This window comes from Cetobacterium sp. 2G large (assembly GCF_014250655.1).
In the GTDB taxonomy this organism is placed as follows: domain Bacteria; phylum Fusobacteriota; class Fusobacteriia; order Fusobacteriales; family Fusobacteriaceae; genus Cetobacterium_A; species Cetobacterium_A somerae.
Genome location: NZ_JACHTH010000005.1, coordinates 372844 through 430514, shown reverse-complemented (window position 1 = coordinate 430514; position 57671 = coordinate 372844). Strand labels below are relative to the sequence as shown.

The 57671-nt window shown below is 29.3% G+C and carries 51 protein-coding genes, 11 tRNA genes and 1 rRNA gene (2 of these 63 only partly in view); 20 read left to right on the top strand and 43 right to left on the bottom strand.

Features of this window, described 5'->3' with window-relative positions:
• The 3 genes from H5J23_RS04895 to H5J23_RS04885 form a co-directional block, all read left to right on the top strand.
• Positions 1-256, top strand: partial view of a MerR family transcriptional regulator gene (locus H5J23_RS04895; protein ID WP_185891155.1) — the 3' portion only. Its footprint begins 110 nt before the window's first position; only the last 256 of its 366 coding nucleotides appear in the window; its start codon lies beyond the left edge, outside the window; it ends in the stop codon at positions 254-256.
• A 66-nt stretch (positions 257-322) separates the two neighbouring features.
• Positions 323-1480, top strand: a complete 1158-nt coding sequence (locus tag H5J23_RS04890) for an iron-containing alcohol dehydrogenase (protein ID WP_023052011.1) — start codon at positions 323-325, stop codon at positions 1478-1480.
• 54 nt (positions 1481-1534) lie between these two features.
• Complete coding sequence (locus tag H5J23_RS04885; protein WP_211231156.1) at positions 1535-2767, top strand: NAD(P)-dependent oxidoreductase; 1233 nt, start codon at positions 1535-1537, stop codon at positions 2765-2767.
• Positions 2768-2781: 14 nt separating this feature from the next.
• Here the strand turns inward: H5J23_RS04885 and H5J23_RS04880 are convergent, their stop codons facing one another.
• The 11 genes from H5J23_RS04880 to H5J23_RS04835 form a co-directional block, all read right to left on the bottom strand.
• Entirely contained in the window at positions 2782-3978 is a 1197-nt protein-coding gene (locus tag H5J23_RS04880; protein ID WP_023052013.1) for a pyridoxal phosphate-dependent aminotransferase, read from the bottom strand.
• A 146-nt stretch (positions 3979-4124) separates the two neighbouring features.
• A complete protein-coding gene (gene pyrE, locus H5J23_RS04875) occupies positions 4125-4748 on the bottom strand; it encodes an orotate phosphoribosyltransferase (protein WP_185891153.1) in 624 nt (207 codons plus the stop codon).
• On the bottom strand, positions 4741-5946 hold the full coding sequence (locus H5J23_RS04870; RefSeq protein ID WP_023052015.1) for a dihydroorotase family protein: 1206 nt from the start codon (positions 5944-5946) through the stop codon (positions 4741-4743). Before H5J23_RS04870 ends, pyrE begins: the two co-directional genes overlap by 8 nt.
• A complete protein-coding gene (pyrF, locus tag H5J23_RS04865) occupies positions 5937-6665 on the bottom strand; it encodes an orotidine-5'-phosphate decarboxylase (protein WP_023052016.1) in 729 nt (242 codons plus the stop codon). Before pyrF ends, H5J23_RS04870 begins: the two co-directional genes overlap by 10 nt.
• Positions 6666-6688: 23 nt before the next feature.
• Entirely contained in the window at positions 6689-7606 is a 918-nt protein-coding gene (locus H5J23_RS04860) for a dihydroorotate dehydrogenase (RefSeq protein ID WP_185891151.1), read from the bottom strand.
• 13 nt (positions 7607-7619) lie between these two features.
• Positions 7620-8423, bottom strand: a complete 804-nt coding sequence (locus tag H5J23_RS04855; protein WP_185891149.1) for a dihydroorotate dehydrogenase electron transfer subunit — start codon at positions 8421-8423, stop codon at positions 7620-7622.
• 30 nt (positions 8424-8453) lie between these two features.
• Positions 8454-9518 (bottom strand): aspartate carbamoyltransferase, encoded by a 1065-nt coding sequence (gene pyrB, locus H5J23_RS04850; RefSeq protein WP_185891147.1) that lies wholly within the window; start codon positions 9516-9518, stop codon positions 8454-8456.
• 43 nt (positions 9519-9561) lie between these two features.
• A complete protein-coding gene (locus H5J23_RS14200) occupies positions 9562-9684 on the bottom strand; it encodes a hypothetical protein (RefSeq protein WP_023052020.1) in 123 nt (40 codons plus the stop codon).
• A 50-nt stretch (positions 9685-9734) separates the two neighbouring features.
• Positions 9735-10862, bottom strand: coding sequence for an aminotransferase class V-fold PLP-dependent enzyme (locus H5J23_RS04845; protein WP_023052021.1), 1128 nt, complete (start codon positions 10860-10862; stop codon positions 9735-9737).
• Positions 10863-10914: 52 nt separating this feature from the next.
• A complete protein-coding gene (locus H5J23_RS04840) occupies positions 10915-12546 on the bottom strand; it encodes a Na/Pi cotransporter family protein (protein WP_023052022.1) in 1632 nt (543 codons plus the stop codon).
• Between the two features lie 225 nt (positions 12547-12771).
• Positions 12772-13968 carry a dicarboxylate/amino acid:cation symporter gene (locus tag H5J23_RS04835; protein ID WP_023052023.1) on the bottom strand — a complete coding sequence of 399 codons (1197 nt, stop codon included), beginning with the start codon at positions 13966-13968 and terminating at the stop codon, positions 12772-12774.
• Between the two features lie 178 nt (positions 13969-14146).
• Between H5J23_RS04835 and hflX the strand changes: the two genes are divergently transcribed.
• The 5 genes from hflX (at position 14147) to H5J23_RS04810 (ending at position 16380) form a co-directional block, all read left to right on the top strand.
• Positions 14147-15940 (top strand): GTPase HflX, encoded by a 1794-nt coding sequence (gene hflX, locus H5J23_RS04830; protein ID WP_185891145.1) that lies wholly within the window; start codon positions 14147-14149, stop codon positions 15938-15940.
• Positions 15941-16051: 111 nt separating this feature from the next.
• A tRNA-Gly gene (locus H5J23_RS04825) sits at positions 16052-16127 on the top strand.
• Between the two features lie 20 nt (positions 16128-16147).
• Positions 16148-16222: transfer RNA gene (locus tag H5J23_RS04820), tRNA-Glu, on the top strand.
• A 2-nt stretch (positions 16223-16224) separates the two neighbouring features.
• Positions 16225-16300: transfer RNA gene (locus H5J23_RS04815), tRNA-Ala, on the top strand.
• A gap of 3 nt (positions 16301-16303) precedes the next feature.
• A tRNA-Met gene (locus H5J23_RS04810) sits at positions 16304-16380 on the top strand.
• A 93-nt stretch (positions 16381-16473) separates the two neighbouring features.
• On the opposite strand, the gene H5J23_RS04805 is transcribed toward H5J23_RS04810, so the two are convergent.
• The 4 genes from H5J23_RS04805 to H5J23_RS04790 all read right to left on the bottom strand — a co-directional run bounded on the left by H5J23_RS04805 (position 16474) and on the right by H5J23_RS04790 (position 23833).
• Positions 16474-19080 carry a cation-translocating P-type ATPase gene (locus H5J23_RS04805; RefSeq protein WP_185891143.1) on the bottom strand — a complete coding sequence of 869 codons (2607 nt, stop codon included), beginning with the start codon at positions 19078-19080 and terminating at the stop codon, positions 16474-16476.
• Between the two features lie 261 nt (positions 19081-19341).
• Positions 19342-22548: a carbamoyl-phosphate synthase large subunit gene (gene carB / locus H5J23_RS04800; protein ID WP_023050180.1), complete on the bottom strand. Its 3207-nt coding sequence runs from the start codon at positions 22546-22548 to the stop codon at positions 19342-19344.
• Between the two features lie 40 nt (positions 22549-22588).
• Entirely contained in the window at positions 22589-23641 is a 1053-nt protein-coding gene (locus H5J23_RS04795; RefSeq protein ID WP_023050179.1) for a carbamoyl phosphate synthase small subunit, read from the bottom strand.
• Positions 23642-23650: 9 nt separating this feature from the next.
• Positions 23651-23833 (bottom strand): hypothetical protein, encoded by a 183-nt coding sequence (locus tag H5J23_RS04790; protein ID WP_023050178.1) that lies wholly within the window; start codon positions 23831-23833, stop codon positions 23651-23653.
• A gap of 147 nt (positions 23834-23980) precedes the next feature.
• Between H5J23_RS04790 and H5J23_RS04785 the strand changes: the two genes are divergently transcribed.
• From H5J23_RS04785 to rrf, 12 genes are all read left to right on the top strand, one after another.
• Positions 23981-24364 carry a GrdX family protein gene (locus H5J23_RS04785; protein WP_023050177.1) on the top strand — a complete coding sequence of 128 codons (384 nt, stop codon included), beginning with the start codon at positions 23981-23983 and terminating at the stop codon, positions 24362-24364.
• Between the two features lie 109 nt (positions 24365-24473).
• Positions 24474-25343 (top strand): RNase adapter RapZ, encoded by an 870-nt coding sequence (gene rapZ / locus H5J23_RS04780; RefSeq protein ID WP_185891142.1) that lies wholly within the window; start codon positions 24474-24476, stop codon positions 25341-25343.
• A gap of 9 nt (positions 25344-25352) precedes the next feature.
• Positions 25353-27119, top strand: coding sequence for an excinuclease ABC subunit UvrC (gene uvrC, locus H5J23_RS04775; protein ID WP_370523840.1), 1767 nt, complete (start codon positions 25353-25355; stop codon positions 27117-27119).
• Between the two features lie 4 nt (positions 27120-27123).
• Positions 27124-28056: a hypothetical protein gene (locus H5J23_RS04770; protein WP_023050174.1), complete on the top strand. Its 933-nt coding sequence runs from the start codon at positions 27124-27126 to the stop codon at positions 28054-28056.
• Complete coding sequence (locus tag H5J23_RS04765) at positions 28057-29568, top strand: PP2C family protein-serine/threonine phosphatase (protein ID WP_023050173.1); 1512 nt, start codon at positions 28057-28059, stop codon at positions 29566-29568.
• A gap of 88 nt (positions 29569-29656) precedes the next feature.
• Positions 29657-31177 (top strand): ABC transporter ATP-binding protein, encoded by a 1521-nt coding sequence (locus H5J23_RS04760; protein WP_084537650.1) that lies wholly within the window; start codon positions 29657-29659, stop codon positions 31175-31177.
• Entirely contained in the window at positions 31170-32219 is a 1050-nt protein-coding gene (locus H5J23_RS04755) for an ABC transporter permease (RefSeq protein WP_255494350.1), read from the top strand. The genes H5J23_RS04760 and H5J23_RS04755 overlap by 8 nt, the downstream gene beginning before the upstream one ends.
• Positions 32219-33100 carry an ABC transporter permease gene (locus H5J23_RS04750; RefSeq protein WP_023050170.1) on the top strand — a complete coding sequence of 294 codons (882 nt, stop codon included), beginning with the start codon at positions 32219-32221 and terminating at the stop codon, positions 33098-33100. The genes H5J23_RS04755 and H5J23_RS04750 overlap by 1 nt, the downstream gene beginning before the upstream one ends.
• A gap of 21 nt (positions 33101-33121) precedes the next feature.
• Positions 33122-34030 (top strand): DUF1385 domain-containing protein, encoded by a 909-nt coding sequence (locus H5J23_RS04745; protein WP_040406652.1) that lies wholly within the window; start codon positions 33122-33124, stop codon positions 34028-34030.
• Positions 34031-34158: 128 nt separating this feature from the next.
• On the top strand, positions 34159-34464 hold the full coding sequence (locus H5J23_RS04740; RefSeq protein ID WP_040406662.1) for a cysteine-rich small domain-containing protein: 306 nt from the start codon (positions 34159-34161) through the stop codon (positions 34462-34464).
• 31 nt (positions 34465-34495) lie between these two features.
• On the top strand, positions 34496-37066 hold the full coding sequence (gene clpB / locus H5J23_RS04735; RefSeq protein ID WP_185891136.1) for an ATP-dependent chaperone ClpB: 2571 nt from the start codon (positions 34496-34498) through the stop codon (positions 37064-37066).
• Positions 37067-37131: 65 nt separating this feature from the next.
• Positions 37132-37248, top strand: a 5S ribosomal RNA gene (rrf, locus tag H5J23_RS04730).
• A gap of 78 nt (positions 37249-37326) precedes the next feature.
• Here rrf and H5J23_RS04725 read toward each other — a convergent pair.
• The 28 genes from H5J23_RS04725 to glpX all read right to left on the bottom strand — a co-directional run.
• A complete protein-coding gene (locus H5J23_RS04725; RefSeq protein WP_023050166.1) occupies positions 37327-37647 on the bottom strand; it encodes a cell division protein SepF in 321 nt (106 codons plus the stop codon).
• Between the two features lie 36 nt (positions 37648-37683).
• Positions 37684-38625: a bifunctional oligoribonuclease/PAP phosphatase NrnA gene (locus H5J23_RS04720; RefSeq protein WP_185891134.1), complete on the bottom strand. Its 942-nt coding sequence runs from the start codon at positions 38623-38625 to the stop codon at positions 37684-37686.
• On the bottom strand, positions 38625-39527 hold the full coding sequence (locus H5J23_RS04715) for a YitT family protein (protein WP_185891132.1): 903 nt from the start codon (positions 39525-39527) through the stop codon (positions 38625-38627). Before H5J23_RS04715 ends, H5J23_RS04720 begins: the two co-directional genes overlap by 1 nt.
• A 17-nt stretch (positions 39528-39544) precedes the next feature.
• Complete coding sequence (gene hprK / locus H5J23_RS04710) at positions 39545-41467, bottom strand: HPr(Ser) kinase/phosphatase (RefSeq protein WP_023050163.1); 1923 nt, start codon at positions 41465-41467, stop codon at positions 39545-39547.
• 11 nt (positions 41468-41478) lie between these two features.
• Positions 41479-41667, bottom strand: a complete 189-nt coding sequence (locus H5J23_RS04705) for a hypothetical protein (RefSeq protein ID WP_185891130.1) — start codon at positions 41665-41667, stop codon at positions 41479-41481.
• Positions 41667-42902: a folylpolyglutamate synthase/dihydrofolate synthase family protein gene (locus tag H5J23_RS04700; RefSeq protein WP_185891128.1), complete on the bottom strand. Its 1236-nt coding sequence runs from the start codon at positions 42900-42902 to the stop codon at positions 41667-41669. The genes H5J23_RS04705 and H5J23_RS04700 overlap by 1 nt, the downstream gene beginning before the upstream one ends.
• 23 nt (positions 42903-42925) lie before the next feature.
• Entirely contained in the window at positions 42926-43621 is a 696-nt protein-coding gene (locus H5J23_RS04695) for a 5'-methylthioadenosine/adenosylhomocysteine nucleosidase (RefSeq protein WP_023050160.1), read from the bottom strand.
• An 8-nt stretch (positions 43622-43629) separates the two neighbouring features.
• Positions 43630-44505, bottom strand: a complete 876-nt coding sequence (locus tag H5J23_RS04690; protein ID WP_023050159.1) for a lysophospholipid acyltransferase family protein — start codon at positions 44503-44505, stop codon at positions 43630-43632.
• Between the two features lie 102 nt (positions 44506-44607).
• Positions 44608-45792 (bottom strand): L,D-transpeptidase family protein, encoded by a 1185-nt coding sequence (locus tag H5J23_RS04685; protein WP_023050158.1) that lies wholly within the window; start codon positions 45790-45792, stop codon positions 44608-44610.
• Between the two features lie 10 nt (positions 45793-45802).
• Positions 45803-47248, bottom strand: coding sequence for an Asp-tRNA(Asn)/Glu-tRNA(Gln) amidotransferase subunit GatB (gatB, locus tag H5J23_RS04680; RefSeq protein ID WP_185891127.1), 1446 nt, complete (start codon positions 47246-47248; stop codon positions 45803-45805).
• Positions 47248-48693, bottom strand: a complete 1446-nt coding sequence (gene gatA / locus H5J23_RS04675; RefSeq protein ID WP_023050156.1) for an Asp-tRNA(Asn)/Glu-tRNA(Gln) amidotransferase subunit GatA — start codon at positions 48691-48693, stop codon at positions 47248-47250. Before gatA ends, gatB begins: the two co-directional genes overlap by 1 nt.
• 21 nt (positions 48694-48714) lie before the next feature.
• The gene (gene gatC / locus H5J23_RS04670) at positions 48715-49005 is read right to left on the bottom strand and encodes an Asp-tRNA(Asn)/Glu-tRNA(Gln) amidotransferase subunit GatC (RefSeq protein WP_023050155.1); all 291 of its coding nucleotides are present in this window, start codon (positions 49003-49005) and stop codon (positions 48715-48717) included.
• A gap of 18 nt (positions 49006-49023) precedes the next feature.
• Positions 49024-49728 (bottom strand): pseudouridine synthase, encoded by a 705-nt coding sequence (locus H5J23_RS04665; RefSeq protein WP_185892089.1) that lies wholly within the window; start codon positions 49726-49728, stop codon positions 49024-49026.
• Positions 49715-50248, bottom strand: a complete 534-nt coding sequence (gene scpB / locus H5J23_RS04660; RefSeq protein ID WP_040406658.1) for an SMC-Scp complex subunit ScpB — start codon at positions 50246-50248, stop codon at positions 49715-49717. Before scpB ends, H5J23_RS04665 begins: the two co-directional genes overlap by 14 nt.
• 14 nt (positions 50249-50262) lie before the next feature.
• On the bottom strand, positions 50263-51759 hold the full coding sequence (locus H5J23_RS04655; RefSeq protein WP_185891125.1) for a hypothetical protein: 1497 nt from the start codon (positions 51757-51759) through the stop codon (positions 50263-50265).
• Positions 51760-51770: 11 nt separating this feature from the next.
• Positions 51771-52817, bottom strand: a complete 1047-nt coding sequence (locus H5J23_RS04650; protein WP_023051969.1) for a rod shape-determining protein — start codon at positions 52815-52817, stop codon at positions 51771-51773.
• Between the two features lie 21 nt (positions 52818-52838).
• Positions 52839-53417: a nucleoside triphosphate pyrophosphatase gene (locus tag H5J23_RS04645; protein WP_040406238.1), complete on the bottom strand. Its 579-nt coding sequence runs from the start codon at positions 53415-53417 to the stop codon at positions 52839-52841.
• Positions 53347-54249, bottom strand: a complete 903-nt coding sequence (locus tag H5J23_RS04640; protein ID WP_185891123.1) for a hypothetical protein — start codon at positions 54247-54249, stop codon at positions 53347-53349. The genes H5J23_RS04645 and H5J23_RS04640 overlap by 71 nt, the downstream gene beginning before the upstream one ends.
• Before the next feature lie 126 nt (positions 54250-54375).
• Positions 54376-54458 (bottom strand) — tRNA-Leu (locus H5J23_RS04635).
• A gap of 2 nt (positions 54459-54460) precedes the next feature.
• Positions 54461-54536: transfer RNA gene (locus H5J23_RS04630), tRNA-Thr, on the bottom strand.
• Between the two features lie 26 nt (positions 54537-54562).
• A tRNA-Asp gene (locus H5J23_RS04625) sits at positions 54563-54639 on the bottom strand.
• Positions 54640-54644: 5 nt separating this feature from the next.
• Positions 54645-54720, bottom strand: a tRNA-Val gene (locus H5J23_RS04620).
• 2 nt (positions 54721-54722) lie between these two features.
• Positions 54723-54797, bottom strand: a tRNA-Glu gene (locus tag H5J23_RS04615).
• Positions 54798-54806: 9 nt separating this feature from the next.
• Positions 54807-54882 (bottom strand) — tRNA-Lys (locus tag H5J23_RS04610).
• Between the two features lie 9 nt (positions 54883-54891).
• Positions 54892-54967, bottom strand: a tRNA-Gly gene (locus H5J23_RS04605).
• Between the two features lie 53 nt (positions 54968-55020).
• Positions 55021-56532 (bottom strand): glycoside hydrolase family 10 protein, encoded by a 1512-nt coding sequence (locus H5J23_RS04600; protein WP_185891122.1) that lies wholly within the window; start codon positions 56530-56532, stop codon positions 55021-55023.
• Between the two features lie 10 nt (positions 56533-56542).
• Positions 56543-57037, bottom strand: a complete 495-nt coding sequence (locus tag H5J23_RS04595; protein ID WP_023051420.1) for a hypothetical protein — start codon at positions 57035-57037, stop codon at positions 56543-56545.
• A gap of 70 nt (positions 57038-57107) precedes the next feature.
• On the bottom strand, positions 57108-57671 hold the 3' portion of the coding sequence (glpX, locus tag H5J23_RS04590; protein ID WP_023051419.1) for a class II fructose-bisphosphatase. The gene runs 462 nt beyond the window's last position; 564 of the gene's 1026 nt are visible here — the last part of the coding sequence; the start codon falls outside the window, past its right edge; its stop codon occupies positions 57108-57110.

The following is a 57671-nucleotide window of genomic DNA, read 5'->3' as shown; positions in this document are numbered from 1 at the left end:
TCGTTCCTTTTCTCAAGATGATATATTTTGGATTGAAATAATTAAGTGTCTTAAAAATACTGGAATGACTATTGAAGACATTAAATCAATTGTCGATTTAAGTTTAAAAGGAGATCATACAAAAGAGGAAAGACTAGCTATTCTTTTAGAACATAGAAAAAAAATATTAGAACAAATTGAAGAATTAAATAATAATTTAAAGAAACTTGATTTAAAAATTGCTTGGTATGAGAATAATTCTATTTCTTGTAAATAAATATCTTGACTTAGAGTCAACTCTAAGGTTTATAATCTCACTAATTAATAATAGGAGGTTGATTTCATGTTAAATTTTAATTTTTATAACCCAACTCATATAGTTTTTGGAAAAGATACTTTAGATCAATTAAATACTTTAGTTCCTTTAAATGCCAAAGTGCTAATAACTTACGGTGGGGGATCTGTTAAGAAGTTTGGAACATTAGAAAATGTTATTAAAAATCTTCCTGGAAGAAAAATCTTTGAATTTGGTGGAATTGAACCAAATCCTCAATATGAAACTTTAATGAAAGCTGTCGATATTGCTAAAAAAGAAAATATAGATTTTCTTCTTGCTGTTGGTGGGGGATCTGTTATGGATGGAACTAAATTTATAGCTCTTGCTTCTAAATATGATGGTGATTGCCTAAATCTGCTAACTCCAGATTTTGATTTAGCTCCAGTTGATTCAGCAATTCCTTTAGGAACTGTTGTCACTTTACCAGCTACTGGATCTGAAATGAATAATGGAGCTGTTATCAGTCATAAAGGATTAAAAGTTCCTGTTTTTAGTATGCATACATTTCCAAAATTTTCTATACTTGACCCTACGTTAACATTTACTTTACCTAAAAATCAAGTTGCTAACGGTATTATTGATACTTTTATTCATACTGTTGAGCAGTATGTTACTTATCCTGTAGACGCTAGATTTCAAGATAGAACTGCTGAAGGAATTTTGAAAACACTTATTGAAATTGGTAAAACAACAATTGAAGAACCAACTAACTATGATGCTCGTGCTAACCTTGTTTGGTGTGCTACTATGGCATTAAACGGATTGATTGGTGCTGGAGTTCCTCAAGACTGGACGACACATATGATTGGTCATGAAATTACTGCTATGTTTGGTGTCGACCATGGAAAAACTCTTGCTATACTTCAACCAGCTATATGGGAAGTTAGAAAAGAGAAAAAAAGAGAGAAATTAATTCAATATGCTGAACGTGTTTGGAATATTGAAGAGATTAATAATGATTTAAAAATTAAACAAGCTATTGAGAAAACTCGTTCATTCTTTGAAGAACTTGGAGTTAAAACTCATCTTTCAGATTATGGTATAACAAAAGATAAAATAGATGATTTGATTTTAGCTTTAGAAAAAAACCATAGAACTTCTTTATCAGAAACTGGAGATTTATCTTTAGAAATAAGTAGAGAAATTCTCGAAAAAGCATTATAATATTTTAAGAGGCTGAGAAGTTTTTCTCAGCCATTTTTTAAAGAGGTGATTATTTTGAAAATAGATTTACTACAAGAAGCTAACCGTTGCTTAAATTGCAAAAAACCACTTTGTAAAATACATTGTCCTATATCCACAGACATACCTAATATTATAAATTTATTTAAAGAAAATAAAATAGATGAAGCTGGAGAAATTTTATTTACAAATAATCCTTTATCTATATTTTGTTCTATTGTATGTCCTCATGAAGAACAATGTAAAGGTCATTGTATAAAGGGAATTAAAGAAACTCCTGTTGAGTTTCCACTTATTGAAAAAGAAATTTCTACTGAATATCTTTCTAAATTACCTTTAAATAAAAAAGAAAATAAAAAAATAGATATAGCTATTATTGGCGGAGGACCTGCTGGTATTACTTCTGCTATTCTCTTAGCTAAAGAAGGCTTTAATGTTACTATATTTGAAGCTTTTTCTAAGTTGGGTGGTGTCTTAAGATTTGGTATTCCTGAATTTAGACTATCTAGAGAGTTAATGGATACTTTTGAAAAATACCTTTTAAATCTAGGTATTAAAATTAAATATAATACTTTAGTTGGTCCTACTCATACTATTCAAAATTTAAAAAATGATGACTTTAAGTATATTATCATTACAACTGGTGTTTGGAATCCTAAACCTATGGATATAAAAGGAGAAACTAAGGGAAATGTTCACTATGCTATTAACTACCTTGTTTCCCCTGAGTCATATAACCTTGGACCTAACGTTTTAGTTATTGGTGGAGGGAATGTTGCTATGGATGCAGCTAGAGTTGCTAAAAGATTGGGTAGTTCTGTAACAGTAATGTATAGACGTGGTGAAGAAGATATGCCCGCTACTAAAGTTGAAATAGCTGAAGCAAAAGAAGATGGTGTAAATTTCAAATTTTACTATGCTCCAAAAGAAATTTTAGATAATACTATGATTTTTCTAAGAACTGAATCGCATACTGATGAAAATGGAAGAAAAAAACTTGTTACTTTAGAAGATACTGACATTGCAATACCTTATAGCTCGATTATAGTTGCTGTTAGTCAAGGGCCTAAAAAAAACATTGTCTCTTCTGAAGATAGAATTAGTCTTGAAAAATGGGGAACTGTAATTGTTAATGACAATTTTGAAACAACTTTAGAAAATGTATTTTCTTGTGGTGATGTAGTTACTGGTCCTAAGACTGTCGTTGCTGCTGTTAATGATGCTAAAAAAGTAGTTACTAATATCTTAAAAAAAGAGGAGTTGATTTAATCAACTCCTTTTTCTTATCTCTCTATTCTATTGTATTCTTCTAATGCTCTTCTTAAAATTATCATCGAATTCTCTATATCATCAACACTTGTACAGAAAGAAAATCTCACTTCATTCTCTCCTTTTCCTTCGCTTTGATAAAATCCAGGACCTGGAGCTAATAAAAGCGTTTGATTTTCATATGAGTAATCTGTCAATAACCATTTTGCAAATTTTTCTGCATTATCTATTGGTAATTTTGCAAAAGCATAAAATGCTCCATGAGGTTTATAACAAACTACTCCTGGTATTCTATTTAAATATGAAAATAATAAATCTCTTCTATTTTGATATTTTATTCTTACATCTTCTAAATAGTTATCCATTGTATTTATTAAATTTGATGCTGCATGTTGTTCAATTGTTGAAACACATAGTCTAGCTTGGCTAAACTTCATTATACAGCTCATTAGCTCTTTATTTTTGCTAGCTATCAGACCTATTCTTGCTCCACATGCACTGTAGTGTTTAGATATACTATCTACTAGTATTACTCTATCTTTTACATCATCTAATTGCATAAAAGATGTATAAGGAATATCATCATAAACAAATTGTCTATATACCTCATCTGCTATTATATATATATCTTTTTCTTTAGCTATCTGTGCTATCATCTCTATTTCATCTTTTGTATAAACAGTTCCTGTTGGATTAACTGGATTTGATAACATTATAGCTCTTGTTTTATCTGTTATTAAAGATTCGATTTTTTCCTTTGACGGTAAATGAAAACTAGTTTCTATTGTTGTTTCAATAGGTACTACCTCTGCCCCTGCAAACTGGCAAAAACTTGTATAGTTTGAATAAAAAGGCTCTGGTATTAATATATTGTCTCCCTCATTACATATAGCCATTAAGACAAACATAATAGCCTCACTACCACCCTGAGTTATTAATAAATCCTCTTCTTTTACATTAATTCCCATCTTTTGGTAGCTTTTAGCAAAACTTTCCAATAGTTGTGGTATTCCTTGTGAATGAGAGTATTTAACTATTTTCTCTTTATAGTTATGTAATCCTTCAAAAAATGAATCTGGTGTCACTACATTTGGTTGTCCTATATTTAATTTATAAACTTTTATTCCCTTTGCTTCTGCTGCATCGGCCAGAGGAATCAACTTTCTTATTGGTGAAAAATTCATTTCTAATGCTCTTTTTGATAATTTCATTTTGTTCCTCCTAGCTTTATATTTGTATATTATTTTAAAAATTTTTTTTAATTTTCTAAATATGATACGATATTTTTTAAATAAAGTCAACTATTCCTTCATAAAAAAAGAAGCAGAGTTAATCTGCTTCACATATCTCTTATCTATTATTTTCCCCAAGTATCAGGAGTTTTATTCCACTTTAAAGCTATTTCAGCTTCTTCTGAATCTATATAGTTCTCTTCTGTCGCAACGTTAATTAATGAAGCAAAGTTTGAAAGTGTAGTCCAAGGAATATGGTCTTGCTCAAAGTTCTTATATGCTTTTTCAAACTCATATGAGAATATTGCTAATACTTCAACATCAATAGCTCCTGCTTCTCTTGCAGCTGCTACAGCCTTTATCGAGCTTCCTCCTGTTGATATTAAGTCTTCTATTATTATTACTTTTTTCCCTTCAAATTCAGCTCCTTCAATTTGTCTTCCTGCACCATGAGCCTTCTTTTCTCCTCTAATATAAGCCATTGGTACATTCATCTCTTGAGCTATAAATGCTGCCCATGGAATTCCTGCTGTTGCTGTTCCTGCTACAATGTCAAACTCTTTTTCTTTTAAAACTTCTATAAAAGCATCTACTACAACTTGTCTCTCTTTAGGGAATCCTATCATTTTTCTATTGTCACAATAGATTGGACTTTTTATTCCTGATACAAAAGTAAATGGATCCTTTACACTTAATCTAACTGCCTCTGTTCCTAATAATGATTTTGCTATATTTTTTTCTCTAGACATTTTTATAATTCACTCCTTCTCCAATTTTTTCTATAAAATTTTTACCATCATAAACAATATGACCTCTTACCATAGTTAATAGTACTTTTCCCCCTCCTACTATTCCACTATAAGGTGTCCATGCACATTTTGAGATTACATCTTCATTTTTTATAATCTCTTTATTATTTAAATCTACTACAACTAAATCTGCATCATACCCAACTTCTATCTTTCCTTTTCCAACAATCCCAAATATTTTAGCTGGATTTTCTGACATAACTTTCTGTAAAGTTTTCATGTCTATTTTTTTATTTAATTCTTTTAACATCATCTCTAAAGAATTCTCCACCCCTGGTATTCCATATGTTGTTTTAGAATTTTTTTCCTCTAAAGTATGTGGTGCATGATCAGTTCCTATTGTATCAATAGTCCCATCTTCTATTCCTAACCAAAGAGCCTCATTATCCTCTTTGCTTTTTAGCTCTGGCTTCATTATAAGTAACGAGTTTGCCATACTTGAATCTAAAAATAAGTGATGTGGAGCTACTTCTCCATATATTTTTAATCCCTCTTTTTTTGCAGCTCTTAACTTTTCTACTTCACTTTTTTTAGAAAGATGACACAGATATAGTGGTTTTCTAAATTTCCTAGCTAAATCTATAGCTTTATCTACCATCTCTTCCTCTGCATGAACTGATATTATTTTAGATTCTTTAAATAAATTTTCTAAAACTTTTTCCTCTTCAACTAACATATCACCTGTTGACATATTCAGAAATATTTTAGTTGAAGCTACTCTATCTCTTACTTTTCTTATCTCTTCACTATTATCTAATTTACTTCCCCCAAAGTGAAATCCATAATCTACATAACTTCTATTTTTAGAATTGCTCTCTTTAGCATCTAAAATCTCTTTTGTTGTTGTATTTGGAACTGTATTTGGCATATCTATAAATGTTGTTACTCCACCCTTAGCACATGCTTTACTTCCTGTTTCAAAATCTTCTTTATAAGATAATCCTGGATCTCTCATATGAGTATGTACATCTATTACTCCAGGTAAAACCCAGTTTCCATCCATATCTATAATCTCATCTATGTCTAACTCTTCTACTTCTGAGCATCTATATATTTTAACAATCTTTCCTTTTTCTACTAAAATATCCTTTATATCTTCTTCTCCATGATATAAAACTCTACAGTTTTTTAGCAACATAGACTTCCCTCTTTTACTCCCTCCTCTATTTCAGCTAATACTTTTTTAGCTGCTTCTACAGGATTCTCATTTTTAGTTATCGGTCTTCCTACAACTAGATAATCACATCCATTTAGTATTGCATCTTTAGGAGTCATTATTCTCTCTTGATCATTGGCAACTGACCATTTAGGTCTTACTCCAGGACATACTGTTTTAAAGTTTTCTCCACATAGTTCTTTAATCGCTTTTGCTTCCCACGGCGAACATACAATTCCATCCATTCCAGCTTCTTTTGTTAATTTAGCTAAATTTAAAGCTAACTCTTTTAATGTTAATTCACTTTTAAAAGTTTCTTTTAATCCCTCTTCTGAAAAACTTGTTAAAATTGTTACAGCAATTGATAGTATTTCTGGATTTACCTCTTTTACTCTTTTTGCAACTGATTCCATCATAGCTCTTCCACCACTTGCATGTACATTAAACATGAATACATCTTGTTTAGCTGCAAATAATGATGCCATTGTTGTTGTATTTGGAATATCATGGAATTTTAAATCTAAAAATACTTTTTTACCTTTTTGAGTAAGATATTCTACCATCTCTCCCTTTGAGTTTAAAAACAACTCTAATCCCACTTTATAAAAAGAAACTGTTTCTCCTAAAATCTCAACTATATTCTTAGCATCCTCCATATTTGAATAATCTAATGCTATTATTAATCTATCTTTAATATTCATTTTTCCTCCGTTATTTTTATCTATTAGTTGTGTGCTGCTCCTACAATCTCTTGTATGTTTTCTAATCCATTCTCTTCACAAAATTTTTCTAATCCATCTTTTATCTCAACTGGTAAAATTGGGTTTGAGAATAGTCCTGTTCCCAATGAAACCATTGTTGCTCCTGCCATCATAAATTCTATTGCATCCTCAGTAGAAGAGATTCCTCCCATTCCAACTATTGGTATATTTACATTTTTATATACTTGATATACCATTCTTAAAGCTACTGGTTTTACTGCAGGTCCTGAGAATCCACCAAAAGTATTTCCTAATACAGGTTTTCTCTTTTTAATATCTATTGCCATTCCTAGTAAAGTATTTATTAAAGATACTGCATCTGCACCGTTCTCTTCTACAACTTTTGCTATATGAACTATATCCGTTACGTTAGGTGATAACTTTACAATTAAAGGTTTTGTTGTTACTTCTCTAACAGCCTTTGTTACAGCTCCAGCTACTTCTGGCTTAGCACCAAATGCCATTCCTCCATCTTTTACATTTGGACATGATATATTTAATTCTATCATATCAACTTCTGGAATATTTTCTACTCTTTTAGCTATTTCAACATACTCCTCTATTACTTTTCCATTTATGTTAACTATTATTGGAGACTCAATTCCCGATGACTTTATATTTTTTACAATTACATTTTCAAAGTAATCAATCCCTGGATTTTCAAGTCCAACACAGTTTAGCATTCCTCCTGGAGTCTCTGCTATTCTAGTTCCATAGTTACCATCTCTAGGTTCCATTGTTATTCCTTTTACTACAATTCCTCCCAAAACATTTGGATCAAAATAATCCTTATACTCTAATCCAAACCCAAAACATCCTGACGATGTTACCATTGGATTTTTAAACTCTTTTTCTAAAAAATTTGTTTTTAATCTATTCATCTTTTCCACTCCCTTAGTTTCCACAGCTACACCCTGTATTTTCTTTAGGATTTACATCCACTATTATTTTTGAATCAAAAACCGGTCCATCATGACAAACTTTTTTCATTCCATCTAATGTTTTTATTGAACACCCAACACATGCCTTAACTCCACATGCCATTCTTTCTTCTAAAGATACTTCACAAAATACACCTGCTTTTAACGATGTTTCTGCTACTGCTTCCATCATTTTATGAGGTCCACAAGTTTGAACCATATCTATTTTTTCATCAGATAAAACTCTACTTAAAACAGATATTACATTTCCTTTTTCTCCTAAAGAACCATCATCTGTTGTTATATATGTTTTTACTCCATCTAAATTTAAATTCTCTAATATATTTAAGGCTTCTTTTCCTCTTCCACCAGCTACAAATATAACTTCATTTTCTTTTTTTAACTCATCTATTAGTAGCTTTGTTGGAGCAATTCCCATTCCTCCACCAACAACAACACACTTTTTATTTTTTACTTCTGTTGTAAATCCTGTTCCTAAAGGTCCTTGGATATTTAAAATTTCTCCAACTTCAAGTGTAGCAAACTCCTTTGTTCCTCCACCTTTTACTTCGTAATAAAACTCTAAAATATTTTTATCTTTATCTACATTATGAAGACTGATTGGTCTTCTTAAAATTCTTATTTCATTTTTTAGTTTTAACATAAAAAACTGTCCAGCTTTTGAATATTGAGAAGCCTTCTCAGATTCTATTTTCATTAAGTAGTAGTCTTCTCCAACTTTATAATTTTCTAATACTTTACAATCCTCTAAAAACATTTTTTCCTCCCAAATCTATCTTAAAATATTTTATTTTTTTATATCTCTATTACAGTAGTAACAATATTCATGTTCTTTATCTACAACATACTTGTTTTCTGTTTCCTCAAATTTTGTAATACACTTTTCATTATTACAAATAATTTTAGTTGATTTTCTAATATCTTTTTCTAGTATCTCACAGTTTAATGTTTCTACCAATCCTAACGCTATTGAAAAAATAGCTTCTCTTGTTGGGACTCCATTTGCTGCTTGTTCAAAATATTTAGCATGCTTTGTTTCATCTAAATCTATTTTTATTTCATCTACCCTAGGCAACGGATGTAAAATTATCATATTTTCTTTACATTTACCTACAATACTTTCTTTATCTATGATATAAACTCCAGCTACTTTTTCATAATCTTCTTGATTATCAAATCTTTCCTTTTGAATTCTTGTCATGTACAATACATCTATCTCTTTTAATACATCTTTGTAATCATTTAATATATGATATTTTATATTTTTTTTCTCAAGCTCTCTTACAATATACTCTGGTATTTGGATTACTTCTGGTGCTATAAAATAAAACTCACAGTTAAACATCTCTAAAGCTTTTGTTAACGAATGAACTGTTCTTCCATATTTTAAATCTCCTACAAAAGCTACCTTTTTTCCTTCTATATTTCCAAACTCTTTTTCAATTGTATATAAATCTAAAAGAGTTTGACTTGGATGCTCATTAGCTCCATCTCCAGCATTTATTACTGGTACTTTTGCTATATCTGCTGCAAAACGAGCCGCTCCATCTCTATTGTGTCTCATAACAATTACATCAGAATAAGCTTCTGTCATCTTTATTGTATCTCTTAATGATTCACCTTTTTTTAAAGAAGTGGCGTCTGGTGAATCAAATCCCAAGACTTTAGCTCCTAATCTATAAGATGCCGATGTAAATGATAATCTTGTTCTTGTTGAAGGTTCGAAAAATAAGCTTCCAACTATTTTATTTTTCAAAAGTTCTTCATTTTTTTTCTCTAACTCTTTTGCTACTCTTAAAACCTCTAAAATATCACCTTTTGTAAAATCTTTCATTGAAATAAAATCTCTCATTTTTCCTCCTTAATAATTTTAGTTAAAAAAAAAGGAATAGAAATTACAAATTAATGTAACTTCTATTCCATATATTAAAATCAAAATTAAAAGATAAAAATAATGAAAATAGTATTTTTTTCTTTTTTTCTTTTTTTAATCCAAAAATACTTAACAACTTTTTCACTTTTTATCCTCCCTACTTTTTTTACGCTTTGAAAAGTATATCATACCTTTTTAAATTTGTAAAGCAATATTTTCCAGTGTAGATAAAGCAAATTCAATCTCTTCATCTGTATTAAAATATCCAAAAGAAAACCTTACTGTTCCTGTTTCATAAGTTCCAATAACTTTATGAGCTAATGGTGCACAATGAAATCCCGGTCTTACAAAAATACCAAATTCTTCATCTAAAATTTGTGCTAAATCTCCACTATCAACACCGTCTATATTTAAACTTACTACAGGTCCTTGTTCTTCTGTTAAACTTTTATAAATTTTTATTTTTTCTATATCTTTTAATCCATCTATAAATCTTTTAGTTAATCGATTTTCATGTTCTCTTATTTTATCTAATCCCATCTCATTTATAAAGTCTATTCCAGCTCCTAAACTTATTACCCCTGGAGTATTTATAGTTCCTGCTTCTAAAAGTTCTGGCATCTCTTTTGGTTGTCTTGAAAGTTTTGAAAAACTTCCTGTTCCTCCTTCTAAAATAGGTTCTATTTTTACATTATCTCTCAAACAAATTGCGCCTATTCCTTGTATTCCAAAAAGCGATTTATGTCCTGTTAAACACAATATAGATATGTTGTGTTTCTCCATATCTATATACGAATACCCCGCACTTTGTGAAGCATCTAATATAAATAAAAGATTATGTTTTTTACATATTTTTCCTATCTCTTCTATATTTTGAATAGTACCATTTACATTAGATATATGATTAATTACAACTGCTTTTGTTTCTGAAGTAATATTTTTTTCAATTTCATCATATGTATTAACAAAAGTCAATTTTATATTTTTTTCATCTTGCATATAAAATAATGGTCTTAAAACAGAATTATGCTCAAAATTTGTTGTTATAACGTGTGAATTTTGAGGAATACCACCTTTTATTGCAAAATTTAATGACTCTGTTGCATTAGCTGTAAATGCTATATTTAAACTATTTTTTACATTAAAAAACTTTGCTATCTTCTCTCTTACTTCGTATATTTTTCTTCCAGCCTCTACAGCTTTTCTATGTCCTGCTCTTCCTGGATTTGCATTATACTCTCTTAAACCAATCTCTACAGCTTTATAAACTGCCTCTGGTTTTGGTGAACTTGTTGCTGAATTATCAAAATAATAGTTCTTCATACTTTTCTCCTCTTAAAAAATAATAAAGAGAGGATTTCTCCTCTCTTTTATCTTAGTTTATTTTTGCAAAAACTTCAACTATATTGTATAAGTGATCCTTTATTCTTCTATAGTTATTTAAAATATCCATATATCCTGTACTTAACATCGCCGGCATTACATTTTCTGAAACATGCTCTAAATGCTCTGCTCTTGCTCTTTTATACTCTTCTTTTATAAAATTACATTTTTTTATTGTTCCTATAAATAGGTCTCTATCTCTTAACTCATAAGCTCTATTTATATCATCAAATAAATCTTCAACATTAGCATGTAATTGATTTAAAGTAGCTCTTTTATACTCACTTAATTCAATTCCATTATCTTGCATTTTTTTCATTGTCTTAGCAATTCTTAATAAGTAATCACTTACAGTTTCATACTCATCACAAGTTTGTAAATTTTCTCTAGTATCTTCAGTATTTGCATGATCTAATGTTCCATTTAAAATGTGGAAGTTTACATCTGAAATCTCTTTTTGGAATAAATCTAAAGTATCTTCTAACTTTTCTATTTTTCCAACTTGATTATCTATCTTTTCTCTACCTGAAAGAACATTATCTAATTTCATAAATATTTCTTTTATATGTGTACCCATAGTTAAAATTTCTTTTTGTGTTTGTTCAACTACTACTGATGGTGTATCTGCCATTAAAATATCTAAATGAGTTACTCTCTCTTTTGCAACTGGTGAATCTGATTTTACTACTTTACATAAGAAATCAGCTAAATATCCAGTAAATGGTATAAATAAACATACGTTTATTATGTTAAACATTGTATGAGCTGTAGCAATTGCTGCTGTTAAATTATTATCTGGATCTAAAATATGCTCTAAGAATCCTAAATAGAATCTAAATATTGTTGTTGCCCATAAAACTCCAGCAATATTAATTATTGTATGTGCATAAGCTGCTCTTTTTGCATTTGCTGTAGCATTTAAAGATGCTAATAAAGCTGTTATTGTTGTTCCTACATTTTCTCCTAGAACTAATGCTACTGCTGTTGGATAATCAATTAATCCTTGTACAGCTAGTGTTATTGTAATACCTAACGTTGCTGAAGATGATTGAACAACTGCTGTTAATAACGCTCCTACTGCTGCTGCCTTTAATACTCCAAAATATGTATCTGCTGTAAACGCATGGAAAAGTGATACGAACTCTGGTAATGATCTTAATGGTTTTAAACCATCACTCATTAATTCTAATCCAAAGAATATAAGTCCTAATCCCATAATTGCCATTGCTCTTGTTCTAGCCTTTTCACTAGTAAAGAACATTGTTGAAATAGCTGCTGCTCCAGCCATTGGAAGTCCATATTTTCCTATTTTTAAAACTAGTATCCATCCAGTTATTGTCGTTCCTATATTAGCTCCTAGTATTACTCCTAGTGCCTGCTTTAATGTTAATAATGATGCATTAACAAATCCTATTGTCATTACAGTACTTACAGATGAAGATTGAACTAGTGCTGTTACAAATACTCCCATTCCTATTGCCATAAAACGGTTTGTTGTAAGCATAGCAAGAATTTTTTTCAATCTCTCTCCTGCCATTTTTTGCATTCCTTTAGACATATTTTCCATTCCATACAAGAATAGACCTAGTCCTCCTAGAACCTTAAAAAAGATATCTAAGTACATTTTTCCTCCTAAATTTTACTTTTTTATTTTAATTTTTTTGGTTAAATAGTCAATCTGGTAAATTTTAACATGTATTTTAATAAATGTAAAATAAAAAACCATTTTTTAACTTAAAATTTACACGTTTTTAACATTAAAATATATTTTCATAAAATAAAAAAAGAGGTGTTTTTTTTCAACACCTCACTTAACCCTTATTTTTATTGATATCTATCTTTTATATTCTTATATATTATCAAAGAATTCTTTTGAATTTTTTTCAAGTTTAAATCCTGCTATTTTATTTACAATAATAGCTATTGCTCCATCTCCAGTTACATTACAAGCAGTTCCAAAACTATCTTGCGCTAAGTAAAGAGCAATCATTATTGATGTTAATGTTGGAGGGAATCCTAACATTGTTTCAATAATTCCTAACGCTGCCATAACTGCTCCTCCAGGAACTCCTGGTGCTGCAACCATTGTAACTCCTAACATTAGTATGAATCCAAACATTGTTCCGAAAGTTATGCTCATTCCATTTAACATCATTATTGCCATTGCACAACTTACTAGTGTTATTGTACTTCCTGATAAATGTATCGTTGCACAAAGAGGGACAACGAACTCAGCAATACCTGTATTTACACCATTTTCTTTTGTTTGATTCAGTGTTACTGGTATCGTAGCTGCTGATGATTGAGTTCCTATAGCAGTAAAATACGCTGGTAACATTGTTTTTAATAATCTAATTGGATTTGCTCCTGCCATTCCTCCAGCTATAAAGTAAAGTATTAAAAGTATTGTTATGTGTAATAAAATAATTACAGCAAATACTTTAGAGAATACTGTTAGTATTGTAGCAACTTGTCCAGCATAAGTCATATTGGCAAAAATTCCAGCTATATGTAGTGGTAAAAATGGAATGATTATATTTCTTATAATTCCTTCTACAACTTTTTGGAATTCGTTCATTACATCTTTTATTGCATGTCCTTTTACTATAGCAATTCCTATTCCTAAAATAAAAGCCATTAATAATGCTGTCATTACATCCATTATTGGAGGCATATTTATTGTTAAATATCCTGATAATAATGCATGCTCTGGATTATCTGCTGTTTCTAGCATTGATCCTGTTTTTAAAATCATTTTAAATACTGCCGTATTTACAAAATATGTAAATGAACCTGCTAAAACTGTTGAAATATATGCTATTGCTGTTGTTATTCCCAACAACTTACCTGCTCCAGTTCCTAAATCACCAATTCCAGGTGCAACGAATCCGATTATGATAAGTGGTATTGAGAATTTTAAAAAGTTTCCAAAAATACCATTAAATGTTGCTAATAATCTTATAGGTACCTCCATTCCTAGCATACCTACTCCAATACCAATTATAATTGCTAAAATCAGTTTTGGTAAAAGACCTATTTTTTTCATTTTTTCTCCTCCCAGTATTTAACTTTGTTTATAAAAGAATCAATAATATATGTAATACTACATTTTTTTCGGATTTGCAAATATTTTTTATGTAAGTATCATTAAATTTGTATTTTTTATATATATGTAGTAAAATTAATATAAAAACTTAATTATATTAAGGTCAAGGATGTGAAATATGATAAAAGGTAATGTTGAAGGAGTTAGAGATTCTATTTTAGCAGAATTAGATACTATTTATAGTATGAGTGTTGAAAAAGGAAAACTTGTTAGTCCTGAAATTGTTGCACTTATAACTGATATAACTAGAGTTATAAATCGTGAAATTAGTGTTTCAATTGATAGAAAAGGAAAAATATTAGAAGTAGCTATTGGAGATAGTAATAGTGTTGAACTACCTATTTTAGAAATTTCTAGTAAAAAATTAAGTGGAGTTAAAGTTATTCATACTCATCCCAATGGATATTCTAAACTTTCTATGATTGATATTTCAGCTTTACTAAAGTTAAAATTGGATGCTATATTAGCTATTGGTGTAGGTGAAACTGAAATAACAGGTGTTAATATAGGATACTGCAAAATAGAAAATCAAGAACTAGTTTATGAAGAAATTGAAAATTTATCTTTAGATAAAGTTATGTCTACAGATTATTTAGATAAAGTTTTAGAAATTGAATCTGAACTTAGAAAAAGTGATGTTATTGAAGATGATAGCGAATACGCTATAGTTGTTGGTGTAGATTCTGAAGAGAGTTTAGATGAATTAGAAGAGTTAGCTAGAGCATGTGATGTTAATGTTGCAGGAAGAATTTTTCAAAAGATAAAAAGAATTGACAATATCTTCTATATTGGTAGTGGAAAAGTTAGAGAGTTAGCTTTATTAAGACAGATTAAAAATGCTAACTTAATAATTTTTGATGAAGAGTTAAGTGGAGTTCAGATTAAAAACTTAGAAGCTGTTACGGGATGTAAAGTTATTGATAGAACAATACTTATTCTAGAAATTTTCGCTAGAAGAGCTAGAACTAGGGAAGCTAAAATACAGGTTGAATTAGCACAACTTAAGTATAGAAGTCAAAGACTTATTGGTTTAGGTAGTATTATGTCTAGAACTGGTGGAGGAATTGGAACTAAAGGACCTGGAGAAAAAAAGTTAGAGATAGATAGAAGAAGAATTAAAGATGAAATTTTTGCCCTTAGACAAGAATTAGAAAAAATAAAAAAAATTAGAGCTCTTCAAAGAACTAAAAGAGAAAGTTCTGGTATTCCTAGAGTTTCTTTAGTTGGATATACTAACGTAGGTAAATCAACACTTAGAAATCTTCTTGTAGAAATGTATCCAAGTGATAATACTGTTAAAAAAGAAGCTGTTTTTGCAGAAAATATGCTTTTTGCAACTTTAGATGCTACTACTAGAACTATGGTTCTTCCAGATAAAAGAGTTACTGCTCTAACTGATACTGTTGGATTTGTTAGAAAACTTCCTCATGATTTAATTGAAGCTTTTAAATCCACATTAGAAGAAGTTATTTTTTCTGATTTACTTGTTCATTTAGTTGATGCTTCAAGTGATACTGTTGTTCAACAGATTAAATCTGTTGAAAATGTTTTAACAGAATTAGGTGCAATTGATAAACCGACTATACTTGCTTTAAATAAATGTGATGTAGCTACTGATGAGCAAATTGAAAAATTAAAAGAATTATATAGCCATATGGATATTGTTGAAATTAGTGCTAAAAATGAAATTAATATTGATTTATTAATGGATAAAATTACAACATCTTTACCTAGAACAATGAAAAGAGTAGAGCTTTTAATTCCATATTCAGATAGTTCTATCAATGCTTACTTACATAGAAATGCTATTATCGAAAGTGAATCTTACGAGGCTGATGGAACATTAATTATTGCTACTGTTAGTGATGAAGTTTACAATAAATGTTCTAATTTCATTATAAAAGAAATTTAAGCCACTAAATTTTAAATAAAAAGCCAAAATTTTTGGCTTTTTATTTTTTAAATTTTTTTAAAAAATTGCATTGACATTTTTTTTATATTATGATACTATATTTTTGTGATTGCGGGAGTAGCTCAGTTGGTAGAGCGTCAGCCTTCCAAGCTGAATGTCGCGAGTTCGACCCTCGTCTCCCGCTCCAACAAAATATTTGGTACACCTGCCCCGTTCGTTCAGTGGTAAGGACAATAGATTTTCACTCTATAAACAGGGGTTCGATTCCCCTACGGGGTACCATTGGGGATATAGCTCAGTTGGGAGAGCGACGCACTTGCACTGCGTAGGTCAGCGGTTCGACTCCGCTTATCTCCACCATTTGCCTAGATAGCTCAGTTGGCTAGAGCACCCGGTTCATACCCGGGCGGTCGAAGGTTCGAATCCTTTTCTAGGCACCATTTGAAACTTTACACTCTTAATAAGAGTGTTTTTTTTTACTTTATTTTTTCTGTATAATTGGTATTAAAAAAAGCTGCTTAAAGCAGCTTTTTTTATCTATCATACTTTATATATTTTAATACTTGAATTATTAATGTTGGTATAAATGCTAACACTGTCATTTCTCCAAAATTCATTACACTTAAATCAGATACTGCAAACATTTCATGGAATGACGGAACTAATAAAACCATATATAGTAATGCTGCTCCTAATAAAAATGCGTATATACTAAACATATTTTTTGTTACTCCTAATTTTATTACAGAACCGTTCCCTCTACAATTAAACCCGTGGAATAATCTTCCTAAACATAGTGTTGAAAATGCCATTGTACTTCCTAAACCAACATCTCCTTTTGCATATCCTAAATAAAATGCAACCATTGTTACAATTGCAATTAACATACCTTCCATTAAAATTCTTCCTGATAATTTCTTATCTAGTAAAGGAGCATTAGCTTCTCTTGGTTTTTCATCTAACACATCTCCATGAGAAGGTTCCATTCCTATAGCAATTGCTGGTAAACTATCTGTCAATAAATTTATAAATAAAAGGTGTACTGGTGCAAATATTACAGGTAATCCCATTAAAGAAGCATAAAATACCGCTAAAATTCCAGCTGTATTTCCAGACAATAAAAATCTTATTGAATTTTTTATATTCGCGTATAAATTTCTTCCAGTTACAACTGATTTTATTATTGTAGAGAAGTTATCATCAGTAAGTATCATTGATGCTGCATCTTTCGAAACTTCTGTTCCTGTTATCCCCATAGCTATTCCCACATCTGCCTTCTTAAGTGCTGGAGCATCATTCACTCCATCCCCTGTCATAGCACAAATTTTCCCTAATTTTTGCCATGCTGAAACAATTCTAATTTTATGTTCTGGTGAAACTCTTGCATAAACAGATATTCTTTCTACATGCTTCATAAGCTCTTCATCACTCATTTTTTCAATTTCAACACCGTTTAAAGTTTCATCTCCATCTTTATATATACCTATCTCTTTTGCAATAGCCTTAGCTGTAACTTTATAATCTCCTGTTATCATAACTGGTTTTATTCCAGCTCTTATACAATTTTTTACTGCTTCTTTCGACTCTTCTCTTGGAGGATCAATCATACTAATCAACCCTATAAAGATAAAACTATCTTCATCTGAAAATTCTAAATCCCTTACTATTTCAATCTCTTTCATTGCAAAAGCTAAAACTCTTAAACCATGCTCTGCAAAATTTATATTTGCTTTTTTAATATTTTCTATATCAGAATCTGATATTTTTTCAATATTTCCATCCTCTCTCAATATATATTTAGCTTTTTCTACAACAACATCTGGAGCACCTTTAGTTATTAAATAAGTTTTTCCTTCAATCTCGTTTAAAGTACTCATCATTTTTCTATCTGAATCAAATGGTAACTCTTTCAATCTAGGATATTTATTTCTAATTTCAACTTCTGCTAAGTTATATTTATGTCCTACATTCACTAGAGCAACTTCAGTTGGATCACCAATCTCTTGTCCATTGTTATTTACTGCATCACTACATAATATAGCACTTCTTAAAAGTCCAATCTCAATTTTTGAATTTAAATCAATTTTTTCAGATTCTACCACTTTACCATCTACATAAAGATGTTGAACTGTCATCTTGTTTTGTGTTAATGTTCCTGTTTTGTCAGAACAAATTACAGAAACACATCCTAGAGATTCTACTGAGTGAAGCTTTTTTATAATAGCATTCTCTTTAGCCATCTTTTGAGTCCCAATTGCTAAAACTATTGTTACTATAGATCCTAAAGCTTCTGGAATTGCAGCTACTGCTAAAGCTACAGCAAACATTAATGAATCTAATATATTTATTCCTCTAGCTACACTCATAAAAAATACAACTATACATAACACTATTATAGCAATTGATAATTTTTTTCCAAATTTCTCCAATGACTTTTGTAATGGTGTCATTGCATCCTCAGTTTCATCCAACAAAGATGCAATTTTTCCTAACTCTGTCTTCATTCCTATCGTTGTTACTAAAATCTTTGCTCTTCCATAAGTTACTAAACTTCCTGAAAAAACCATATTTTTTTGATCTCCTACTGTTAGGCCGGTTGTATCTATAGTTTGAGATATTTTCTCTACACTTTCAGACTCTCCTGTTAATGAACTCTCATTTACCATTAAAGAATGAGTTTCTAAGACTCTACCATCACTAGGAACAACATCCCCAGCTTCTATTAAAACTATGTCTCCAGGAAGCAATTCTGATGAGTTTATCTCTTGCTTTTGACCGTCTCTTATAACTTTAGCTTTAGGAGAAGACATTTTCTTTAAACTCTCCAACGATTTCTCTGCTTTTAAATGTTGAACAGTACCTAAAACTGAGTTCATTATAATTACTGCTAAAATTACTATTGTACTTTCTTTATTTCCAGAAATAAATGAAATTGCTGCTGCAACTAATAAAATTATTACTAAAAAATCCTTAAATTGCTCTAAGAAAATCGCTATTGCAGTTTTCTTTTCTTTACTGTTTAGTACATTTTCTCCATACTCCTCCTTTAGTTTTTCTAAATTCTCTTTTTTCAATCCTAGTTCAGAAGTGTCAAAATACCCTAACAACTCCTCTTTACTTTTCGAATAAAAATCCTTCATAGATTTCCCTCCATATAATTTTATATTTTTAATTATTTACCGACTTAATAGATATTTTCATTTTTCAAAAATAAAAAAAGACTTTCAGTGTAGGTTAAAACCTACACTAAAAGTCTTGTCACCTTTTTTAGGCGTATAGTACCAGATTTTTTCAAATCGAGATGTTGACACTATACTTTTGACTACTCCCTTTGAGTATATCTTTATCTTTAATATTACTTAATGAAGTTTATACTCTTTTTTTATATTTGTCAACTTTTTTTATATTTGTGCTATATCAAATACATCTAAGTCCATCTTATCAACATTTAACTCTTGAACTTTTATTATTGCATTTAAAGTATCTATCGAAGTTAATACCTCTACCCCATATTCAATAGCTGTTCTTCTTATTTTAAATCCATCTCTTTGAGCATCATTTGCCTTAGTTGGAGTATTTATTAATAAATCTACTTCTCTATTTTTTAATAAATCTAAAATATTTGGTGATTCTTCATTTATTTTTCTTACTGCTGTTGCTTCAATTCCTTTTTCTGCTAAATACTTTTGAGTTCCCTCTGTTGCAAACAGTTGACACCCTAAGCTTTTAAGTGATTTTGCAACTGGTAAAAATTCATCTTTGTCCTTATCTCTTATTGTTAAAAGAACTTTTCTATTTCTTACATTTTGAACTCTTCCACCACCTAAAAGACCTTTAAATATAGCTTCATCTGCTGTATGTCCAACTCCTAAAACTTCTCCTGTAGATTTCATCTCAGGTCCTAATGAAACTTCAACTCCTGATAATTTCTCTGTTGAGAATACCGGAACTTTAACTGCAACTACAGATGGCTTTTTATAAATACCAGTTCCAAATCCTAAGTTTTGAAGTTTTTCTCCCATTATTACTTTTGTTGCTATATCAATTACTGGAACTCCAGATATTTTTGCTATATAAGGTACTGTTCTTGATGATCTAGGGTTTACCTCAATTACATATAATTCATTTTCGTATGCTATAAACTGGATATTCATCATACCTTTTATTTTTAATTCTTTTGCAATTTTTCTTGTAATCTCTTCAATTTTCTTTTCTGTCCCCTCATATAAATTTTGTGGAGGATATATTGTTATTGAATCTCCCGAATGTATTCCAGCTCTTTCTAAATGCTCCATAACTCCTGGTATTAAAATATCTTCACCGTCACATATTGCATCTACTTCTACTTCAATTCCATTTAAATATTTATCTATTAAAACTGGATTTTCAGGATCTCTTTCAAACGAAGCTTTTAGATAATTTACAAGATTGTATTCATCGTGACAAATCTCCATTCCTTGTCCACCTAGAACATATGAAGGTCTTACTAAAACTGGATACTGTACTTCTGCTGCTATTTTCTTTCCAAGCTCAACGTCCCATACAGCTTTACCTTTTGGTCTTTTTATATCTAATTTTTCCATTATATCTTCAAACTTTTCTCTATCTTCTGCAGCATCAACCATCTCTGCTGAAGTTCCAAGTATTGTAACCCCTCTATCTCTTAAGTCATTAGCTAATTTTATTGCTGTTTGACCTCCAAATTGAATGATTACTCCTGCTGGTTTTTCCTTATCAATGATATTCATAACATCCTCTGTTACTAATGGTTCAAAGTAAAGTCTATCTGCAGTTGAGAAGTCTGTAGATACTGTTTCTGGATTGTTATTTATAATAATACTCTCTATTCCCATATTTCTTAAAGTTTTTATTGAGTGAACTGTACAATAGTCAAACTCTATTCCTTGCCCTATTCTTATTGGACCAGATCCTATTACTATAACTTTCTTTTTATCTGTTACATCAACTTCATCAAATTGATCATATGTTGAATAAAAGTATGATGAATCTGCAGCAAACTCTCCTGCACATGTATCAACCATTTTATAAACTGGTTTAATTCCATAATCTCTTCTTTTTCTAGCGATATCTTGTTCTGTTACATTTAGCAACTGAGCTATTCCTTTATCTGAGAATCCTTTTTTCTTAGCATTTTTTAAGAATTTTTCATCTAAATCTTTAAGCTCCATCTTTTTCATTAACTCTTCTTGCTTTACAAGCCACTCTAATTTTTCCATAAAGAACTTATCTATTCCAGTTAATTTCTGTAACTTTTCCTTTACATATCCTCTTCTTAACATCTCAGCAACAACGAAAATTCTTTCATCATCTGGTCTTACAACTATCTCTTTTAATTCTTCCATAGTCATTTTCTCTACCACAGGATGCTCTAAATTATATCTTCCAATCTCTAATGATCTTAGTCCTTTTAAAAATGCAGCTTCAAAGTTATTTCCAATAGCCATAACCTCTCCAGTTGCCATCATTTTCGTACCTAGTCTTTTATTAGCCTTCTTAAATTTATCAAATGGCCACTTTGGAATTTTTACTACTATATAATCCAATGCTGGTTCAAAACATGCAAAAGTTTTTCCAGTTACTTCATTTACAACTTCATCTAATGTATATCCTAAAGATAATCTTGTTGCAACTCTTGCTATAGGATATCCTGTAGCTTTTGAAGCTAACGCAGATGATCTAGAAACTCTTGGATTTATTTCAATAATTGCATATTCAAATGATTTCGGATGAAGAGCGAACTGAACGTTACAACCTCCAACTACACCTATTTCATTTATTATTTTCAATGCTGATGTTCTTAGCATTTGATACTCTCTATCTGAAAGTGTTTGAGATGGTGCAACAACTATAGAGTCTCCTGTATGGATACCAACTGGATCTATATTCTCCATATTACAAACAGTTATACAGTTTCCATCTTTATCTCTGATTACTTCGTATTCAACCTCTTTCCATCCTAAGATTGATTTTTCAATTAGTACTTGTCCAACTCTTGATAGCTTTAATCCTTTTAATAAAATGTCTTCTAACTCTTGAGGGTTATCAGCAATTCCCCCTCCTGTTCCCCCTAGAGTATACGCTGGTCTTACAACAACTGGATATCCAATCTCTCTTGCAACTTTAAACCCATCTTCTAAAGTTTCAACTATTTTACTCTCTATTGTAGGCTCTCCAATTTTATCCATAGCCTCTCTAAATAGTTCTCTATCTTCTCCTCTTTTTATAGATTCAATAGATGTTCCTATTACTCTTACATTATACTTTTCAAGTATTCCTTTATCATTTAATTCAACTGCCATGTTTAGAGCTGTTTGCCCACCCATTCCAGCTAAGATAGAATCTGGTCTTTCTTTTGCAATTACTTTTTCCACAAATTCTGCTGTAATTGGCTCTATATATATTTTGTCTGCAACTGCCTTATCTGTCATTATTGTTGCTGGGTTAGAGTTTATTAATACAACTTCTATCCCCTCTTTTTTTAAAGTTTCACATGCTTGAGTTCCTGAATAATCAAACTCTGCTGCTTGTCCTATTATAATTGGTCCCGATCCTATTACCAGTGTCTTTTTTATCGATTTATCTAACATTATACGCCTCCTACAAACTCTACTTAAATAACCTCAAAAATTATCCCTCTATTACTTTTAAAAAATCATCAAACAGATATTCTGAATCAGCTGGTCCTGGCCATGCTTCTGGGTGATACTGTACACATAAAATTCTATGCTCTTCACTTCTCATTCCTTCGATAGAGTTATCATTTAAATTTATATGTGTTACTTTCATTGATTCAGGTACTTTATCTACAACATAACCATGATTTTGTGATGTTATAAATATTCTATTTTTTTCTAAATCTTTAACTGGATGATTACATCCTCTATGTCCATACTTTAACTTTGTTGTTGTTCCACCTAGTGCCCAAGCTAATAACTGATGTCCTAAACATATTCCAACAATAGGTAATTTTCCAACTAATTTTTTTATTTCGTTTATTACTCCAGTTAATTCTGCTGGATCTCCTGGTCCATTTGATAAAAATACTGCATCTAAATCATGTGATAATAACTCTTCTGCAGTTACATTCCAAGGAAATACAATTTGATGAACTCCTCTTTTTTCAAATGATCTTAATATATTTCTCTTAACACCGAAATCTATTACTCCTATTCTTTTTCCAGGTCCAGGAATCTCATAAATCTCTTTTGTACTAACTTTTTCTACAGCATCACTATTATTAAATTTTGCAAAATGCTCGTCTATCTCTTTTTGAGTTAAATCTTTTGAAGTTATTAGAGCTTTCATTGCTCCTTGTTCTCTTATTATTTTAGTTAAATGTCTTGTATCTACACCTTTAAATCCAACTACATTATATTGTCTTAAAAATCCATCTAATGTCATTTCACATCTAAAGTTATTTGGAAGCTTTGCATCCTCTTTAATTATAAATCCTTTTAACTTTATTCCGCTAGATTCCATATCCTCTAAGTTTATTCCATAGTTTCCAACCATTGGATAAGTCATAACAACAATTTGACCATAATATGATGGATCCGTAAGTAACTCTTGGTACCCTGTCATTCCTGTATTAAATACAAGCTCTCCAACGCTTTCACCTAATTCTCCAAAAATTTTTCCATCAAAACTCATTCCGTTTTCAAGAATTAACTTCCCCTTCATCTAAACCTCCTAAATTTTTTGCATAAAAAAAGGAATATGAAAATCATATTCCTTATCTATATAAATATTAAAATTAAAAACTAATAAATTTAAAAACATAAATAAATTATTAATAAATGAAATAAATAAATTTAAAAACGACAAATAGTTTTTCTTTTTTTTCTTAATTTTTGTGCCATTTTTAAAAACCATATTCCATCCTCCTTTTTTTTGCTCTGAGAAAGAGTATATACTAATTTTAAAAAGTTGTCAATTTTTATTTTTTTACTCTTGATATATTATGGTTTACGTTGTAATATTACTACTGAAAAATCATACACATAAAACGGGAGGTTTTTTATGGATTATAAAATCGTTACCAACAATAATAAAGTTTTCAATTTTTTCAAAGAAACAGATAATGTAGTTTATCTAGAAGGATATAACATTGAGAAAGTTCTGAATTTTATTGAACAAAAATGTTTAGAAGGACATAGATTATTAAGTGATCCTATTTTATATAATTTAGAAAATCTAGATAATCCTTTTAAGTCAATTTTAATAACAGATAAACAAATTGAAGATAATACTCACTCTATTAAAATAATTGTTGGTGTTTTAGATATTATTAAAAAAGTTAATTTTACACCTAAAGAAGCTCAAGATGAAATCTCTTTAGAAGAGTTCAGATTTGTTGATTTAAACTTAATTAGAGATAGTATCACAAAAATTAGTTTACTTTAAATTACGCTATTTTGGATAGGATTAAGCCCTATCCATTTTTTATTTTTTTATATAATTTTAGTCTTTATTATTGTATAATAAAGTAAAACATATTTGGAGGAAATATATCATGGAGCTAATTATTTTAACTGGACTTAGCGGCTCTGGAAAGTCCACTGGTTTAAAAACTTTAGAAGATTTAGGTTTTTTTACAATGGACAATATTCCATTTCGATTTGCAGGAGTAATTTTAAAAGATTTAAAAAATTCTACTAAAGGTAACGGCGTAAAGCGAATTGCTTTAGGTTTAGATATTAGAACAATTATCAACGAAAATGATTTCAATACTTTTTTTAACGAAATTGATAATTTAAATATCGATTATAAAATAATCTTTTTAGAAGCATCTACACAATCTATTTTAAATAGATACAATTTAACTCGAAGAAAACATCCTCTAACAAAAGAAACACTTTTACAAAGTATCGAGGACGAAATTTTTCTTATGGAAGATATTAAAGATAAAGCTAATCTTATTATAGATACTAGCTTTTTAAGCGCTAAAGAACTTTCTAGAAAAATTGAACTTGCTGTAGCATCTTTTTCAAAAAATATTCTTTTAAATATTCATTTACAATCATTTGGTTTTAAACATGGAGTTCCCATTGACGCTGATATGATTTTTGATGTTAGAACTCTTCCAAATCCATATTACTTAGAAGAACTAAGAGAAAAAACTGGATTAAATGATGAGGTTTATGATTATGTTATGAGTTTTGAAACCTCAAGAATTCTTTATGATAAAATTTTAGATTTAATCACTTTTTTAATTCCAGGTTATATAAAGGATGAAAAAAGACACTTAACAATAGGAATTGGCTGTAGTGGTGGAAAACATAGATCTGTTTCATTTGTTAGAAAACTTGAAAAAGATTTAAAAAATATTAGTGAAGTTAACATTTTTTCTATTCATAGAGAAAATGAGAGAGGAAATTGGTAAGATAATATGATGACTATTTTTAATAAAGAGATTCCAGACAATCCTGGAGTTTACTTGATGAAAAATAACTCTAAAGTTATATATGTTGGCAAAGCTAAAAATTTATCTAAAAGGGTTTCCTCTTATTTTAATAGAGATCACCAAGATGAAAAAACTAAAGAGCTTGTCAAACATATTGATGACTTAGATTTTATAATATGTAATACAGAAATCGACGCTCTAATTTTAGAAAATAATCTGATAAAAAAATATTCTCCCAAATATAATATTAGTTTAAAAGATGAAAAAACTTATCCTTATTTGTTAATTACAAATGAAAATTTTCCTAAAATATCTATCGTTAGAACTACTAAAAAATTGAATCTTAATTTAGGTGATTATTTTGGTCCATATCCTTATAGTGCATGGAATTTAAAAAAAACTCTTTCAAAATTTTATCAAATTAGAGATTGTAATAGAGATATGGAAAGAATTTATCCTCGACCTTGCTTAAAATTTTATATGAAACTTTGCAGTGGTCCTTGTGTAAATAAATCTATCGTCTCTCAATACCAAGAAAATATAAAAGATATAAAAGAAATTTTAAAGGGAAATACTAAAGCTATTTTAGAAAAACTTCAAACTCAAATGACTCATGCTGCCGAAAATATGGAGTTTGAAAAAGCTATTTTTCTTAGGGAACAAAGAAAAGAGATTGAAACAAATATTCAAACTCAAATAAGCGATGCCAATAACTCTATTGACGAAGATATCTTTACATTTAATCTTGAGGATAATAAGATTTTTTTATGTGTTTTAAATATTCGAGATGGAAAAATTTTAGGTAAAAACTTCCATGTAATTAATTTAGAGCATAAATTTTATGATGATATTTTAGAAGAGATTCTTATGATTTATTACTCGAAATTTCCTATTCCCAAAAATATTATTTTCCAAGAAAATTTAAAAAATTTTCAAGATAAAATTAATACCTTATTTCAAAATGTTTTTAATAAAAAACTCTTTTTCTTCTTTCCTAAAATTAAATCTAGAAGAAAAGAGCTATTAGATATGGGATTACTTAATTTAAAAAAAGATACTGATAATTTCTACAATAAAAAATCGATTGTTGAAAAAGGGTTAAATGATCTTTATATAAAATTAAAGTTAAAAAGATTTCCATTTAAAATCGAATGTTTTGATATTTCTAATATTCAAGGTAAAGATGCTGTAGCTTCAATGAGTGTCTCTGTAGAAGGACGCAAAGCTAAGAAGTTTTATAGAAAATTCAAAATTACAACTAAAGATACTCCTGACGATTTTCAAATGATGAGGGAAGTTATTGAAAGAAGATATAGTAAACTTCCTATTGATGAATTTCCTGATATTATTTTAATTGATGGTGGTCTTGGACAGATTAATGCTGTTGGTGAAATTTTAAAAGGAATTGGTAGGGATGGAGTATCTGAACTTCTGAGTATCGCAAAAAAAGAAGAGGAAATTTATAAATACACAGAAAATACACCATATATATTTTCAAAAAGTGATGAAGCATTAAAAATCTTACAAAGAGTTCGAGACGAAGCTCATAGATTTGGGGTTACTTACCATAGATTACTTAGAAACAAAAGAGTTATCTCTAGCGAACTAGATAACATACCTGGAATTGGTCCTAAGAGAAAAGAACTTCTCTTAAAAACTTTTGGATCTGTTAAACAAATAAAAAATGCTACTTTAGGTGAACTTGAAGAAATAATTCCAAAACACCTAGCCTTAAAAATAAAGGAGATGATTTAATATTATGAAAAAAATTATTTTACTTTTTTCTTTAATTACTCTTGTCGGTTGTTCTCAATTCTCTAGTAGAAAAGATCAAAGCCAAAACATTGTATTTCAAAATTCTGTTCCCCAAGGAAAATATAACTTCACAATTATTTCCTTAAACTATCCTCAAAATTATAGCGATAAAATCTCTTTTTACAAAACTTTAGATTCAAATTTATCTAATTTAAATGATGTTCAAATGAATGGAATTAATCTTCTTATTTCAAATGAAATGAATCAAGATTTTTCTTCTCTTTTAAATACCGGATGGTTTGATAAAGAGATTTTAGGTATGAAAGTTGTTGAGGACCTTACAAATGATGATATTAATTATTTAAATAAAATTACTGTTGCAACACCTGAAAATGCTGGTAATTTACAAAAACTTTTAAACAAACAATATTATTTATTACTACAACTTACTGATAATGAATATATGTATAATTCAGAATTTTTATATACTGAACTTGATAAAAGTCTTCTTATGGAAAGTATCTTGTTAAATAGAAAATCTTTAGTTGATAATTTAAATAAAATTAAAAAGAATTTTATTTATTCTATAAATAGTGATGTAACTAATTCTCCTGTATACTCGTCAACTAATAATATTAACTTGAATAATTTCCCTAATAACCCTGTTATTTTTGAGAAATCAGCTGATAACTCTGGATTTAAAGTTCTTTCTAATAATCTAATTATTTTTGTTGGAAATGGAAAAAATGTCTATTCAACTGAAGATTATGATTTTACATCTAATGTAGTAACTCCTAAATCTTTGGATGAACTAAAAGATATTTCCAAAAATTCCACTGGAGTATCTAGAATTTTAAATTGGAAAAGAAAAGAATGGAGAAAAAATTCAACTAATGAAAATTTAGAACAAAAATTCTCTGCTTGGGAGGAGAATTAATTGATTACATATTTTTCTTTTATTATTTTATTTTTTATATTCTTTTTAATTTTAAAAAAACAAGAGAAAAAAAACTTTGAAGAAACGAGTAAGATTTTAAAAAGTTTTGTTAGTAAAGAATTTTTAAATGATATATCCGAAGATTTAAAAAATGACTATGAAAGAGCTACTACAGCCATTACAAAACAAGATCTAGAATTAGATAATTCTATTGAAGAACTTAGAGAGTACAAAAAAGAACTTGAAGTTACCTATGAATCTCTTTTAACTAAATCTAAACAACTTGAGTATAGTAATCAGGTTCTAGAACAAAGAGTTGCTAGTTTATCTAATATCAACTCACTTTCAAGAACTGTTCTATCTATAATGGAATTAGATAAAATTATCTCTACTATTTTAGATGCTTACTTTGTTCTAACTGGAGCTAAAAGAATCTCCCTTTACCTATGGGAAGGTGGTAAATTAATTAATAAAAGAATTAAAGGAGAAATTTATTTTAAAGGTGAATTAAGTTATCCTGAAGAGATTTTATCTCAATTTACGCGAAAAGATTATAAAAAAATATATAACGAAATGTTAAAAGGATTTTCTATTACACCAGATGAAAAAATAATTGCCTCTCCACTTACAGTAAAGGGAAAAGAACTTGGAGTTATCTTTATAATTGAGGATAAGTCAAAACTTATTAAAAGTGATGAAGAAACTATTTCGGCTCTAACTATTCAAGTTGCTATAGCTATTAATAATGCTCAAATATATTCTGATTTAGTTATTAAAGAAAGAATGTCTCAAGAACTTGAAGTGGCATCAAGAATTCAAAAAAGAATTATTCCTAAGAAAATTAAAAAAGTTTTAGGACTTGATGTAGCAACATTTTTTGAACCAGCTAAAGAAATCGGTGGAGATTACTACGATTATTCACTTTTAGATAGTAATACTTTTAGTATCACTATTGCAGATGTAAGCGGAAAAGGTGTTCCGGCAGCATTCCTTATGGCATTAGGAAGATCTGTTTTAAAAACTTTAGAGCTCCAAGGAGAGCAACCTTCTTGTAATGTACGAAAACTTAATAAACTTATTTATCCTGATATTACAGAAGATATGTTTATTACTATGATGCATAGTAAATACGACTATAATACTAAAACTATTACTTATTCAAATGCTGGTCATAATCCTTTAATTGTGTATAATAGTCTTACTAAAGAGATAGAAACTCATTCTGTTAAAGGGGTGGCAATAGGATTCTTAGATGACTATAGCTATAAACAAGATAAAATCCACCTTAATGTTGGAGACGTTGTTATCTATTATACTGATGGAATTAGTGAAGCTGAAAATAAAGATAAAGAACTATTTGGAATAGAAAGACTTAAAAATGTTTTACTAGAGAGTTCTCATCTTTCTTCAAAAGAGATAAAACAAAATTTACTGTCTGAAATTAATAAATTTCAAAATGGTTGTGAACAGAATGACGATATTACATTTGTTATAATAAAAAGAGAAGAATAAAAAAAGTTGACTACTTTAATATAACATAATATAATTTTATAAGGTTATTTTTTAAATTAACCTTGAATAAATTTAGGGAGGATTCTAAGTGAATAATTATATCTTAGAAATGCAACACATCAGAAAAACTTTCTTAGATGGAAAAGTTATCGCAAACGACGATATTACTTTAAAAATCTTAAAAGGTGAAAAACACGCTATTGTTGGTGAAAATGGAGCAGGAAAATCAACACTTATGAAAATGTTAAACGGTCTTTATACTCCTACTTCTGGTAAAATATTTTATCACGGAGAAGAAGTGCAAATAGATTCACCTAGTAAAGCTGCTGAATTAGGAATTGGTATGGTTTATCAACATTTTATGTTAGTTCCTACTTTAACTGTTGCTGAAAATATGATTTTAGGTGTTGAACCTAAAAAAGGCTTATCTTTAGACATCAATCAAGCTAGACAAGACGTTATTGATGTTTCTAAAAAATATGGACTTGCTATTGATCCTGATGCATTGGTATCAGACTTATCTATCGGTATGCAGCAAAGAGTCGAAATTTTAAAAATACTTTTCAAAGGGGCAAATCTATTGGTATTTGATGAGCCTACTGCTGTTTTAACTCCACAGGAGATTAAAGAGCTTTACAAAATTATGGATAATCTTATTGCTGAAGGAAAAACTATTATCTTTATATCACACAAACTTCAAGAGGTTTTAGATATTTCAGATAACATTACAGTTATTAGAAGAGGTAAAGATATTGCAAATTTCCCTACTAAAGAAGCTACTAAAGAGAAAATTGCAAATGCTATGGTTGGAAGAGCTGTGCTTTTCACTACAGAGAGACCTGAAGTTGAAATCGGTGAAGTTGTTCTTTCTGTGAAAGATGTCAGTGTTAAAGATCATCACAATGTAATAAAAGTTAATAATGCCTCTTTCGAAATAAGAAAAGGAGAGGTTTTAGGAATTGCTGGAGTTGAAGGAAGTGGACAAACTGAACTTGTTGAAGCTCTTACTGGACTTAAAGAGATTTGCTCTGGTGAAATGATCCTTGATAATGTTATCTTAAAAAAGAAAACACCTAGAAAAATATCTCAACTGGGATTGGCTCACATTCCTGAAGATAGGCATAAAAGAGCTGCTGTATCACAATTTAGTGTTATGGAAAACTTTGCTCTTGGTCTTGAAAGAGATGAGTATTCTAAATTTGGACTTTTAAACTTTTCTAAACTAAGAAAAGATGCAGAGATGTTTATGGAAAAATATGATGTTAGACCTAGAAGTGTTGACACTGAATTTGGTAGACTTTCTGGTGGAAATCAACAAAAGATTATAGTTGCTAGAGAGCTTGAAAAGAAAAATAATAATCTTATTATTGCTGGACAACCAACTAGAGGTGTTGATATCGGAGCTATCGAATCAATTCATAAATTAATCTTAAATGAAAAAGTAAAAGGAAAAGCTGTTATGGTTGTTTCCTCTGAATTATCTGAAATTTTGAATCTTTCAGATAAAATAGCAGTTATGTGTGCTGGAAAGATAACGGGAATTCTTTCTAGAGAAGAAGCAAATGAAGAAAAAATTGGAATACTTATGGCGGGTGGTAAACTTGATTAAAAACAAAAAGGTTTTAAATATTCTTGTTCCTATTATAGCAGTTTTATTAGCTTTATTAATTGGTGCAGGTATTATTCTATATATGGGTGAAAATCCTGTAAAAGCTTATTATTACTTATTTACTGGAGCCTTCGACGGACTTACTCCTATTGCAAGAACACTTTTAGAAGCGACTCCTCTTATTTTTACTGGACTTGGAGTTTTAGTTGCATTTAAAGGTGGTATGTTTAACATTGGTGCTCAAGGTCAGATGACTATGGCAGGTCTTACTGCTGCTGCCCTTGGTGGTTTTGTTGCTAATATCTTTATAAGCAATGTTTTTGTTATATTATTAATTGGTGGATTAGCTGGTTTCCTTTGGGCCGCAATTGCTGGTTGGTTAAAAGCTGAACTTGGAGTTCATGAGGTTATATCTACAATTATGCTTAACTATATCGCAGTTAGTTTTGAGCAGTACTGTTTAAACTATCCACTAAAGGCTCCTGGATTTAATCCTCAAACTCCTGCAGTTGTTGAAGCTGCAAGACTAGGAAAATTATTAGATGTTAGAGTTCCTTTAAATTATGGATTTATTCTTGCCTTAGTTGCAGTATTTTTAGTTTGGTTTATTTTAGAAAAAACAGTTTTAGGATATCATATTAAAGCTGTTGGTTTTAATCCTACTGCTGCTGAAAATAATGGAATAAATGTAAAAAAAATCATCATTTTAACTCTTGGTATATCAGGATTCCTTGCTGGTCTTGGTGGTGTTGAAAGAGTTCTTGGTGGTGTTGGTCAATATGCTTATAAGACAGGATTAACTGCTACTTATGGATTTGATGGAATTGCAGTTGCTCTTCTTGGTAAAAATACTCCTATCGGTGCTTTATTGGCTGCTATTTTATTTGCTGCTCTTAGAGTTGGTGGTAGAGCTATGCAATTTAATACAAGTATTCCAAGTCAAATGGTTATAATGATTCAAGCAATTATTATTTTATTAATTGCTGCTGAAAATATGATTAGATCTTGGTTGGAAAAAGGTTCAAAAGGAGGAGCTGAGTAATGGTAAGTATTATTATAAGTTTAATTTTAGCCACAATCAGACAAGCTGCTCCAATTCTTATAACAGCTATTGGTGGTATGTTTTCTGAAGTTTGTGGAGTTGTTAATATTGGTCTTGAGGGAATGATGCTTATTGGTGCTTTCTCTTCAGCTGTTGTTTCTTATTATACAGGAAGTTGGGTTCTAGGAATTTTAGCTGGTGCTATATCTGGTGGATTAATTGCTCTAGTTCATGCTATAATAAGTATTAAATATAGAGGTAATCAAACTGTATCTGGTGTTGCTATCAACCTTTTTGCATCTGGATTCACTATTTTCATGCTAAGAGTTCTATTTGAACAAGCATCTAATAGTCCATCTGCAACTAGAATTCCATTACTATTTGACTTCTCTTTATTAATTTATATTATTTACGGATTAGCTATTTGGTCTGGTTACTTTTTATATAAAACAGTTACTGGTCTTAGAATGAGAGCCGTTGGAGAGTATCCTTTAGCTGCTGATACTGTTGGTATTAGTGTTGCTAAAGTTAGATATTTTGGTGTTGTTATGTCTGGTGTTTTTGCTGGTCTTGGTGGAACATATTTAGCTATTGGAGCTCTTAGTCAGTTTTCAAAAGAGATGTCAGCTGGAAGAGGATTTATTGCTCTTGCTGCTCTTGTTTTTGGAAAGTGGAAACCAAAAGGTGTTCTATTTGCTAGTTTATTATTTGGATTTGCAGATGCAGCTCAAACTGTTATTCAACAATATGTAACATTTATTCCTCCACAGTTCATTCAAATGATTCCATACTTATTAACTCTTCTAGCTCTTGCTGGAGTGGTTGGAAAAGCAGTTGCACCAAGTGCTTCTGGAAAACCTTATGACAAAAATACAATCTAATTAAATTTATGGATGGTGACAATGAGTAAAGAAAAATTTTCAAGCGTAGGTGGACAAGCAGTTATAGAGGGAGTTATGATGAGAAATGCAGATCTTCTTGCTACAGCTGTTAGAAAACCCAATGGTGATATAGTTTATAAAAAAACAAAAATATCGAAAAGTAGAAATAAACTTTCTACTATCCCTTTTATCAGAGGTGCAATAACTCTATTTGACTCTTTAGTATTAGGAGTTAAGGAGCTTACTTTTTCAGCTAATCAAGCTGAAGTGGAAGAAGAGCAATTATCTCAAAAAGAGGCTGTTATGACTACCATTGTTTCTTTAGCTTTGGGAATTGGTCTTTTTATTGTTCTTCCCTCTGTTATAAGTAGTTTTTTATTTAGAGATAATAAAATTCATAGTAATCTTTTAGAAGCTGGTTTAAGACTTTCATTCTTTGTGTTATATATATTTTTAATCTCTTTTTCAAAAGATATTCAAAGAGTTTTTCAATATCATGGTGCTGAACATAAATCAATTTATGCATACGAGCAGCATTTAGAATTAACTCCTGAAAATGCAAAGAAATTTACAACACTACATCCTAGATGTGGTACTAGTTTTTTATTAATTGTTATGTTTATTGCAATTATTGTTTTTACTGGTCTTGATTTTATACTACCTCCTCCAACTAGTTTTGTAACAAAACTTTTTACTAAAGTTATTTTAAGAGTTCTTTTTATGCCTCTAATAGCAGGTATATCTTATGAACTTCAAAGATACACTAGTAATCATTTGGATAACTGGTTAGTTAAATTAATTGCTGCACCTGGAATGGCTCTTCAAAGAATAACAACAAAAGAACCTGATCTTCAGCAATTAGAAGTAGCTATTGTTGCTATTAAGGTAGTTTTAAATGAACCTGTTGAAAATGCTATAGAAGTGTATTAATATTATATATTAAACATTTAAAAACAGTCTAAATTTTTTATTTAGACTGTTTTTTTGTTTATTTCTCTTGATTTAATTATTCAAGAGTAGTATATTTTAGATATAGATTTTTTATTTTTTTGGGAGGTATTATGAACTATAAATTTAATCAAAATAAAAATTGTGAATTTTTTCCATGTCATAAAATGGAGAATACTGAGAACTTTAACTGCTTATTTTGTTATTGTCCACTTTATATGCTAGGAAATGAGTGCGGAGGTAAGTATAAATATACAGCTGGTGGAATTAAAGATTGTTCTGACTGCATTCTTCCTCATATAAAAGATGTTGGTTACGATCATATACAAAAGAAAATGATGGAAGTCATTGAAATTGTTAGAAACGAACATCTAAAAGAGATTGGAGAAGAGGACAAAATAATCAGCTTAAAATAATTTAATTATCTTTTATTAAGAGGTGATATTTATGAATCCGAATAATTTTACAGAAAACTCGATGCTTGCATTAACTGATGCACAAACTATTGCTCAAACTTATATGCAGCAAAGCATTAAACCCGAAATTTTAGCACTAGCTTTAGTTGCTCATAAAGAGGGATTAATTGTTAGGGTTTTAACAAAAATGGGAGTTAATACAAATTCTTTACAAAATAGTTTAGAAGATCTTTGTAATAAACTTCCAAAAATTCAAGGAGCTACTAATACTTCAATTGGATTAGACTCTAAAACAAATGAAATTTTAATGGAAGCTCAAAAACTTATGCAATTAATGGGAGACTCATATATTAGTGTAGAACATATATTTCTCTCTTTACTTGACAACACTAGTTTTTTAGCAAAATTAGGAATTGACCGTATTCTATTTGAAAAAACTATTTTAGAGATTAGAGGAAATAAAAAAGTTGATTCTCCTAATCCTGAAGTTAAGTATGAAGTTTTAGAAAAGTATGGTCGAGATTTAGTTGAATTAGCTCGTCAAGGTAAAATTGACCCTATTATAGGTCGTGATAGTGAAATTAGAAGAACTATCCAAATTATTTCTAGAAGAACTAAGAACAATCCTGTATTAATTGGTGAACCTGGAGTAGGTAAAACTGCTATTGCTGAAGGTTTCGCACAAAGAATATTAAATGGAGACGTTCCAGATTCTTTAAAAAATAAAAAGGTTTTCTCTTTGGATATGGGTTCACTAATTGCTGGTGCTAAGTTTAGAGGAGAATTTGAAGAGCGTTTAAAAGCTGTTTTAAAAGAAGTAGAAGATTCTAACGGTGAAATTATTCTATTTATAGATGAAATACATACAATCGTTGGAGCTGGAAAATCTGATGGTGCTATGGATGCCGGTAACTTATTAAAACCTATGTTAGCAAGAGGAGAAATAAAAGTTATTGGAGCAACAACATTAGATGAATATAGAAAATATATTGAAAAAGATCCAGCTTTAGAGAGACGTTTTCAAGTAGTTATGGTTAATGAACCAACTGTTGAAGACACAATCTCTATTTTAAGAGGTATCAAGGAGAAATTTGAAGTTTACCATGGTATAAGAATAACTGACGGTGCTATTGTTGAGGCCGCCGTTCTTAGTCACAGATATATTCCTGATAGACAATTACCTGATAAAGCAATTGATCTTATAGATGAAGCTGCAGCTATGATTAGAACTGAGATGGACTCTATGCCAGAAGAGTTAGACCAATTAACAAGAAAAGTTATGCAATTAGAAATTGAAAAAGAAGCTCTAAAAAAAGAAACTGATCCATATTCTAAGGAAAGACTAGAAATTTTAGAAAAAGAACTTTCTAGTTTAACAGAACAGAAATCACTTTTAAAAGCACAATGGGAAAATGAAAAACAAGATTTAAATAAAGTTAAAGATATTAAAGCTGAAATTGAAAAAGTTAAGCTTGAAATTTTAGAAGCTGAAAGAAAATACGATTTAAATAGATTAGCTGAATTGAAATATGGTAAATTAGCTACTCTTGAAAAAGAACTTATACAAGAGCAAGAACGTCTTGAAGAAGTTCCAATTAATAGACTTGTTAAACAAGAAGTTGGAGTTGAAGAAATTTCAGAGGTTATATCTAAATGGACAGGTATTCCACTTTCTAAACTTATGGAAAGTGAAAAGGAGAAACTTTTAAAATTAGAAGATAACTTAAATGCTAGAGTTATTGGACAAGAAGAAGCTGTTAAAGCCGTATCTGAGACTATTTTAAGAGCTCGTGCTGGTCTTAAAGACCCAAATAGACCAATTGGATCTTTTGTATTCTTAGGACCTACTGGTGTTGGTAAAACTTACTTAGCTAAATCTCTAGCTTACTTCTTATTTGATGACGAAGAAAATGTAATAAGAATAGATATGAGTGAATATATGGATAAGTTCTCGGTTACTAGATTAATTGGTGCCCCTCCAGGATATGTTGGTTATGAAGAGGGTGGACAGTTAACTGAAGCAGTTAGAAGAAAACCATACTCTGTTATTCTTTTTGATGAAATTGAAAAAGCTCATCCTGATACTTTCAATATACTTTTACAGGTTTTAGATGATGGTAGATTAACTGATGGGCAAGGAAAAGTTGTTGACTTTAAAAATACTTTAATTATTATGACATCTAATATTGGAAGTCATTTAATTTTAGAAGACCCTAGTTTAAAAGAGGAAACTAGATTTAATATTAATCAAATGCTTCTTTCTAATTTTAGACCTGAATTTTTAAATAGAATAGATGAAACTATAATATTTAGAGGTCTTGGACTTAAAGAGATTAAAAACATTGTTCGTCAACTTTTAAAAGCTTTAGAAAATAAATTAAAAGATAGAAAAATCAACTTTAAAATTACTGATAATGCTGCTGAATTTTTAGCTAAAACTGCATATGATCCTCAATTTGGTGCTAGACCATTAAGAAGATATATTCAAAAATATATTGAAACTGAAATAGCTAAAATCATCTTAAAAGGAGATGTTAAAGAAAGAGAAACTGTTGAAGTTGATTATAAAGATGAAGAGCTTATCTTTAATATTATTCATTAAGAAAAATGGACTTCGGTCCATTTTTTTTGTTGACATTTTATAAAAAAAATGGTATTATTATATAGCTTGGCAACGATAGCTACGGAGGTACACCCAGTAACATTTCGAACCTGGAAGTTAAGCCCGTAAACGCCGAAAGTACTTGGGGGGCAGCCCCCTGGGAGGATAGGTAGTTGCCAAGCTTTTTTATTGGCTGATTAAATAAAAAACTAAAAATATCTTAGTGTAAAAAAAGGGACTTTAAAAAGTCCCTTTTTTATCTATCTTCTATGATATCTTGGAATAATCTCTTCCTCTTCATCAAATCTTGGATTTGTTATATTATTTGATAACTCTTTATAATCTAACTCATATGATTTATTTTTTGGAATTGAACAATATATTTTATCTCCAGGATTAATTATTTGTCCCTCTTGTATATGTACAGCCCCACTAATAAAATCTAGAACTCTCTGAGATTTCTCAGAATCTAAATCACATAAATTTATATGAACTATCTTTTCAGATTTTATATGCTCTACACATTTTAAACAATCCTCAAATCTAGTGGGTTTTAAAAAAATTATATCAAAATCTGCCATTTACACACCCTCCTTTTTTATAAAATTATACACTATTTATAAATTTTCTACTACTTTTTTTATAATTTCCTCTGGTGAAAGTTCAGTTGTGAAGCCTGCTGCCTTTATATGGCCTCCACCACCAAAAATTCCTGCTATTTTATTAACATCTATATTATGCTTGCTTCTTAAACTACCTTTTATTTTTCCGCTTTCTTCCTCTCTTAAAAAAAGAGAAACTTCGCTTCCACTATAGTTAATTAACTCTTCTACGATTCCTTCTGTATCATCTTTTATAGCATTTAAATTCTTTAATGCTTCAAAAGATAAATAGAAATACATTAATTTTTTTTCCTCTACAAATACCATTTCGCTTAATGCTTTCCCTAAAACTTTCATTCTTTCATAAGATTTTGTTTTAAAAAAATCATTTACAATTTTATTATTATTTACACCTATTCTCATTAATTCAGAAGCTACTAAAAATGTTTTGTCTGTTACATTACTATGAGCAAAATTTCCTGTATCATTTACCAACCCTAAATAAATTGCTTCACCCATCTCTAAAGTAATTTCTATATCCAAATCTTTTAAAATTGAGTACATAATCTCCGAAGTTGAAGAGATATCTTTTACTATATTAATATCTCCATATTTTGGATTACTTATATGATGATCTATATTTATCTTAAATATATCTCCTATTAATTTTGCAACTTTTCCTACTCTTTCTATTGTAGCAGAATCAACAAAAATAGCTAAATCATAATTTGGATTTATAACATCCTCTATTTTTTTTATTCTATCACATCCTTTTAAAAAGGCGATATTTTTTGGAACATCATCTTGTAAAACAAAATCTATTCTTTTTTCTGGATATTTTTTTTCAAGTCCTAATAAAAGAGCTAATCCAGCTCCTACTGTATCTCCATCTGGATTTACGTGCCCTACAATAATTATATTATTGCTCTGGTCTATCTTTTCCTTTATTTCTTTCATTATTTTTCCTTTCTATTTTTTAAAGTACTATCTATATCGAAAGTATAACCTCTTCCTAGTACCTCATGGACGTCTGAAACAACAACAAAAGCCTCTTTATCAACCTCTGTTATAAGCTCTTTTAATAAAAAAATCTCTCTATTTCTAAGAACTGTTGTTACCACATCTCTTCTACTTTTTGAATATAATGCTTCTGCTTGGTAATAATTTCCTGTTTTTCCTAAGTCTTCAACAATTATTTTTCGTACTTTTTCAACTTCAGAAGTTACTATATATGCCATTTTAGCATTCCCTAAACCATTTATTAACTTATTTATAACTATCCCTGTTGCATATAAATTTATTAGGGCATATAATGCTTTTTCTGCACCAAAAATATATGCAGCTAATAAAACTACTGTTGAATCTATCAGTATCAATGCTTGACCTATGGGAATTCTAAAAAATTTATTTAAAATTCCTGAAATTATATCGCTACCACCTGTTGTTCCACCATTTTTTATAACAGTTCCTAACCCTATTCCCATTAAAAGTCCTCCGTATAGAGTTCCTAAAAAAATATTACTAGGATTTGTAAAGTCTATAACCTTATCTATTTCAGGTACAACCTTTTTTATCAATTCAACATTTAAAGATAAAAATGAAATTCCAGCTAAAGTTTTAGCTCCATATGATCTTCCAAAAATTTTAACTCCTATTATGAATAATGGTATATTTATAACAAATATCAACGTTCCAACAGGTATTCCTGTTACATAATTTATTAAGATTGAAAGACCTGTTGCTCCACCAGGTGCTAAATTAGATGGTACTAAAAATGCATTTATGGCTATTGAAGCAATTAATGTCCCTATATAGATGTAGATATACTCTCTCAAAATCTTAAGTTTATTTCTTTTCAATTTAAATCCCCCGATTCTTAATCATTATAATTTTTATTTTTTAATTCTTTCAAGTAAACTTCTTCCGAATTATATCCCATTCTCTTGGCCATAAGATTCATTACAGCAATCTCTACCATGGCTGCTGCATTTCTACCAGAAGATATATATAATTTTATTTTAGGAATCTCATTTCCTAATAAAACTTCTGTTGACTCTTGATAATCCATAGCAGTTAAATAATCTTCACTTTTTAACTCTTGAAGTTCAATTATCATATCAAGTCTCTTACTAATTCTAACCGCTCCTACACCATATAATGCTTTAACATCAATAATTCCCAATCCACGTATCTCCATGAAATATGGTAATTTTGATGCTCGTCCTGTTATGTCACCTATTACACCTTTTTCAAATCGAACTGAATCATCAGCTATCAATCTATGTCCTCTGTGAATAAGCTCCAAGGCTGTTTCACTTTTTCCAATTCCACTTTTTCCTGTTAAAAGAACTCCAAATCCATATAATTCTACAAAAACTCCATGTACAGAAGTAGATGGTGCAAAATAATTTTCTAAATAAGCACTAAAAGTAGCCACAACATGACTCGGTCTATCTAATTTTGTTTCCAATAATATAATTTTCTTTTCAATAATTTTATTTAAAAAGTAATCTGGGATATTTTTAACTCCAGAGATTATAATTGCTGGAAAATCTTCATCTAAATATTTCTCTAAATTCTTCTCTTTGTCTTTCGGTGATATACTATCTAAATATTTAAATTCAGTTTCAGTGAACAACTGTAATCCTTTATATCCTTCCTCTTCATACATATCAAAATAACCTGTAAGGGCTAATGATGGTCTATAAACTCCTGTTGTTGTAATATATCTGTTATCTAAAAACTCTTCTCCATTTAAAACATTTAAATTAAATCTAGATTTTATATATCTAACTGGCATACTTGTTTTATCATTCACAACTAAACCTCTCTTTTTATTTTCTCTGTTTTCTTCAATTAATTTTTTAGACTCTTTCCAAAAATACTCTGCTGAATTTACTCCTGTTTTCTTTAGTCTGTAGTTTATAGCTGCCGTTTCAATTATAATAGCTAAATTTCTACCTTTTCTTACTGGTAATGTTACTTTAGGTATCTTAAATCCTAGATATTCCTCATATACTTCATCTAATCCCAATCTATCATAGAATTTTTTTTCATCCCATTTCTCAAGTTCGACTAATAAAGTTATTTTTTTTCTTTTTCTTGTACTCTTTATTCCAAAGTGTGTTGTAACATCTATATCATTCCCATCTTTTCCAAAAAGATAAAAATGACTATCACCACTTTCTTTATCTGCTGTATTAGATCCTAATATAAATCTATTAGCTATATTTTGAACTTTTAATCTAGTATCTGTTATAAATTTATGGCCCCTTTCTAAAAGCTCCACTGTTGCACCAAGCCTTGCATCTTCATAACCTTTTAATAATATTCCAACTCCATATATATCAAGCAATATACAGTTATCGATTATTATCTCTTCAGCTAATACTTTTTGCAAATAAAATTTAGCATTTCTAATAAATTCAATAGTTTTATTATTTGATTTTAATACAGGTTTTCTATATTTTTTAGCTATCTCTACAATTTCATCTACTATATTATTTTCCACAGTTACAATTAATGTTGGAAAAGGATAACTTAAATATTTTTCAAGAATCTCTTTTCTTTTAGTTCTTTCCATTCGCTCTAAATATCCAATCTCTTTTCTACCTAAAACATTTATATTACTTTGTAACTCTTCTCCCTCCGAAAAGAAACCACTTAATTCGTATCCTACTCTATAAACACTTTGAGTTTTTATCTCTTTTTCCATATTTACATCTATTAATGGAATCAACCCTAAAACATTAGCTAAATCTTTAACTTTTGGAAATTTTCTTACCCTAATTCTTTCCATTTTAAGCTCCTCTAGTTATTTTTATAGAAATCATTACTTCTTTCTTTATATGTCCCATCGATTTTTTCTAAAAACATGTTTTTGTGTTGCTCTCTTTTTATATATTCATTCCTTAAAATAATTATGTGTTCGTATAAAAAATATCCAATCACTAAAACTATTACGAATGTAAAAATTTTTAAAAAAATTCTACTCTTCATTATTTTAATACTTCCTCTTTAAATTTACTCAATAAATAAAATGAACCACAAAGTAAAATAACTTTCTTATTGTCTATTTTGGCTAAATTAAATGCTTCATTTATATCCTCTTTATAATCTTTATCTATTTTATTAGATTTTTCAAATAATTCTAAAGCACTTTGCCCTCTAGAATTTTCAGCTAATGAGGTAAAAATAATTTTACTTACACTATTTTCTAAAATTTCTAGAATTTTTTTAGAGTCCTTATCCTTTAGTATTGATACTATTGCTACAATTTCATTCTTCTTAAATCCTACTTTTAAAGTATCACAAAGTGTTTTCATTCCATCTTCATTATGAGCTCCATCTAATATAAGAATATTTTTATCAGTAGATATTATTTCAAATCTGCACTGCCATTTAACTTTTTCTACTCCTTTTTGTATTACCTCTGGTTTTATACCTAACTCATTTAAAACTTCATAGGCACACAAAAAGTTTTTATATTGGTAATCTCCAAATAATGAAAATTTATATGAAATACCATCCACTTCAATAACTGTTTTATATTTCATAAAATCTAAAACATATTTAGAGTCTTTATATTTTTCAATTACATTTACATACGTTTTAGCTTTTTCTTCAATTCCTTTTAAAAATTCTAAATCAGAACTTCCTACAATAACTTTAGAATTTTTCTTTATTATTCCAGCTTTTTCACAAGCTATTTCATATATATTTTTTCCTAAAAAATCAGTATGATCTAGACTAACATTTGTAATTACACAAATATCGCTTTCAATAATATTAGTAGCATCAAATCTTCCACCCATACCAACTTCTATTACTGCATACTCCACTTTTTTATCAGAAAAATACTTAAACATCATAGCCGTTGTAACTTCAAAAAATGTTGGAGTTAATCTTAACTCTTTAATTACTGATTTTACATAGGCATAATAATATGCTATATCTTCATCGCTTATTTCAATACCATTAACCGATATTCTTTCGTTAAATTTTAAAATATGGGGGGATGTATATTTCCCAACTTTTCTTCCATCTTCTATTAAAACCTGCTCTATTGTTGTTGATGTTGAGCCTTTTCCATTTGTTCCTGCCACATGAATAGTTTTATAATCTTTTTGAGGATTTCCCATAGCTTCGCAAATATCTTCAATATTTTTCAAACCTAGTTTTATTCCATGCAGTGAATAGGAATATAACTCGTTCAATAGTTTTTCAATATCCATACATTTCCCCCTTGATATACAATTTATATTAGTTCCAACATTCCTTCTATTATTATTTTTGAATTTTGTGCTGCTAATTTTACAAATTCATCAAAATTCATATTTGCATCGTGATTAGCTTTATCTGATATTGATCTTATTATTACAAAAGGTTTGTTTAAAACATAACATACATGAGCTACTGAAGCTCCTTCCATCTCTGTACACTCACCTACAAATGTATCTCTTAACCATTTTATTTTATCATTTGATGCTACAAACTCATCTCCACTTACAATTGTTCCTGTAAATACTCTTTCTTTTCCAAAATTCTTTTCAGCAACTTTTTTAGCTAACTCTATTAACTCTTTATCAGCTTTAAATTTAGAGTTCTCCATTCTAGGTATTACTCCATAATCATATCCAAATGCTGTACAGTTAAAATCATGCTCTATTAAATCTGTTGATACAACTATATCTCCAATATTTATATCTGGATTCAAGCCTCCAGCTACACCAGTAAATAAAACTTTATCAACTTTAAACTCCTGTATTAATAGTGTTGAACATATTGCTGCATTTACTTTTCCAATTCCACACTCAACCAATACAATCTCTTTTCCTAATAAAGTTCCTCTATAAAACTTATATCCTCCTAGCTCTCTAGTTTCATTTAAAACCATGGCCTCTTTTAATTGAATTACCTCTTCATTCATTGCACCAATTATACCTAATAACATTTTTCCTCCTAGCCTTTTATATTCTCATTTTTTATTTTTTTATAAAGTTTCCATCTATCATGGAACCACATCCATTGATTTGGATGATTTTTTATTATATTCTCTATTAAATTCATCATAAGTTGAGTATTAACTTTTACATCATTTTTAAATGAATTTGTTCTAACTAATTCTAACTCTTTTGTAAAATATGTTGTACAAGTATTATCCTCATGCATTACATTATAACCTATAACTATTGGTAAATTATGTTTTAATGCTATATTTATAGCTCCTGTTGGTGAAACAGTTTCTTCTCCAAAAAAATTAACTGTTGCTCCCTTATCTCTGTGATCTGAAAATAATGCAATCACATTTTTTTCTTCTATTTGCTCTAATAAATCTCTAGAAGTTTGCTTAGATTTTTTTAATAATACTACATTTAACTTTCTTCTTGCTTCTGTTATAAAATTATCTATATATGGATTTCTTTGAGCTTTTGCTACAGTTACACTTTTGTATTTCTCACCAGCTTTTAAACTAGCTTCCATATTTCCCATATGTATAAGAGCAACAACAATTCCATTTCCATTCTCTTTTACCGAAGATACTCGATCAAAATCCTCTAACTCTACATTTGTTTTTAAGTAATCTTCAAACCATAATGTTGAAATAAAAGCTTTTGCCATTATTTTATATGACTCTTTTGCTATTTTTTTTCTTTCTTCATACGTTTTATCTGGAAAAGCCAGCTTTAAATTTGCCAAGGCTATTAATCTTCTCTTTTTTATAAGATAATAACCTATAATTCCTAATTTCTCAGCAAATTTAAACCTTGTTTTTTCTGGAAATAGAAGTAAAATATAACGAAAAATTTTAAATATTAAATACTGAATTTTATACATTTTTTTATCACCTATCTCTATTAATTTAACAAATTTATTATATCATAGAATAGAAAGTTATGCTATTTTTATAAGAAAGGGTGAGCTTTCGCTCACCCTTCATTAAAATACTATAACCATTACATTTTCATCTGGTCTTTGTTCATTAGATTTTCTATTAACTTTTCCATTTGTTACCCAGTCAAAAAGAAACTTAATATGAGATTCCATATTTCTAATACACTTTCTAGTTCCTTCAACTGTTCCTAATGTTCCGTCTTTTTCTCTCAAGAAAAAGTCTCTATTTATATTTTCTTCAAAGTTAATTGGCGTTCCATGAATATATCCTCCACCTGAAAAACGTATTGCATATTTTGCCATTCCAGCTGCATTATTATACTCATCTCTGTATCCCATTTCATACTTTAACACTGGAACTATAAAATATCCTCTAGGAGTTTCAAATCCTAAAGTACTTTCCATACCAGTTTTATTTAATGTATAAGAAATTAACTCCCACTGACCTTCAGAATTCTTTTGGAAAATACCTTGATTTTCATTTTCTAAATCTATTACAATAGCTTTTCTAAAATTTGCATTAACTGCAGGGTATCTTGTGATAGCATTTTTACTTACTTTCAATGGTTTTTCTGCAATTGAAAGAGTATTTACATAAACATCATTACCACTTGTAGATTCAATTGACATTAATGATCTATCTGGTATAAATATTGTTTCACCATTATAGCTCGCTCTAGCATTCTGATCTGCTGAAACTCCATACTTATCTTTAATTCTACTCATATTCTGGTTACTAGGATTTGGAACATATGTATTTATTGATACTAGTTCTTTTCCCTTTGCCGCTTCTGATTGTAAGAATTGAGATAATTTATGCACTTTATTGTTCATCTCTTCAAATTTAAATCTTCTCAATGTTACTAACATTGCCGAGATATAACCTTCAACTCTATTTCCATTCTTATCTTTTAGTTCTACTTTATACCATTCATTTTTATTTGATTCAACTTTCTCTAAAACCTTTAATTTTGTATTAAATGGAAATCTTACAATCTCTTTAGAATATATTGATGAATCTTGTCTAATGGGTGCATCTACACTTTTTATAAAAACATAGTTTAAATACTCTGGCTCAGCCTCATTATTCATTATATTTACGTGAACACTCATTGGTATTACATTTTCATACTTCTCTTTTAACGTTTTAGTAACAGCATGAAGTGGTTGTGATAAAAAAGTAAGTCCTAAAATCATAATCCCTAAAGAGATTAATTTGCTTTTTTTCATTATAACCCACCTATTTTAATTTTGATTCCATTAGTTCTGTAACTATCTTAGGATTTGCTTTTCCTTTTGATAATTTCATAACTTGTCCAATTAATCCTTTTAAAACTCTTGGTTTTCTACCTTCATCAGAGTTTTTAAAGTCTTCTACCATCTTAGGATTTTCATTTAATACTTGATCTACTATTCCTTCAATCTCTCCTAAGTCAACAACCTGTATCATCCCTTCTTCTTTTACTATAACTTCTGGATCTCTATCATCATTTAATTTTATAGTAAATAGCTCTTTAGCTATTTTAGAAGAGATAATCTCTTTTTGAATAAGATTTATTATTTTTCCTAAATCTTCAGAATTTATTTTAGATTCTTCTATAGATCTTCCACTCTCTTTTAACTCTCTTAAAACTTCTGTCATTATCCAGTTTGATGAAAGTTTAGCATTATCAGTAACTTTTACCACTCTTTCAAAATAGTCAGCTAACTCAATCTCATCTGTTAATATATTTGCATCATATTCTGGCAATGCATAAGTTTCAATAAATCTTTTTAATTTTGCCGATTTTGATTCAGGCATTAATCCTTTTACTCTTTCAATTTCTTCATCTTTTATAACAAGCTTTGGAAGATCTGGTTCAGCAAAGTATCTATAGTCCATTGCATCCTCTTTGCTTCTCATTATTCTTGTTACTTGAGCATCATCATCCCAAAGTCTAGTTTCTTGATCAATAGTTCCACCGTTTTCGATAGCCTCAATCTGTCTTCCTATCTCATAGTCAATAGCTCTTGCAACTGCTTTAAATGAGTTTAAGTTTTTTACTTCAACTCTTGTACCAAAAACTTTACTTCCTTTTTCCATAACAGATATATTTGCATCACATCTTAGAGATCCTAATTCCATTGATACATCACTTATTCCAGTATATTTTATTGTACTTTTTAAAAGGTTTAAATACTCATAAGCCTCTTCAGAGCTTCTTAAATCTGGTTCAGATATTATTTCTAAAAGAGGCATTGATGCTCTATTGAAGTTTATTAATGATTCAGACCCTGCATGTATAGATTTTCCTGCATCCTCTTCTATTTGTATTCTAGTAATTCCAACAGTGAACTCTCTACCTGAATTTAACTTTACATCTAAAAATCCTTTTTCACAATATGGTTTTTCAAATTGAGTAATCTGATAATTTTTAGGAGTATCTGGGTAGAAATAATTTTTTCTATCAAATCCACTTACATTATTGATTTTACAATTTAAAGCTAATGCCGCTTTTACAGCATATTCAACTACTTTTTTATTTAACTTTGGTAACGCTCCTGGATGTCCTAAACATATTGGACATGTATGCGTATTTGTTGGTGAATTATCATAGTCTGCACTACATCCACACCAAACTTTTGTTCCTGTTTTTAATTGAAGGTGTACTTCAAGTCCTATTACCGATTCCCACTGTCTCGCCATTACACTCTCTCCTTTATCGCTTTTTCAAAAGCATCTCCTGCTTTTAAGATATCTTTTTCTCCAAATGCTTTTCCTAATAATTGTATTCCAACTGGTAATCCTTCAGTCATTCCTGCTGGTATTGAAATTCCTGGTATTCCTGCTAGGTTTGCTGGTATCGTAAAGATATCCTCTAAGTATAACTCTACTGGAGTCTTTTTTGCATCCAATCTAAAAGCAGGTCCTGGTGTTACTGGAGTGAATATAATATCAACCTTTTCAAAAGCTTTATCAAAGTCATTTTTTATTAATCTTCTAACTTTTTGAGCCTTCTTAAAATATGCATCAAAGAATCCTGCACTTAAAACATATGTTCCTATCATAATTCTTCTTTTTACTTCATCTCCAAATCCTTCACTTCTAGATTTTGTATATAACTCATCTATATTTGAAGCATTTTTTGTTCTATGTCCATATCTAACACCATCGAATCTAGCTAAATTTGAACTAGCTTCTGCTGGAGCTAATACATAGTATGTCGGAGCTGCATATTTTGTATGCGGTAATGATATTTCTACTATCTCTGCACCTAAAGATTTAAAAGTTTCTAAAGCTTCATCTACAACCTTTTTTACTCCTGGATTTAGTCCCTCTATGAAGTATTCTTTCGGCACACCAATCTTCATTCCTTTTATATCTCCAGTTAAATAATCTAAATAATTTGGAACTTCTACTTCTTCAACTGTAGAATCATAATCATCTACTCCTGCTAACGTATTTAAAGCTAAAGCTACATCTTTAACTGTTTTAGCAAATGGACCAATCTGATCTAGAGATGAGGCAAATGCCATAAGACCATATCTAGAAATTCTTCCATAAGTTGGTTTTAATCCAACTACTCCACAAAATGATGCTGGTTGTCTAATACTTCCACCTGTATCTGACCCTAGAGATATATAACATTGGTTTGAAGCAACTGATGTAGCTCCTCCTCCACTACTCCCTCCAGGAACTCTATCTAAATCCCAAGGGTTTTTAGTTGTTTTTTCATAAGCAGATGTTGTTGTTGTTGAACCCATAGCGAATTCGTCCATGTTTGTTTTTCCTATTATTATTGCATCTGCATCTTTTAATTTTTTTACAACTGTAGCGTCATATATTCCTTCATATCCTTCTAATATCTTAGAAGCTGATTGTGATGGTTCTCCAATTGATACCATGTTATCTTTTATGGCTACTGGAATTCCTGCTAAAGCTCCTACAGTTTCTCCATTTTGTATTTTATAATCAACGGCTTTTGCTTCTTCTATCGCTTTTTCTTTTCTAAGAGATACAAAACTTCCAATCTCACCATCAGTTTCTTCTATTCTATCAAAAATAGCTTTAACAACCTCTTCAGATGTTAATTCTCTATTTAATATTTTTTCTTTTATTTCAAAAGCTGTTAACTCGTATATCTTTTTCACAGAAAAATCCTCCTTTAAAATTTATTCTCCAACTACCTTAGGTACTATTAGTGCTCCATCCTCTGAAGCAGGTGCATTTTTCATAGCTTCCTGAACAGTTAAAGACTCTCTTATTATATCTTCTCTTAACTTAACTCCAGTTTCATGAATTTGTACTAATGGTTCAACCTCATCAGTATTTATTTCACCTAAAACATCTATATACTCTAATATATTATTTAGGTCTGCTTGGAATCTTATAATTTCCTCTTCATTAAATTCTAATCTCGCTAATTTAGCTACGTTTAGAACCTCTTCTCTTGTTAAAGACATCTATCTTCCTCCTATATTCTATAATGATTTTAAATACTTTATCTCTTGCGATGTTAGTTTTCTATATTTTCCTAACTCTAAATTCCCTAAATTTATCTTTCCAATAGCTTCTCTTCTTAAATATACTACTGGATGTTTTACTGCATCAAACATTCTTCTAACTTGACGATTTTTACCCTCTCTAATAGCTATTATAACTTCACTTCTACCTTGAGCTCTCTTTAATATCTTTGTCTTAGCAGGTAATGTTTGTCCGTCTTCTAAGTTTATACCTTTTGCTAATTTTGAAAGATCTTTATCTCTTATTTCACCTTTTACAATTGCAAAATATTCCTTATAAACTTCTCCTTTTGGATGTATAACTTTATTGAAGATATCTCCATCATTTGTCAAAATTATAGCTCCTTCTGTGTCAGCATCTAATCTTCCTATTGGATACAATCTTTCTTTAGTATCTATTAAATCTGTAACTGTCTTTCTTCCTCTATCATCTTTTGAAGCACTTAAAACACCTTTAGGTTTATTTAGTAAGAAATAAACTTTATTTTCTGATTTTGGTTTTTCAAATAACTGTCCCTTTATATAAATTTTATCTTTATCCGTAACTTTTTGTCCTGGTGTTACATCATTTCCATTAACTTTTATATCACCATTTTCAACAAGCTTATCTATCTCTCTTCTTGACGCATAACCACTCTGGGCTAAGTATTTATTTATTCTCATTGGTTCCATTTAATTTCTCCTTCATATCTTCATATTGTGGTAGTTCTTCTACCGATGAAATTCCTAGGTAACCTAAAAACTTATCTGTTATTTCATATAAATTTGGTCTTCCTATAGTTTCTCTTTTCCCACAAATTCTTATAAATTTTCTTTCTTCTAAAGTTTGAACTACTCTATCTGTGGAAACACCTCTTACTGCTTCTATTTCACTCTTAGTTATAGGCTGACGATAAGCTATTATTGATAATGTTTCTAAGGCAGCATTTGATAATTTTTTAGGTTTTACATCTTGTTTAAAATATAGATTTACTATTTCTCCGCATCTTGGATTTGTTATTAAATAAACAATTTCTTGATCTATTTCAATATTTATTCCTGTATTAAATCGCTCTTTTTTTAACTCTTCTAAAATTTGTAGAATTTTTTCTATAGATACTGAAAAAAATTTACTTAAATCTCTTATTTTTATTTCGTCTCCACCTAATAAAAGTATTGACTCTATCTGTTCCTTTATACCAATTATTTCTTCTTTAATCATATTAATCCCCTATATTGAATATTTATCAAATATAAATATACCTCTTCTAAGTCTAATTCATTATATTTTTCATTATAATTGATAAAATAATCTATATTATAAAATATTTTATCACTTTCAACTATATAATTATTTTTATATAATAACAGTGATAAACTTAAATTAGCTTTACTATCTATATTATCATCTTTTTTTAATAATCTAATCAAATTTTTTGTATTTTCTAATAATTTATTTATATTTTTTATTTGATTCTCTTGTGATAAAATATCTAAATACTTTATATAGTTATTATTTTTAATAATTCCAGAAGAGTTCAATATTTCTTTTTTTACTTTTCCTCTTATATCTTCTTTCATTAATTCTATTTCATTAAATAATAACTCATTTTTTTCTAATTTTTCTATCTCTAATAAAAAATTATAAAATACCAAACTATTTTCTAACCAATCGCCCTCTTTATTTGTTATACTTTTATAAGATTCTTGAATATCCTCTTTAACTTTTATAAAATTATTTCTTAATAAGGTTTTAGCATCACTGTTCTCTTTCAAATTAGATAATTTTATATAATAATAATATGTAAACATATTTTGAATACTATCGCCTCTATCAAAGTTAAACTCTGGAATTAATCTTTCTCTATTTAATATACCATTTAAATATATGACTTTCAATTGCTCCATATACTTTGCTCTACTCATGTTCATATTTAAACTGTTTTGATTACTAAAAGATATCAAATAAAGTTTTTTTATTTGGTTGATAACTGTATCTCTTAAATAATAATATTTTTTATTAAAGTTATCCCAAAACTTCTGTTCTCTAGCCATAACTTCTGCAAAAGAAATATTTGAAAATCTTGGTTTCTTTTTACTAAATACTATTTCTAAAGAATCATCTTTTTTGTTCTCAATATCTTTTACCAAGTATATTCGTTCATTTAATCCTTTTAATAAAGTAGTTTCTAATGACTTTACTTTAAAATTTTCAAAATCTCTTTCTGTTGCTACAAGAATATTAGATTTGTCATCTTTAGAAAAATTCAACATATCATATTTATAATATCCATCTTTATTTTCAACATTTCCTTCTAAGATTAACGGAGAAAACTTGTAAACTAACTTATATGGTTCATTCCATTTAACACCATTTAAATTAGTATAAATAAACATATCATTCTTGTTTTCATTAGATAATACTATATATGATTCCACAATATTATTGTTTATATTGTATTTCATATAAAAAATATTCTTACCATCTATAAATTTTGTTTGTGTATAGTAATTTCTTGCTCTATATATTTTATAATCTTTTATTAATAATATTTGTAAATTTGATAGTACATCCTTACTAAACTCTCTAGCCTTTACATTTGTTAAAATATTATTTTTGCCATCATAAAAAAGAGCTATCTCACCATTTGTGATGAGATAGTTCGCTCTCAATATTGAAGATACAAATAAAATTAGTAATATTATTCTCTTCATAGTGCCTCTTTTTAATAGTCACTTTCAGGAGAAATTAAAACTCTTTTATATTTATCAAATTCTTTTAAAAGTTGTTGAATTCCATTTACAACTGCATTTAAAGGATCTTCTGCAACAGTAACCTCTAAACTTAAGCTTTCAGCTATTCTCTTATCAATTCCTCTTAATAGAGCTCCTCCTCCAGCTAAATAGATTCCTTTTCTTTTTATATCAGAAGATAATTCTGGTGGAGTTTTTTCAAGAATACCTTTTATCTCTTCTATTATTAAAACTACAGCTTCTTCTAAAGCTTCTGCAATTTCAGATGAATAAACTTTTACATTTTTAGGTAATCCACTTAATGCGTTTCTTCCGCTAATTTCAATAAAAATATCCTCTTCTAAATCTGTTACTGCTCCAACTGCAATTTTTATCTCTTCAGCTGTTTTTTCACCAATAAATAGGTTATGCTTCTGTCTAATGTAATCTATGATTAAAGAATCAAATTTATCTCCAGCTATTTTTAAAGATGACGTTTTCACTATTCCTGCTAAAGATATTACTCCAATTTCAGTAGTTCCTCCACCAATATCAACAACCATATTTCCTTCAGGTTCAAATATATTTAATCCAATTCCTATCGCTGCTGCCATAGGCTCTTCTATTAAATAAGCTTCTCTTGCTCCAGCTTCTCTTGTTACATCCATAACGGCTCTTTTTTCTACTTGAGTTACTCCAGCTGGAACACATATAATAACTCTTGGACTTGATAAACTTTTTCCTCTATTTACAATTTTATAAAACTCTCTTAACATCTTTTCAGTTATTTCATAATCTGCAATAACTCCGTTTTTAAGAGGTCTTATAGCTTCAACTGTATGAGGTGTTCTTCCTATCATTTGTTTAGCTTTATCTCCAACTTCAAAAATATCTTTTGTTTTTGTATTAATAGCTACAACTGATGGAGCATTCATTATGATTCCTTTATTTTTCACACAGATTAATGTATTTGAAGTTCCTAAATCTATTCCTAAATCATCTGAAAATATTCCTAAAACTTTTCCAAATATTTTTTTCATTACAACTCTCCTTAAATTAATTTATATTTTATTTAAACTTTCTATTGGTATTTTTAAATTGTTTAAAGTTTTTATAAAATGATTTATTGGAAACCCCATAATTGCAAAGAAATCTCCATCTATTTTATCTACAAAAATTGAACCTAATCCCTGAATTCCATAAGCTCCAGCTTTATCCATAGGCTCTCCACTCTTTATATACCATTTTATCTCTTCATCACTTATCTGCTTAAAATAAACTGTGCTCTCTACAGAATTTGTTATTTTTATATTTTTCTCTAGATTTATTAATGTATAAGCCGTTATCACTTCATGATTTTTTCCAGATAGAGATTTTAACATTTTTTCAGCATCCATTTCACTCTTAGGTTTTCCCAAAATTTTCCCATCTATTACAACAACTGTGTCAGCTCCTACAACAAACTCTTTTGGATTTTCTACAGCTACTGCCATAACCTTTTTTAAAGAAATATCTTTTATTTGTTCCACAATCTCTACTTTATCACTTATTTCTTCTATATCCTTACTTTTAATTTGAAGTTGAAATCCCAACTGTGCTAATATCTCTTTCCTTCTCGGGGATTTGGATGCTAATATCATCGTCTTCATCTATCCTTTCTATATCATTTTCTTTATCTTCTTTATCTTCTTTATCTTCTTCATTTTCTACAACTATATTTTCTAAGTTTTCTTCAAATTCTTGAGAAATATTTACTTGTAATATCAAATCATTTTCAGGGACTTCCTCTAAATTGGCTTCTTTTACTTCCATTTCTAAAAGATCTTTCTCCTGATAAGCTTTTTGGATATTACATATTTCATCATAGATATCTTTTTCTAGCTTAGCTTGTTTCTCTAACCTAATTTGCTCCTCTTTTAATCTTCTTTCCTCTTTAATTCTAAGAATTTGTCCTTTAAAAAAATTAATAACTGATAAAATTAATTTTCTTATCATTTTTCCACAAATTACAATTACAGATAGAAAAATTATGAAAATTAAGCTGCCTGCAAACACATTAGTTTTAACATTTGGAAATATCTTTAAAAATGTATATAATTCAATATAACCTAAGTTAATGTTTAATAGACCAACTTGAATAACATACTGTTGAATTGAATCCATTGTTCCTTCCATTTGTTCTTTTAAACTATCTAATAAATAAAGATATCCTGTAGCTATTCCCAAAATAATCATAAAAAATAACCTCGTTTTCAGAACAACTCTTTTATTTGGATTTTTCATAAACATTGAAAAACCATATCCCACTAAAAATATCCATAGTAACTTTTCATATATTCCAAAATACTCTTTTATATATAGATATATATTATTTATTTGCAAAAGATTAGGATAAAAATATCCTAAAAAAAAGTAAATCAATGAAATTATATATATATATTTAAAACTAAATAACCACTTTATTTTTTTCATTCAAGCACCTTTTTATTAAACTTTTTTCATATTATTGTACCATAGAGATATATAGTTTTCAAGCAATTAAGATTTGGATAAAAAAAAAGTAGACTTCGTTGAAGTCTACTGTTATTAGTCATAAAGTGGTGCGAGAGGAGGGACTTGAACCCTCACGTCGAAACGCCAGATCCTAAGTCTGGTGCGTCTGCCAATTCCGCCACCCTCGCAGTGGTGCCGCTTATCGGAGTCGAACCAATCACCTACTGATTACAAGTCAGTTGCTCTACCAGATGAGCTAAAGCGGCTTTTATTTACTTTATAAAAAAATTAATGGCGGGAGTGACGAGGGTCGAACTCGCGACCTCATGCGTGACAGGCATGCGCTCTAACCAACTGAGCTACACCCCCATTAATGGTGGAAACAACTGGACTTGAACCAGTGACCCCCTGCTTGTAAGGCAGGTGCTCTCCCAACTGAGCTATGCTTCCAATGGTACCCCGTAGGGGAATCGAACCCCTGTTTATAGAGTGAAAATCTATTGTCCTTACCACTGAACGAACGGGGCAGTGGTAAATGGTGCGTCATACTGGGCTCGAACCAGTGACAACACGATTAAAAGTCGTGTGCTCTACCATCTGAGCTAATGACGCATCTTTGTATGGAGCGGGAGACGAGGGTCGAACTCGCGACATTCAGCTTGGAAGGCTGACGCTCTACCAACTGAGCTACTCCCGCATCACTTACAAAGATATAGTACCACAATTTATATTGTTTGTCAACAAAGTTTTTTATTTTTTTAAAATAATTTTTTCCTTTACTTCACCTTGATTATGAACTCTATCTACTGGAGCTATTTTATAATAATAAGTCTTATTTTTTTCAATATTTTTATCTAAATATTTTAATCCATATTTTCTTTTTACAGTAGTTAAAAGGTATTTAGAGTTTTTTTCGTCAAACTCTTTATCTGTACTTCTATATATAGCATAATAATCAGCATAATTGTTAGCCGGATCATCCCAGGTCAAAAGAACTCCATCTTTTATAATTTTTGCTTTTATATTAGTCACTGGCTTTGGAGCTATAATATCTATCCATGGACTTGTTGGAGGCAATACCTGTGTCTCGTAAACTTTTTCTTTTAAATTTGTTTTAATATTCAAGCTATTTTTTTGAATCTTATCAAATCCAAAAAATACACTTCCATGAACATTCTCAAAATTTCTATTATACTTTATTTGATCTATAAGTTCATTCTCGTTTCTCCAAGCTTTATTACTTCCGATTTTATAAGCTGCATGACCTATGTACAAATGAACATTACTATTCTTAACTTCATTTATCCACCAATTAACCAAAATGTCATACTGAGCAACTTTTAAGTTAAAATCCCAATATATTTGTGGAACTATATAATCTATCCATTCATTTTGTATCCACGTCCTTGTATCTGCATATAAAGTATCATAATTTTCTGCACCCGCTCTTGTTGCCGATCCAGTTGGATCTTTATCATTGTTTCTCCAAACTCCAAAAGGACTTATTCCAAACTTCACATAAGGCTTTGTCTTTTTTATTTTTTTCGATAACTCCATTACAAAAGTATCTGTATTTTTTCTTCTCCAGTCCTCAAGCTTCATTCCTTTTCCATATAGTTTATAAGATTTAGTATCTCCAAAAGGAACAACTTTTTTGTTTTTATCTAACACTGGATATGGATAAAAATAATCATCCATATGAACACCATCTATATTATAATTTTTTACAACATCAACTATAACATCCTCTGTAAACTCCCTAGCTTTTGGATTTCCAGGATCATAATAATATTTACCACCATATTCAATAACCCAGTTAGGATTTTTTTTAGCTATATGATTTTCAGGAATTTTTTCATTATTTTTTAATGTTATTCTATATGGATTAAACCACGCATGAAATTCTAAATTTCTTTTATGAGCTTCTTCTACAAAAAATTCCAAAGGATCATATCCTGGATCTTTACCACTTTCTCCAGTTATATATTTAGACCATGGCTCTTTATTAACTTTTTTATAAAATCTATCTGCTGTAGGTCTCACCTGCATTATTACAGCATTCATATTCAAACTTTTTATTTCATCTAAAATATCAATATACTCTTGCTTTTGTTCTTCAATACTTAACCCTTGTTTAGAAGGCCAATTTATATTGTCAACTGTTGCTATCCAAACTCCTCTGAACTCTCGCTTATTATCTTTACTAAAAACAAAAGAAAAACTTATTAAAAACAAGCAAAGTAAAAAAGTTAATTTTTTCATAGAATCACTCCTATCCCTTTATTATTGAAAACTTACCCTTTAGTTCATCCTTTAAAGTACAGATAAAGTCAATTTTATTTCCCATAATTAAAGGGATAATTATCTCTCTTTTATCAATTGTAACTATTCTTATTATAACTTGTAGTCTATTTCCTTTTCCTACTACTCCTTCTTTCATAGTACATGTATCTATTTCATCAAAAGATAGATTCAATCCTTGACCTAAAATCCTTTTATTTTCACAATCTAAAATTATTTTATATTTAAAAAGATTTTTTAAATGTTTAAATCCTAAAAATAATAGCAATGCAGCTATTCCTATGTATGGTATGCTATAATTCTTTGTATACCCTATATATCCTTGAAGAGCTCCAATTAATATAAGTGGTACTCCTGTTCCTAACCATACAATCATTTTTTTACCTTCAAGTGTATACTTCTTTAATGGTTTATATTGTACTTTTGTCTTTTCTATTTTTTTTATAAAATCATCATAAAAAAACATTTATCCTCCTCATTTAATAATGAAGAAAAGTAGAGAATATTCTCTACTTTTCTATTCAATTATTATTTAATTATTTTACTAATTCCATTATATCTTCAGGTTTATAATCTAGGTTATGAACAGCATTTATATATCTAACTGTTTTACTTTTTCCTCTTATAACTAAAGTTTGAGTTCTAGCTATATTCCCTTTTCTTTTTACACCTTCTAAAAGATCTCCACTTGTTATTCCTGTAGCTGAGAAAATAACTTCATCATCTTTTACAAGATCATCCATCTTTAAAACATCCCCTACTCTTAGTCCCATCTCTTCACATCTAGACTTTTCATATGCAGATATTTTATCGTTTTCTAATGACACACCTTTTACTTCACTTCTTAATTTTAATCTAGCTTGCATATCTCCACCTAAAGCCTTGATTACAGCAGCTGATATAACACCTTCTGGAGCTCCACCTATACCATAAAGTACATCTACATCTGAATCTACAACTGATGTTAATATTGACCCTGCTACATCTCCATCTGGTAAAGCATAAACTTTAATATTTAAATCTTGTAAATCTTTTATTATAGTTTTATGTCTTGGTTTGTCTAATACTACTACTGTTAGCTCATTTAATGGTTTATTTAA

Excerpts from the sequence above, each read along its gene's own strand:
- clpB (WP_185891136.1), top strand. The coding sequence starts at position 34,496 with ATGAATCCGAATAATTTTACAGAAAACTCGATGCTTGCATTAACTGAT.
- H5J23_RS04725 (WP_023050166.1), bottom strand. The coding sequence starts at position 37,647 with ATGGCAGATTTTGATATAATTTTTTTAAAACCCACTAGATTTGAGGAT.
- H5J23_RS04880 (WP_023052013.1), bottom strand. The coding sequence starts at position 3,978 with ATGAAATTATCAAAAAGAGCATTAGAAATGAATTTTTCACCAATAAGA.
- H5J23_RS04785 (WP_023050177.1), top strand. The coding sequence starts at position 23,981 with ATGGATTATAAAATCGTTACCAACAATAATAAAGTTTTCAATTTTTTC.
- H5J23_RS04750 (WP_023050170.1), top strand. The coding sequence starts at position 32,219 with ATGGTAAGTATTATTATAAGTTTAATTTTAGCCACAATCAGACAAGCT.
- H5J23_RS04655 (WP_185891125.1), bottom strand. The coding sequence starts at position 51,759 with ATGAAGAGAATAATATTACTAATTTTATTTGTATCTTCAATATTGAGA.
- H5J23_RS04790 (WP_023050178.1), bottom strand. The coding sequence starts at position 23,833 with ATGGTTTTTAAAAATGGCACAAAAATTAAGAAAAAAAAGAAAAACTAT.
- H5J23_RS04805 (WP_185891143.1), bottom strand. The coding sequence starts at position 19,080 with ATGAAGGATTTTTATTCGAAAAGTAAAGAGGAGTTGTTAGGGTATTTT.
- H5J23_RS04665 (WP_185892089.1), bottom strand. The coding sequence starts at position 49,728 with ATGAGAATAAATAAATACTTAGCCCAGAGTGGTTATGCGTCAAGAAGA.
- H5J23_RS04700 (WP_185891128.1), bottom strand. The coding sequence starts at position 42,902 with ATGGATATTGAAAAACTATTGAACGAGTTATATTCCTATTCACTGCAT.
- rapZ (WP_185891142.1), top strand. The coding sequence starts at position 24,474 with ATGGAGCTAATTATTTTAACTGGACTTAGCGGCTCTGGAAAGTCCACT.
- H5J23_RS04845 (WP_023052021.1), bottom strand. The coding sequence starts at position 10,862 with ATGAAGAACTATTATTTTGATAATTCAGCAACAAGTTCACCAAAACCA.
- H5J23_RS04595 (WP_023051420.1), bottom strand. The coding sequence starts at position 57,037 with ATGTTTTTTTATGATGATTTTATAAAAAAAATAGAAAAGACAAAAGTA.
- pyrF (WP_023052016.1), bottom strand. The coding sequence starts at position 6,665 with ATGAATATTAAAGATAGATTAATAATAGCATTAGATTATTCAAATATG.
- H5J23_RS04860 (WP_185891151.1), bottom strand. The coding sequence starts at position 7,606 with ATGAATAGATTAAAAACAAATTTTTTAGAAAAAGAGTTTAAAAATCCA.
- H5J23_RS04890 (WP_023052011.1), top strand. The coding sequence starts at position 323 with ATGTTAAATTTTAATTTTTATAACCCAACTCATATAGTTTTTGGAAAA.
- hprK (WP_023050163.1), bottom strand. The coding sequence starts at position 41,467 with ATGGAAAGAATTAGGGTAAGAAAATTTCCAAAAGTTAAAGATTTAGCT.
- H5J23_RS04770 (WP_023050174.1), top strand. The coding sequence starts at position 27,124 with ATGAAAAAAATTATTTTACTTTTTTCTTTAATTACTCTTGTCGGTTGT.
- carB (WP_023050180.1), bottom strand. The coding sequence starts at position 22,548 with ATGTTAGATAAATCGATAAAAAAGACACTGGTAATAGGATCGGGACCA.
- H5J23_RS04600 (WP_185891122.1), bottom strand. The coding sequence starts at position 56,532 with ATGAAAAAATTAACTTTTTTACTTTGCTTGTTTTTAATAAGTTTTTCT.
- gatB (WP_185891127.1), bottom strand. The coding sequence starts at position 47,248 with ATGGCGAGACAGTGGGAATCGGTAATAGGACTTGAAGTACACCTTCAA.
- pyrE (WP_185891153.1), bottom strand. The coding sequence starts at position 4,748 with ATGTCTAGAGAAAAAAATATAGCAAAATCATTATTAGGAACAGAGGCA.
- hflX (WP_185891145.1), top strand. The coding sequence starts at position 14,147 with ATGATAAAAGGTAATGTTGAAGGAGTTAGAGATTCTATTTTAGCAGAA.
- H5J23_RS04870 (WP_023052015.1), bottom strand. The coding sequence starts at position 5,946 with ATGTTGCTAAAAAACTGTAGAGTTTTATATCATGGAGAAGAAGATATA.
- H5J23_RS04645 (WP_040406238.1), bottom strand. The coding sequence starts at position 53,417 with ATGATATTAGCATCCAAATCCCCGAGAAGGAAAGAGATATTAGCACAG.
- H5J23_RS04640 (WP_185891123.1), bottom strand. The coding sequence starts at position 54,249 with ATGAAAAAAATAAAGTGGTTATTTAGTTTTAAATATATATATATAATT.
- H5J23_RS04720 (WP_185891134.1), bottom strand. The coding sequence starts at position 38,625 with ATGAAAGAAATAAAGGAAAAGATAGACCAGAGCAATAATATAATTATT.
- H5J23_RS04840 (WP_023052022.1), bottom strand. The coding sequence starts at position 12,546 with ATGTACTTAGATATCTTTTTTAAGGTTCTAGGAGGACTAGGTCTATTC.
- gatC (WP_023050155.1), bottom strand. The coding sequence starts at position 49,005 with ATGTCTTTAACAAGAGAAGAGGTTCTAAACGTAGCTAAATTAGCGAGA.
- H5J23_RS04650 (WP_023051969.1), bottom strand. The coding sequence starts at position 52,817 with ATGAAAAAAATATTTGGAAAAGTTTTAGGAATATTTTCAGATGATTTA.
- pyrB (WP_185891147.1), bottom strand. The coding sequence starts at position 9,518 with ATGAGAGATTTTATTTCAATGAAAGATTTTACAAAAGGTGATATTTTA.
- H5J23_RS04835 (WP_023052023.1), bottom strand. The coding sequence starts at position 13,968 with ATGAAAAAAATAGGTCTTTTACCAAAACTGATTTTAGCAATTATAATT.
- H5J23_RS04690 (WP_023050159.1), bottom strand. The coding sequence starts at position 44,505 with ATGTATAAAATTCAGTATTTAATATTTAAAATTTTTCGTTATATTTTA.
- uvrC (WP_370523840.1), top strand. The coding sequence starts at position 25,353 with ATGACTATTTTTAATAAAGAGATTCCAGACAATCCTGGAGTTTACTTG.
- H5J23_RS04705 (WP_185891130.1), bottom strand. The coding sequence starts at position 41,667 with ATGAAGAGTAGAATTTTTTTAAAAATTTTTACATTCGTAATAGTTTTA.
- H5J23_RS04745 (WP_040406652.1), top strand. The coding sequence starts at position 33,122 with ATGAGTAAAGAAAAATTTTCAAGCGTAGGTGGACAAGCAGTTATAGAG.
- H5J23_RS04685 (WP_023050158.1), bottom strand. The coding sequence starts at position 45,792 with ATGAAAAAAAGCAAATTAATCTCTTTAGGGATTATGATTTTAGGACTT.
- H5J23_RS04695 (WP_023050160.1), bottom strand. The coding sequence starts at position 43,621 with ATGTTATTAGGTATAATTGGTGCAATGAATGAAGAGGTAATTCAATTA.
- H5J23_RS04855 (WP_185891149.1), bottom strand. The coding sequence starts at position 8,423 with ATGTTTTTAGAGGATTGTAAAGTATTAGAAAATTATAAAGTTGGAGAA.
- H5J23_RS04795 (WP_023050179.1), bottom strand. The coding sequence starts at position 23,641 with ATGAAGGGGAAGTTAATTCTTGAAAACGGAATGAGTTTTGATGGAAAA.